Origin of the sequence: Streptomyces boetiae, assembly GCF_031845405.1 — a bacterium.
Classification (GTDB): Bacteria; Actinomycetota; Actinomycetes; order Streptomycetales; family Streptomycetaceae; genus Streptomyces; species Streptomyces boetiae.
This window is the reverse complement of the sequence record NZ_JAVREN010000022.1, coordinates 1-56,173: the sequence shown is the minus strand read 5'-3', so window position 1 is coordinate 56,173 and position 56,173 is coordinate 1. Positions and strand designations below refer to the sequence as shown.

The 56,173-nt window shown below is 74.6% G+C and carries 51 protein-coding genes, 1 tRNA gene, 1 other RNA gene and 1 pseudogene (1 of these 54 cut by a window edge); 21 read left to right on the top strand and 33 right to left on the bottom strand.

Going from position 1 to position 56,173, the window contains the following annotated elements; genetic code table 11:
• A protein-coding gene (locus RM780_RS16085; RefSeq protein WP_311631415.1) for a SpoIIE family protein phosphatase crosses the window boundary here: on the top strand, nt 1-2,798 show its 3' portion. 175 nt of this gene lie to the left of the window's left edge; only the last 2,798 of its 2,973 coding nucleotides appear in the window; its start codon lies off the left edge, out of view; its stop codon occupies nt 2,796-2,798.
• 113 nt (nt 2,799-2,911) lie between these two features.
• A pseudogene (locus RM780_RS16080) lies at nt 2,912-3,025 on the top strand (zinc-binding dehydrogenase); the annotation flags it as partial.
• A 143-nt stretch (nt 3,026-3,168) separates the two neighbouring features.
• Here RM780_RS16080 and RM780_RS16075 read toward each other — a convergent pair.
• The 5 genes from RM780_RS16075 to ffs form a co-directional block, all read right to left on the bottom strand.
• Nucleotides 3,169-3,888 (bottom strand): DUF5063 domain-containing protein, encoded by a 720-nt coding sequence (locus tag RM780_RS16075; RefSeq protein WP_311631414.1) that lies wholly within the window; start codon nt 3,886-3,888, stop codon nt 3,169-3,171.
• 42 nt (nt 3,889-3,930) lie between these two features.
• Nucleotides 3,931-4,530, bottom strand: a complete 600-nt coding sequence (gene recR, locus RM780_RS16070) for a recombination mediator RecR (protein ID WP_311631413.1) — start codon at nt 4,528-4,530, stop codon at nt 3,931-3,933.
• Nucleotides 4,530-4,871, bottom strand: coding sequence for a YbaB/EbfC family nucleoid-associated protein (locus tag RM780_RS16065; RefSeq protein ID WP_311631412.1), 342 nt, complete (start codon nt 4,869-4,871; stop codon nt 4,530-4,532). Before RM780_RS16065 ends, recR begins: the two co-directional genes overlap by 1 nt.
• Before the next feature lie 67 nt (nt 4,872-4,938).
• Complete coding sequence (locus RM780_RS16060) at nt 4,939-7,029, bottom strand: DNA polymerase III subunit gamma and tau (protein ID WP_311631411.1); 2,091 nt, start codon at nt 7,027-7,029, stop codon at nt 4,939-4,941.
• Between the two features lie 30 nt (nt 7,030-7,059).
• Nucleotides 7,060-7,154, bottom strand: an RNA gene (gene ffs, locus RM780_RS16055) — signal recognition particle sRNA small type.
• Between the two features lie 83 nt (nt 7,155-7,237).
• Here ffs and RM780_RS16050 point away from each other — a divergent pair.
• Nucleotides 7,238-7,322 (top strand) — tRNA-Ser (locus tag RM780_RS16050).
• 75 nt (nt 7,323-7,397) lie between these two features.
• On the top strand, nt 7,398-8,261 hold the full coding sequence (locus RM780_RS16045; protein WP_311631410.1) for a hypothetical protein: 864 nt from the start codon (nt 7,398-7,400) through the stop codon (nt 8,259-8,261).
• Here the strand turns inward: RM780_RS16045 and RM780_RS16040 are convergent.
• The 5 genes from RM780_RS16040 to RM780_RS16020 form a co-directional block, all read right to left on the bottom strand.
• Complete coding sequence (locus RM780_RS16040; RefSeq protein WP_311631409.1) at nt 8,246-9,037, bottom strand: aldo/keto reductase; 792 nt, start codon at nt 9,035-9,037, stop codon at nt 8,246-8,248. The genes RM780_RS16045 and RM780_RS16040 overlap by 16 nt on opposite strands.
• A gap of 8 nt (nt 9,038-9,045) precedes the next feature.
• A complete protein-coding gene (locus tag RM780_RS16035; RefSeq protein ID WP_311631408.1) occupies nt 9,046-10,254 on the bottom strand; it encodes a JmjC domain-containing protein in 1,209 nt (402 codons plus the stop codon).
• Between the two features lie 107 nt (nt 10,255-10,361).
• Nucleotides 10,362-10,526 (bottom strand): hypothetical protein, encoded by a 165-nt coding sequence (locus RM780_RS16030; RefSeq protein ID WP_311631407.1) that lies wholly within the window; start codon nt 10,524-10,526, stop codon nt 10,362-10,364.
• Nucleotides 10,527-10,655: 129 nt separating this feature from the next.
• The gene (locus RM780_RS16025) at nt 10,656-11,156 is read right to left on the bottom strand and encodes an NUDIX hydrolase (RefSeq protein ID WP_311631406.1); all 501 of its coding nucleotides are present in this window, start codon (nt 11,154-11,156) and stop codon (nt 10,656-10,658) included.
• A gap of 10 nt (nt 11,157-11,166) precedes the next feature.
• A complete protein-coding gene (locus tag RM780_RS16020; protein ID WP_311631405.1) occupies nt 11,167-11,607 on the bottom strand; it encodes a hypothetical protein in 441 nt (146 codons plus the stop codon).
• Nucleotides 11,608-12,041: 434 nt separating this feature from the next.
• Here RM780_RS16020 and RM780_RS16015 point away from each other — a divergent pair, with 434 nt between their 5' ends.
• The gene (locus RM780_RS16015; RefSeq protein ID WP_311631404.1) at nt 12,042-13,436 is read left to right on the top strand and encodes a Tat pathway signal protein; all 1,395 of its coding nucleotides are present in this window, start codon (nt 12,042-12,044) and stop codon (nt 13,434-13,436) included.
• A gap of 14 nt (nt 13,437-13,450) precedes the next feature.
• Nucleotides 13,451-13,954 (top strand): SAM-dependent methyltransferase, encoded by a 504-nt coding sequence (locus RM780_RS16010; protein ID WP_311631403.1) that lies wholly within the window; start codon nt 13,451-13,453, stop codon nt 13,952-13,954.
• Nucleotides 13,955-14,004: 50 nt separating this feature from the next.
• Here the strand turns inward: RM780_RS16010 and RM780_RS16005 are convergent, their stop codons facing one another.
• A complete protein-coding gene (locus tag RM780_RS16005; RefSeq protein ID WP_311631402.1) occupies nt 14,005-15,060 on the bottom strand; it encodes a DNA cytosine methyltransferase in 1,056 nt (351 codons plus the stop codon).
• Between the two features lie 109 nt (nt 15,061-15,169).
• On the opposite strand from RM780_RS16005, the gene RM780_RS16000 reads away from it, so the two are divergent.
• Nucleotides 15,170-17,365: an ATP-binding protein gene (locus RM780_RS16000; protein ID WP_311631401.1), complete on the top strand. Its 2,196-nt coding sequence runs from the start codon at nt 15,170-15,172 to the stop codon at nt 17,363-17,365.
• Here RM780_RS16000 and RM780_RS15995 read toward each other — a convergent pair.
• The 3 genes from RM780_RS15995 to RM780_RS15985 form a co-directional block, all read right to left on the bottom strand.
• Nucleotides 17,287-17,793: a very short patch repair endonuclease gene (locus RM780_RS15995; RefSeq protein ID WP_394812988.1), complete on the bottom strand. Its 507-nt coding sequence runs from the start codon at nt 17,791-17,793 to the stop codon at nt 17,287-17,289. The genes RM780_RS16000 and RM780_RS15995 overlap by 79 nt on opposite strands.
• 481 nt (nt 17,794-18,274) lie before the next feature.
• Nucleotides 18,275-20,170: a sensor histidine kinase gene (locus tag RM780_RS15990; RefSeq protein WP_311631400.1), complete on the bottom strand. Its 1,896-nt coding sequence runs from the start codon at nt 20,168-20,170 to the stop codon at nt 18,275-18,277.
• Nucleotides 20,160-20,927 (bottom strand): response regulator transcription factor, encoded by a 768-nt coding sequence (locus tag RM780_RS15985; protein ID WP_311631399.1) that lies wholly within the window; start codon nt 20,925-20,927, stop codon nt 20,160-20,162. Before RM780_RS15985 ends, RM780_RS15990 begins: the two co-directional genes overlap by 11 nt.
• A gap of 152 nt (nt 20,928-21,079) precedes the next feature.
• Between RM780_RS15985 and RM780_RS15980 the strand changes: the two genes are divergently transcribed.
• From RM780_RS15980 to RM780_RS15960, 5 genes are all read left to right on the top strand, one after another.
• A complete protein-coding gene (locus RM780_RS15980) occupies nt 21,080-21,613 on the top strand; it encodes a hypothetical protein (RefSeq protein ID WP_311631398.1) in 534 nt (177 codons plus the stop codon).
• Nucleotides 21,610-22,872 (top strand): peptidoglycan-binding protein, encoded by a 1,263-nt coding sequence (locus RM780_RS15975; protein WP_311631397.1) that lies wholly within the window; start codon nt 21,610-21,612, stop codon nt 22,870-22,872. Before RM780_RS15980 ends, RM780_RS15975 begins: the two co-directional genes overlap by 4 nt.
• Nucleotides 22,873-22,892: 20 nt before the next feature.
• Entirely contained in the window at nt 22,893-23,753 is an 861-nt protein-coding gene (locus tag RM780_RS15970) for an ABC transporter ATP-binding protein (protein WP_311631447.1), read from the top strand.
• Nucleotides 23,750-24,967, top strand: a complete 1,218-nt coding sequence (locus RM780_RS15965) for an ABC transporter permease (protein ID WP_311631396.1) — start codon at nt 23,750-23,752, stop codon at nt 24,965-24,967. Before RM780_RS15970 ends, RM780_RS15965 begins: the two co-directional genes overlap by 4 nt.
• A gap of 194 nt (nt 24,968-25,161) precedes the next feature.
• A complete protein-coding gene (locus RM780_RS15960) occupies nt 25,162-25,383 on the top strand; it encodes a hypothetical protein (protein WP_311631395.1) in 222 nt (73 codons plus the stop codon).
• Nucleotides 25,384-25,615: 232 nt separating this feature from the next.
• On the opposite strand, the gene RM780_RS15955 is transcribed toward RM780_RS15960, so the two are convergent.
• Nucleotides 25,616-26,314, bottom strand: a complete 699-nt coding sequence (locus RM780_RS15955; RefSeq protein WP_311631394.1) for a TetR/AcrR family transcriptional regulator — start codon at nt 26,312-26,314, stop codon at nt 25,616-25,618.
• Between the two features lie 141 nt (nt 26,315-26,455).
• Between RM780_RS15955 and RM780_RS15950 the strand changes: the two genes are divergently transcribed.
• Together RM780_RS15950 and RM780_RS15945 are read left to right on the top strand one after the other, a co-directional pair.
• Entirely contained in the window at nt 26,456-27,370 is a 915-nt protein-coding gene (locus RM780_RS15950; protein ID WP_311631393.1) for a poly(ethylene terephthalate) hydrolase family protein, read from the top strand.
• 150 nt (nt 27,371-27,520) lie between these two features.
• A complete protein-coding gene (locus tag RM780_RS15945) occupies nt 27,521-29,359 on the top strand; it encodes a GmrSD restriction endonuclease domain-containing protein (RefSeq protein ID WP_311631392.1) in 1,839 nt (612 codons plus the stop codon).
• Between the two features lie 405 nt (nt 29,360-29,764).
• Here RM780_RS15945 and RM780_RS15940 read toward each other — a convergent pair whose 3' ends face one another.
• Together RM780_RS15940 and RM780_RS15935 are read right to left on the bottom strand one after the other, a co-directional pair.
• Nucleotides 29,765-30,361, bottom strand: a complete 597-nt coding sequence (locus tag RM780_RS15940) for an STAS domain-containing protein (RefSeq protein WP_311631391.1) — start codon at nt 30,359-30,361, stop codon at nt 29,765-29,767.
• A 59-nt stretch (nt 30,362-30,420) separates the two neighbouring features.
• Nucleotides 30,421-30,747 (bottom strand): UBP-type zinc finger domain-containing protein, encoded by a 327-nt coding sequence (locus tag RM780_RS15935; RefSeq protein ID WP_311631390.1) that lies wholly within the window; start codon nt 30,745-30,747, stop codon nt 30,421-30,423.
• Nucleotides 30,748-30,917: 170 nt separating this feature from the next.
• Between RM780_RS15935 and RM780_RS15930 the strand changes: the two genes are divergently transcribed.
• Complete coding sequence (locus RM780_RS15930; protein ID WP_311631389.1) at nt 30,918-31,844, top strand: LysR family transcriptional regulator; 927 nt, start codon at nt 30,918-30,920, stop codon at nt 31,842-31,844.
• Between the two features lie 63 nt (nt 31,845-31,907).
• Here the strand turns inward: RM780_RS15930 and RM780_RS15925 are convergent, their stop codons facing one another.
• From RM780_RS15925 to RM780_RS15915, 3 genes are all read right to left on the bottom strand, one after another.
• Entirely contained in the window at nt 31,908-32,462 is a 555-nt protein-coding gene (locus tag RM780_RS15925; protein ID WP_311631388.1) for a DUF5994 family protein, read from the bottom strand.
• Nucleotides 32,463-32,784: 322 nt separating this feature from the next.
• The gene (locus RM780_RS15920; RefSeq protein WP_311631387.1) at nt 32,785-33,135 is read right to left on the bottom strand and encodes a carboxymuconolactone decarboxylase family protein; all 351 of its coding nucleotides are present in this window, start codon (nt 33,133-33,135) and stop codon (nt 32,785-32,787) included.
• A 69-nt stretch (nt 33,136-33,204) separates the two neighbouring features.
• Nucleotides 33,205-33,954: a dienelactone hydrolase family protein gene (locus RM780_RS15915; protein ID WP_311631386.1), complete on the bottom strand. Its 750-nt coding sequence runs from the start codon at nt 33,952-33,954 to the stop codon at nt 33,205-33,207.
• Nucleotides 33,955-34,130: 176 nt separating this feature from the next.
• Here RM780_RS15915 and RM780_RS15910 point away from each other — a divergent pair, with 176 nt between their 5' ends.
• Nucleotides 34,131-34,919: a helix-turn-helix transcriptional regulator gene (locus RM780_RS15910; protein ID WP_311631385.1), complete on the top strand. Its 789-nt coding sequence runs from the start codon at nt 34,131-34,133 to the stop codon at nt 34,917-34,919.
• 15 nt (nt 34,920-34,934) lie between these two features.
• On the opposite strand, the gene RM780_RS15905 is transcribed toward RM780_RS15910, so the two are convergent.
• On the bottom strand, nt 34,935-36,206 hold the full coding sequence (locus tag RM780_RS15905) for a hypothetical protein (RefSeq protein WP_311631384.1): 1,272 nt from the start codon (nt 36,204-36,206) through the stop codon (nt 34,935-34,937).
• Between the two features lie 264 nt (nt 36,207-36,470).
• Here RM780_RS15905 and RM780_RS15900 point away from each other — a divergent pair, with 264 nt between their 5' ends.
• The 3 genes from RM780_RS15900 (at nt 36,471) to RM780_RS15890 (ending at nt 40,798) form a co-directional block, all read left to right on the top strand.
• A complete protein-coding gene (locus RM780_RS15900) occupies nt 36,471-38,762 on the top strand; it encodes an Orn/Lys/Arg family decarboxylase (protein ID WP_311631383.1) in 2,292 nt (763 codons plus the stop codon).
• Between the two features lie 253 nt (nt 38,763-39,015).
• Nucleotides 39,016-39,219: a cold-shock protein gene (locus tag RM780_RS15895; protein ID WP_311631382.1), complete on the top strand. Its 204-nt coding sequence runs from the start codon at nt 39,016-39,018 to the stop codon at nt 39,217-39,219.
• Nucleotides 39,220-39,325: 106 nt separating this feature from the next.
• Nucleotides 39,326-40,798 (top strand): DEAD/DEAH box helicase, encoded by a 1,473-nt coding sequence (locus RM780_RS15890; RefSeq protein ID WP_311631381.1) that lies wholly within the window; start codon nt 39,326-39,328, stop codon nt 40,796-40,798.
• Nucleotides 40,799-41,148: 350 nt separating this feature from the next.
• Here RM780_RS15890 and RM780_RS15885 read toward each other — a convergent pair whose 3' ends face one another.
• The 7 genes from RM780_RS15885 to RM780_RS15855 all read right to left on the bottom strand — a co-directional run bounded on the left by RM780_RS15885 (nt 41,149) and on the right by RM780_RS15855 (nt 45,506).
• A complete protein-coding gene (locus RM780_RS15885; RefSeq protein ID WP_311631380.1) occupies nt 41,149-41,754 on the bottom strand; it encodes a TetR/AcrR family transcriptional regulator in 606 nt (201 codons plus the stop codon).
• A complete protein-coding gene (locus tag RM780_RS15880) occupies nt 41,751-43,040 on the bottom strand; it encodes an oxidoreductase (protein ID WP_311631379.1) in 1,290 nt (429 codons plus the stop codon). Before RM780_RS15880 ends, RM780_RS15885 begins: the two co-directional genes overlap by 4 nt.
• 96 nt (nt 43,041-43,136) lie before the next feature.
• Entirely contained in the window at nt 43,137-43,994 is an 858-nt protein-coding gene (locus tag RM780_RS15875) for a sigma factor-like helix-turn-helix DNA-binding protein (protein WP_311631378.1), read from the bottom strand.
• A 71-nt stretch (nt 43,995-44,065) separates the two neighbouring features.
• Nucleotides 44,066-44,479 carry a DNA-binding protein gene (locus RM780_RS15870; protein WP_311631377.1) on the bottom strand — a complete coding sequence of 138 codons (414 nt, stop codon included), beginning with the start codon at nt 44,477-44,479 and terminating at the stop codon, nt 44,066-44,068.
• A complete protein-coding gene (locus tag RM780_RS15865) occupies nt 44,461-44,745 on the bottom strand; it encodes a hypothetical protein (RefSeq protein WP_311631376.1) in 285 nt (94 codons plus the stop codon). Before RM780_RS15865 ends, RM780_RS15870 begins: the two co-directional genes overlap by 19 nt.
• A 54-nt stretch (nt 44,746-44,799) precedes the next feature.
• Complete coding sequence (locus RM780_RS15860; protein WP_311631375.1) at nt 44,800-45,252, bottom strand: PIN domain-containing protein; 453 nt, start codon at nt 45,250-45,252, stop codon at nt 44,800-44,802.
• Nucleotides 45,249-45,506 carry a ribbon-helix-helix domain-containing protein gene (locus RM780_RS15855; RefSeq protein ID WP_311631374.1) on the bottom strand — a complete coding sequence of 86 codons (258 nt, stop codon included), beginning with the start codon at nt 45,504-45,506 and terminating at the stop codon, nt 45,249-45,251. Before RM780_RS15855 ends, RM780_RS15860 begins: the two co-directional genes overlap by 4 nt.
• Nucleotides 45,507-45,629: 123 nt before the next feature.
• Here RM780_RS15855 and RM780_RS15850 point away from each other — a divergent pair, with 123 nt between their 5' ends.
• Nucleotides 45,630-48,089 carry an SCO7613 C-terminal domain-containing membrane protein gene (locus tag RM780_RS15850; protein ID WP_311631373.1) on the top strand — a complete coding sequence of 820 codons (2,460 nt, stop codon included), beginning with the start codon at nt 45,630-45,632 and terminating at the stop codon, nt 48,087-48,089.
• A gap of 18 nt (nt 48,090-48,107) precedes the next feature.
• Here RM780_RS15850 and RM780_RS15845 read toward each other — a convergent pair whose 3' ends face one another.
• Nucleotides 48,108-48,533 carry a hypothetical protein gene (locus RM780_RS15845; RefSeq protein ID WP_311631372.1) on the bottom strand — a complete coding sequence of 142 codons (426 nt, stop codon included), beginning with the start codon at nt 48,531-48,533 and terminating at the stop codon, nt 48,108-48,110.
• Entirely contained in the window at nt 48,530-48,976 is a 447-nt protein-coding gene (locus tag RM780_RS15840; RefSeq protein WP_311631371.1) for a protein-tyrosine phosphatase family protein, read from the bottom strand. Before RM780_RS15840 ends, RM780_RS15845 begins: the two co-directional genes overlap by 4 nt.
• 493 nt (nt 48,977-49,469) lie before the next feature.
• On the opposite strand from RM780_RS15840, the gene RM780_RS15835 reads away from it, so the two are divergent.
• Nucleotides 49,470-50,048 (top strand): hypothetical protein, encoded by a 579-nt coding sequence (locus RM780_RS15835; RefSeq protein ID WP_311631370.1) that lies wholly within the window; start codon nt 49,470-49,472, stop codon nt 50,046-50,048.
• A 21-nt stretch (nt 50,049-50,069) separates the two neighbouring features.
• On the opposite strand, the gene RM780_RS15830 is transcribed toward RM780_RS15835, so the two are convergent.
• From RM780_RS15830 to RM780_RS15820, 3 genes are all read right to left on the bottom strand, one after another.
• Nucleotides 50,070-52,292: a terpene synthase family protein gene (locus RM780_RS15830; RefSeq protein ID WP_311631369.1), complete on the bottom strand. Its 2,223-nt coding sequence runs from the start codon at nt 52,290-52,292 to the stop codon at nt 50,070-50,072.
• Between the two features lie 170 nt (nt 52,293-52,462).
• The gene (locus RM780_RS15825; RefSeq protein ID WP_311631368.1) at nt 52,463-53,980 is read right to left on the bottom strand and encodes an ABC transporter substrate-binding protein; all 1,518 of its coding nucleotides are present in this window, start codon (nt 53,978-53,980) and stop codon (nt 52,463-52,465) included.
• A gap of 16 nt (nt 53,981-53,996) precedes the next feature.
• Nucleotides 53,997-55,994 (bottom strand): hypothetical protein, encoded by a 1,998-nt coding sequence (locus RM780_RS15820; protein ID WP_311631367.1) that lies wholly within the window; start codon nt 55,992-55,994, stop codon nt 53,997-53,999.
• Nucleotides 55,995-56,173: the final 179 nt, after the last annotated feature.

Here is a 56,173-nt window from a genome sequence, read left to right as displayed (position 1 = left end):
GGCGGGTCGCGCTGCACGCGCCGGGTCCGGTCACCGACGCTATCCGCCTGGGGCGGCAGCTGTGGCTGCCGCCCGACGAGCTGGCCCGGCGCTACCCCCGGACGGCCCTGTCCCTGCCGTACGAGTTCGTCTCCGCGTACCTGCCCCTGGAGTCCGAGGAGGGCGACGGGCCCTGGGGGACGCTGACGCTGCTGTGGCCGGCGGACCACCCGCCGCGGCCCTCGGAGGCCGACCGCGCGGCGGCCCGGACCAGCGCGTCCCGCCTGGCCGCGGTGCTGCGCGACGCGGCGCGGTCGGGAAACCCGGTCGCGGCGCCCGACCGCCCGCGCGAGTCGACGCCTCCCCGCACCCGCGTGCCCGGACGCTCCGAGGCGCTGGCGGCCGTCGACTTCGCCGACCGCCTCCCCGAGGGCGCCTGCGGGCTTTCCCTCAACGGCCGCGTGACGTTCGCCAACACGGCCGCCGCCCGCCTCCTCGGCGTCCCCACTCCCGCCGACCTCCTCGGCCCGCCCCTGTGGGAACGCCTCCCCTGGCTCTCCGACCCGGACTACGAGGACCGCTACCGCGCCGCCGTCATCAGCGGCACCCCCATCACCTTCACCGTCCACCGGCCGCCGTCGCAGTGGCTCCGCTTCACTCTGAGTCCTGACGCGACGGGCTTGAGCGTCCGGATCCGGCCGACGGGGCCGGGGGGCCGGGACGGTCCGGAAGGGGGTCCCGGTCCGGAGCGGGCGGGAGCCGAGGTCACGGAACGGCCGCACGCGGCGGACCGCCCCGGGGCCGTCGCACCGCCGGGTGCGGCGGGACGGGCCGGGACGACGGAACGGCTCGAGGCCGAGGAGTCGTCGCGAGCCGCGCAACGGCCGGGAGCGCCGGAACGACCGAAGCCCGGCGACGCGACGAGTGGCCCGCGACGACGGGGCGCGCCGGGACGAGGACCGGCGACGGACGTTGGACCCGAGCCCCCGCAAGCGCCGGAGGCAACGGACGGCCCGGAGCCCCCGCCAGCGCCGGGCGAACCGAAGGCGGCGGGACGGCCCGACATCGGCGAACGCCCGAAGCCCCCGGAGGCAACGGAAAGCCCGCACCGGCAGGCAAAGCCGGGCCGGCCGGAGGCTCCGGAGCGGCCAAGGGCCGCGGACGGGCCGCGCGCGGCGGGGCAGCGCGGAAGGCCGGGCCGGCGGGAGGCGCCGGAAGGCGCGGATGCGGCGGGACGGCCGGCGGAGCCGGATCAGTCGCGGAGCACGGACCGGGCGGCGGAGGCGCAGGGAAGTCCAACGCGGCCGGAGGCGTCCGAAGCGCCGGAGCGGGAGCGGTCACGGGCCCGCGACAGTGCGGAGGCGCCAGGCAGTTCGGCGCAGCCGCAAACGCCCGAAGCACCGGGCCGGCCTCACGCGCCCGCAGGCCCGGCGCAGCCGGAGGATCCCGCACCTCGAAGCCCGGCGCCGCCGGAGGCCCCCGCGCCCGAGCCCTCCCAGACCTCGCCGACGCCGACGGAAGCGGCGGCCCATGCTCAGGCCGCCGCGCCCAGCGGCCTGCACGTGGCCAATCCCGCCCGCGTCGAGGACGCGGGCGGGCGGACCGTGCGGGCCGGCGCCCTCTACCGCCTGGTGCAGCTGGCGGGCGCGCTCGCCGAGGCGGCCGGCGTCCAGGACGTCGTCGAGTTGCTCGCGATGCAGGTACTGCCGGCGTTCGACGCCCAGGGCGTCGTCCTGTTCAGCGCGGAGGGGCGGAAGCTGCGCCTGATGGCCTACCGCGGCTACGAGCCGACGGCGATGGAGGCGTTCGACGGGCTGCCGATGCGCCGGCGTTCCGCCAGCCCGGCCACTCGTGCCCTCCTCGACGGAGAGCCCAGCTTCTTCTCCTCCCCGGACGAGCTGGAGGACCGTTACCCCGGCCTCCCCCGCACCGTCGGCAAGGCCGCCTGGGCCTACCTGCCGCTGATCGTCTCCGGGCGCCCGGTCGGCTGCTGCATCCTCTCCTACGACCGCCCCCACCACTTCTCCCGCGAGGAGCGCACGACCATGACCTCGCTGGGCGGCCTCATCGCCCAGGCGCTGAACCGGGCGCGCATCTACGACGACACGCGCCAGCTCGCGCACCGGCTCCAGAAGGGCCTGCTGCCCAGCCGCCTGCCGGAGATCGGCGGCCTGTCGGCGGCGGCCCGCTACCTGCCCGCCACCCGCGGCCTGGAGATCGGCGGCGACTTCTACGACGTGATCGAGGTGGACGCGGGGGGCTGCGCGGGCGCGGCCATCGGCGACGTGCAGGGGCACAACGTGACGGCCGCCGCGCTGATGGGCCAGGTCCGCACGGCCGTTCACGCCATGGCCGGGGCGGCCCCGGGCGAGGTGCTGGAGCGCGCGAACCGCCTGCTGACCGACCTCAACCCCGGCCTGTTCACAAGCTGCGTCTACGTGCACCTGAACCTCCGGACCCGGCGCGCCCTGCTGGCCAACGCCGGCCACCCCCCGCCCCTCCTGCGCCACCCCGACGGGCGGGTGACCGCGCTGCGCGTGGAGCCGGGGCCGTTGCTCGGGGTGATGCCGGGGGCGGTGTACCCGGTGCTCGACGCGGACCTGCCGGAAGGGAGCGTGCTGGTGCTGTACACGGACGGGCTGATCGAGACGCCGGGCGAGGACCTGGACGCCTCGGTCGCGGGCCTGGCGCGGGCGGTGGCGGCGGTGCCGGAGGACGCGCCGGTGGACGCGGTGGCGGACGAGCTGCTGGCGGGCGTGCAGGCGCGCGTGCGGGTGCGCAACGACGACATCGCGCTGCTGGTGCTCAGCCTGGGGTAGTTCGCGCGGTCGCGTCCTCCCCGGCCCGGTCCGCGGCGGAACGGCCCTCCGCCCGGTCGTAGGCCGCGCGGGCGTGCCGAACCCTGTCCATGTGCTCCTCGGCCCAGGACGGCGCGGGGCGGCTGACGCTGCGGGTCGCGGAGACGCTGCCGCTGGAGCGCGCGGCGACGGCGCACGAGCGGCCGGCCAAGGGCGGCGTCCGGGGCCGCCTCGTCCTCCTCCCCTGAGGGGAGGACCGGGATCCCCCTCGGGGACTCCCCCCTCGACTCCCCGCGCCCGGGGCGGCGGGCGCGGGGCGACGACACAGGGTGGCCGCCCGGGACGGCATGCGCGGGGCCGAACGCCCCACCGTGCGCCGCCCGTTCCCCTCCTACTGCTGCGCCGGGGACTTCAGGCCGAGCGGCGTGGCGATCTCCGCCTCCATGACCCGGCCGGCCTGGCGTTCCAGGTCGCCGTCCTCGGCGTCGCTGTCCGTGTCGAGCCCGTCCAGCTCGGCCAGCGGCGTGTCCAGCCGGACGTGCGCGACGAGCGACTGGAGGGCGCGCAGGGCGGCGCTGGCGGTGGGGCCCCAGTTCGACAGGTAGGAGAACTGCCACCACCACAGCGCCTCGCTGACCCGCCCGGCCCGGTAGTGGGCCATGCCGTGGCGCAGGTCGGTGAGGATGTCCGCCAGGTCGTCGGAGATGCGGGCCGCGACCGGCGTGCTGCGCGGGACGTAGGGGTCGAACACCTCGGAGTAGACGTCCACCGGCGCCAGGAGCTCCGCCAGCCGCTGCCGGAGCTCGTCCATGTCGGGCTCGGGGCCGGTGTCCGGCTCGTACCGCTCCTCGGGCAATATGTCCTGGTATGCGCCCAACCGGCCGCCGGCCAGCAGGACTTGGGAGATCTGGAGGAGCAGGTAGGGCACCGCGCTGTCGGGGTCGTCGCCCTTGGCCACCTCGGTGACGGCGACGATGAAGCTCTCCACCTGATCGGCGATCTGCACGGCGAAGCTGTCGGGACCGGCGCCCGGCCCGTGCGGCGCCGCGCCGCGCGGTGCCTCGTGCGGCGCGGCGTTCGCGCCCTCGTTCGTCTCGGACATCTCGGACATCACGCGGCGGGCACCTCCCTGGCCGTCACCGTCGCGTCTGCGTTATACATCGAGCAGCCGCCTCCCCTCGAAGGCTCGACCCAGGGTGACCTCGTCGGCATACTCCAAGTCTCCCCCGACCGGCAGGCCGCTGGCCAGCCGGGTGACCCGAAGTCCGAGGGAGCCGACCATGCGGGCCAGGTAGGTCGCGGTCGCCTCGCCCTCCAGATTCGGGTCGGTGGCCAGGATCAGCTCCGTGACCCCGCCGTCCGCGAGCCGCGCCAGCAGCTCCCTGATCCGCAGATCATCGGGGCCGACGCCGTCGATCGGGCTGATCGCCCCGCCCAGCACGTGGTACCGGCCGCGGAACTCGCGGGTGCGCTCGATGGCCACCACGTCCTTCGGCTCCTCGACCACGCAGATCACCGCGGGGTCGCGCCGCGGGTCCTGGCAGACGCGGCAGCGCTCCTCCTGGGCGACGTTGCCGCAGACGGCGCAGAACCGCACCTTCTCCTTGACCTCGGTCAGCGCGTGGGCGAGGCGGCGGACGTCGGCCGCCTCCGCCTGGAGGATGTGGAACGCTATCCGCTGCGCGCTCTTGGGGCCCACGCCGGGCAGCCGCCCCAGCTCGTCGATGAGGTCCTGGACCACCCCCTCGTACATCAGAACGGCAGCCCGGGGATGCCGCCGCCGCCCGTGAGGCCCTGCGCCAGGGGGCCGAGCTTGGCCTTGGCCAGCTCCTGGGCGGCCTTGTTCGCGTCGCGGACGGCGGCGAGCACCAGGTCGGCGAGGGTCTCGGTGTCCTCGGGGTCCACGGCCTTGGGGTCGATCTCCAGCGCCGTCAGCTCGCCCGAGCCGGTTACCGTGGCCTTGACCAGGCCGCCGCCCGCGGAACCCTCCACCGGCGTCTCGGCCAGCTCCTGCTGCGCCGCGGCGAGATCCTGCTGCATCTTCTGGGCCTGCTGCAGCAGCTGCTGCATGTCGACCCCTCCACCAGGGAACACGGCCTCACTCCAGGCTCGTCGACGACGTTTCCGTCCCCTGAGCCTACGGGCTCAGGGGGCCACGGTCTCACTCGTGGTGAAACTCCTCGATAACGGTCGCCCCCAGCTCGCGGACGATCAGCTCGTATCCGGTCAGCGCCGTGTCGTCCAGGTCGGGGTCGTCCTCGGCCGGGATGTCGTCCTCGACCGCCACCGGCGGGGGCGGAGGGGGCGGTGCCGGCTCGGCGGCAGGCGGGGCGGCCGACGGCTCGGGCGCGGGCCTCGGGACCGGGGCGGGGGGAGCCTGCTGAGGGCCGGGCGGCGGCTGCTGGGGCGGGCCAGGCGGCTGGGGCGGGCCAGGCGGCTGGGGCCGCGGGAGCCCGCCCCCGCCTCCGGCGCCGCCGCCTTCCCCGCCCACCACGGCCTCGATGCGCCACTGCCCGCCGAGCACGGCGGCGAGCGCCTGGCGCAGCACGTCCTCGCTGCCGCCGGTGACGAAGCTCTCCCGGGCGCCGGGAGTGCTGAACCCCAGCCGCAGCAGGCCGCCCTCGGCGCCGAGGATCTGGGCGTTCTGACTGAGGAGGATCCAGGTGTAGCGGCGCTTGCCCTTCACCGCGTCCAGGACGTTGGGCCACACCTGCCGCAGCCGCCCGGGGTCGCCGGCCCCCTGCGCGGCGGGCGCGGGCGCGGCCGGGCTCGCGGGGGGGGCCGCCGGTCCGGGGGCGGCCGGGGGCGTTGCCCCTCCTCCGGGCCAGGCGCCGGGCCGCTGCCCCGGCCCACCGGCCTCCCGCGCGCCGGGCCAGGCCCCGGGCCGCGCGCCGGGAGGCGACTCGGGCGCGGGGGGGCGTTCGACGGCAGGGGCCGGCGGCGGGGCCGCGGGCGCCGGGGCCGCCTCGGGCGGGGGCGGCGGCGCCTCCGTCACGGGCCCCGGTGCCGGAGGCACCGGGGCCGGCACCGCTTGTACGGGAGCCACGGGCGCGGAGGGCACACCGGCCGCCCCTCCCACTCCGGCCCCTCCCCCTCCCGCGCGCTCCAGCCTGTCCAGCCGGCTGAGCAACGCCCGGTCGTCCGCGTACGCCGCCGGCAGCAGCACCCGTGCGCAGATCAGCTCCAGCTGAAGCCGCGGCGAGGTCGCCCCCCGCATCTCGGTCAGCCCGGTGTTCACCAGGTCCGCCGCGCGGCTCAGCTCCGCCGGGCCCAGCGAGGTCGCCTGCGCCCGCATCCGCTCCAGCACGTCCGCGGGCGCGTCGATCAGCCCCTTCTCCGCCGCCTCCGGCACCGCCGCCAGGATCAGCAGGTCCCGCAGCCGCTCCAGCAGGTCGGTCACGAACCGCCGCGGGTCGTGGCCGCCCTCGATCACCCGGTCCACGACCCCGAAGGCCGCCGCCCCGTCCCCGGCCGCGAAGGCGTCCACCACCGCGTCCAGCAGCGCGCCGTCCGTATACCCGAGCAGGGCGGTGGCCATCTCGTAGGTGACCCCCTCCTCCCCGGCCCCGGCGAGCAGCTGGTCCATCACGGACATCGAGTCCCGCACCGACCCGGCCCCGGCCCGCACCACCAGCGGCAGCACGGCCTCCTCGACCGGGATCGCCTCCTGCTCGCACACCTCACCCAGGTACTCGCGCAGCGTCCCGGGCGGCACCAGCCGGAACGGATAGTGGTGCGTGCGCGACCTGATCGTCCCGATGACCTTCTCGGGCTCGGTCGTCGCGAAGATGAACTTGAGGTGCTCCGGGGGCTCTTCCACCACCTTCAGCAGGGCGTTGAACCCCGCGGGGGTGACCATGTGCGCCTCGTCGATGATGTAGATCTTGTACCGGCTGGAGGCGGGGCCGAAGAACGCCTTCTCCCGCAGGTCCCGGGCGTCGTCCACGCCGCCGTGCGAGGCGGCGTCGATCTCGATCACGTCGATCGAGCCGGGGCCGTTCCGCGCCAGGTCGCGGCAGGACTGGCACTCCCCGCAGGGCGCCGGCGTCGGCCCGCGCTCGCAGTTCAGGCAGCGGGCCAGGATCCGCGCGCTCGTCGTCTTCCCGCACCCGCGCGGCCCGCTGAACAGGTACGCGTGATTGACCCTGTTGTTCCGCAGGGCCTGCTGGAGCGGGGTGGTCACGTGCTCCTGCCCGATGACCTCGGCGAAGGTCTCGGGTCGGTAGCGGCGGTACAGCGCGAGCGAGGACACCCTTGAGACGATATCGGCCCCCACTGACACACGAGGGCCCCTCACGCACCCACCAGAGCTCACCTACCCTTGCTGCCTTCCGGCCCTGGGGGAGTTCAGCGAGATAGCGCCACGTGAGGGGCTTCCCCCACCCTACCCGATCCCCGCCCTCCCCCCGCCCCCGGCAACGGTTCGCGACCACACACCCCGGTCTTGTATCGTGTCCGGCGGAGGATTCGCCTAGAGGCCTAGGGCGCACGCTTGGAAAGCGTGTTGGGTTCACACCCTCACGAGTTCGAATCTCGTATCCTCCGCCCAGCTCTCACCGGGCTGAACGAAGGCCCCGCCGCCATCCACGGCCGGGGCCTTCGTTGCGTGGAAGGAACCGCATGCCCCTTTCCCCGTCCGCCGCCGCCTCCGTCGATCTGCGTGTGGAGTCGGTTGAGGAGGTCCTCGGCCGGGTGGAGCGGGGCCTTGGGACGGTGCTGGATCGTGCCTCGCTGGTGCGGAAGCGGCGTTCGCTGGGGGCGCGGTCGGGGCGGGGGACGTGGGTGCGGGTCGAGCGGCGGGGGGTGGAGCGGATCGGGGGGCAGGGCTGGAACGGGGTGGAGTGCGCGGCGGTGCTGGAGGGCATCGCGAAGCCGGAGTGGTACGCCGGGCTGGCCTGGCGCGAGGACGATGGCGCGGCGATGTGGCGGGCGGATGAGACCGAGCTGGTCGCCGCGCCGCCGGTGCGCCCCGGCGGACGGCTGACCGAGGACCCGGGGCTGGGGGAGGCGTGGTGGGGGACGTTGAACCGTTCGCTGGACGCGCTGGCCGGTGCGCGGACCAACCGGGTGGCGACCCCGGACACGGTTCCGGTGACGCGGGAGAGCGTGGCGGGGGCGATCCGCACGGCGTTCCCCGAGGCCGGGATCGACCTCGTGCTGGAGGAGTGGACTCCCGCGCACGCCGACCTCAACTGGGCCAATCTCACCGCCCCGGAGTGCTGGCTGCTGGACTGGGAGGACTGGGGCATGGCCCCGCGCGGGCTGGACGCGGCGAAGCTGTGGGGGAGTTCGCTGGCCGTTCCCGGCCTGGCGCAGCGGGTGCTCCGTGAGCGGCGTGCGGATCTGGAGAGCCGGTCGGGGAAGCTGATGGCGCTGTTCTTCTGCGCGAAGGTCCTGCCCTACGCCGACCCGCGCGACCCGCTGGCCGGGCCGGCCCGGCGCGAGGCGGACCGGCTCCTGGCCGAACTTCAGGCACCGCGCTGACCCGGCCGCGCGCGTTCGCGCAGCAGGGCCCGGTAACGCCGAACGGTCTCCTGCACGACCTCGGCGCCCAACGCGTCGACCAGCTCCCGCAGATGGGCCGGGTCGTCCGAGCCCACGGCCACCGAGCCGACCCGCGGCAGATGCCACGCCACGCGGAACGCCGCCTGGACGGCGGACAGGCCGGTTGCCCGGTCGGGGAGGAAGAGGCGCGGGTCGGCTGAACGCCACACGGACGCAGTGGCGTTGCCGCCGAAAGGGCTCATGCCCCGCACGGCGGCGACAGGCAGCTCCCACCGCTCGGCCAGCGCGTCCGCCGCGTCCAGAGTCCGGACCGGGACGAGCAGTCCGCAGGGCACCATGAGCACGCCCGGCCGCGGGACGTTCCCCGCCGGCCCGAGCAGAGCCGCCGGGTGCCACGAGGCGATCCCCCAGCCCCCGCACCACCCACCCGAGGCCGCTTCGGCCAGAACGCCGCACGCCCGCGCCAGCCGATCCCGCGCCTCGGCCACGGGCAGCCGGGCCAGCGAACGTTCGGGATTGTGGAGGAACACGAGGTCCGGCGCCCGCCCGAGGTCCCGGCCGGTGCGTTCCAAGGCCGCGCGCAGGCGGGCCGGTTCGAGGGAGTGCTCGGCTCCGCGGGAGCCGGGGAAGAAGCCGACCTTGGTGGAGATGGTCAGCCGCGGCAGCAGGTCGCCGGCCACGGCGGCGAGAGCCCGGTGAGAGGCGAAGCCGTGGTAGTTGAAGCTGGTGTCGATGGCGTCGATGCCGAGGTCCAACGCGCCGGTCAGCAGGCGGCGTTCGTGACGAGACCGGTGTAGCCCGAGGACAACTCGGGGGTCAGCGGCGCGCACAGCTCCTCCTCCACCAAGATCTCGGCCAGCGTTCGGACTTCCGCGCCCACCAGCCCGGCAGCCGGCTCCAGCGGCACCGGGCGTCCGCTCAACAGCAGGCGCAGGGCAGGCAGCGCCCTGGCGGTGAACGTCAGCCTCTTCCCCGCGCCCAAGACCTCGACGGTCTGGCCGCGTTCCACGATCCGGGGCGGGAACTCGCTGACGCACACCACCGATTCGAGCGGCCCGGAGAGACCGAGGAACGGCACGTGCCGCGGAGGCGCCGCGTCCTGCTCGCGGGCGGCCAGGAACGCCGCCGGGCTGCGGGAGTCGATCAAACGGCCTGCGGCTGCGGCCAGTTCGCGGTGCTGGGCCCGCTCCTGCTCCGGCGTGGCCCGGCGCAGCAGGTCGCGGCGGAACAGCTCGTTCTCCCGGGACCAGTCGGCGAGCCAGGACAGCCAGCCGGCCCCCGTGCGGGTGGTGAACCCGAGGGTCATGTGCAGGCTGTGCCCGGCCCCGAGACCGCCCCGGCCGGCCTGGTGCCAGTAGCCGCGCGGGATGTGCAGCACGTCGCCGGCCCGCAGCGTTCCCGCCCAGACGACGTCCTCGCTGACCTGGTCGTTGCGCGCGGCGTCGCGGAAGAGCGGCGCCTGGCGGGACGGGCCGCGCACTTCCCAGTCCTTCTCGCCGGAGAGCTGGACGGCCAGGACGTCGTGGTCGTCCCAGTGCATGCCGAAGCCGTCGGCGCCGTGCGTGGTGAGGTAGAGGTTGGCGCTGACGCGTTCGCCCGACCACCACTGCACGGCCCGGCAGGCGACCTCCAGCGTGGGGTCGAAGAGGTTCGCCCGGTCCAGGATCACGGTCGTTCCGCGCCGCAAGAGACCAGCGAGCCGGTGCATGTGGACCAGGCGGACGCTCTGGCCGCGGCTGGTCACGTCCGCCGTGGTGTAGGCGTTGGGGTGCAGCTCCTGGCCGTCGCCGAAGCACCGGACCTGCGGCGGCTCAAGACTGCGCCGCATCAGCAGATCCAGCAGCCGGTCGGGAGTCAGGAGCCGCCCGGCCAGGGCGGGGTCGGGGAGCGTGCCGCGGGCGAAGTGCCCGAGCCCGCCGGGGCCTTCCCAGCCCAGCGCCTTCTCCACACCGGTCACTAACGCGTGATCCACTTCGGTTCTCCTCTTCCTTCCTCGTCGCAACGGTGGTGGCGCCGCTGGACGGGGGCCGCGCGTCGCAAGAACGCGCGGCCCCCTGCCCGGTGAGGTGGGCGGTGCGGTCAGGCGCCGGGTCCGTAGGTGTCGCCGGTGGGCCACGGGGCGTCGCCGGTCGCGTCGGCCGGCGGGTCGGAGCGGGTGCTGTCGAAGCGGTCGTGCACGCTCCCCAGCTCCTCGACGGCCACGAGCAGGGCGTCCCTGCTCGCGGTGGTGTTCGAGTTCTGCATGTTTCCGTCAGTCCTTTCGGTTTCGGGTGTGCCTTCTCGGGTCCCGCCCGTGCCAGGCGCCCGGCGGCCGGAGGTTGCCGACGCCGAACGCCCGGAGGCCGGGCGGGAGTTCATGGCGGGCGGCTGGGCTCAGGAGGCCGGCAGGGCGCCGGTGACATTGGGGTGGCCGACGAGTTCGTGGACCTCGCCGCCGTCCAGGGCTTCGAGGGCGAGGTTGATCCGCCACTCGGTGTACGGCGCGACAAGGCCACGGAGGTCGTCGGGTGCCACCCAGCGGTATCCGGCGACGTGCCCGCCCGGCGGCGGCGACAGCGGGGTCCGCCTGGTGATGACCCCGCAGTCGAAGACCACGTCCGTGCCCTCCCGGGCCTGGCCATCGGCCGGCATGTAGTGGACGACGAGCACGCGCCCCGGGACCAGGCGGAGGCCCGTCTGTTCCCGGACTTCCCGCTGGCAGGCGAGGGAGGCCCACTCGCCCGGCCTGGCGGGACCGCCCACCAGGCCGAAACGGTCCGGCCCGGCCCGGCGCGCCCTCTCGACCAGGAGCACGCTGCCGCCCTCGTCGCGGAGCAGCGCGAGTCCCGCGTAGCGGCGCTGCGGTGGCGCGGTGATGTTCGTTTCGGTGTGCACGTGGCTCTCCTCATAAGTCGTCGGTGGTTGCTGCCGGTTGCCCAGGCGGGCCGGGCGGCCACCGGTGTCGGTGCAGGCCCATCACGACCCGTTCGAGCACGCCGGTGTCGACCCGCGCGTCGTCGGTCGCGTCGGTCGCGGCGGTCGCGGCCCGGGACCGTTCGAGCGCGGCGTCGCGTTCCGCCCGCGCGCGGGCCTGAACGACCTGGGCGCGCTGGGCGGCCCGGCCCTGCGCGATCAGCTCGCGCAGGGCGCGAGGGGACATCCGCACCTCCAGCCGCTCGGGGGGCTCCCGGCCGGCCGGGTCGTGCACGATGCCCTCGATGACCAGCCGCACGCACAGCTCGGGATGGCCATCCGCCCGCAGGGCCTCGTCGCCGATCAGGGCGAGCGTCAGGCCGGGCACCGCCCGGACCGGGACTTCGGCCGGGCCCGTCCCCGCGCGGCTCACCGGCCCGGCTCCCCGCTCCGCGTGGCGGCGTCGAAGCGGGCCGCGCACGGCCGCAGGTGCGCGTACAGCGGGTACGTTCCGCTGAACACGGCAACGCGGACCTCCCCGCGGAACGGCCGTTGGCACACCAAGCACGCGGCCCCCGTGATCACGTCCACCGGGCACTCGATCACCCGCGGCGGCGTCCACCGCGCCGGCGGGCCCGGCGATGCCTTCGTCGTCCTCGTGCTGTTCGCGGTCATCGGGGTTCCCCGCAGTTCCGTCGTCGGCTTCCGCGCCCAGGGCAACGCCCGGAGCGCTCACTCATCAGTCAACGGGCGTGACGGGCCGTCCCCAAGGGCACTCAGGGTGTTGGCCCGTTTACCGCGTTTAAGCGAACGGCCGGGTGAAATCGCTACGTTGGACGTGAGCTGCTTCACCCCGAGGGGGGTTCGATGGAAGTGCCGCGCGAGGCGGGCCGGATGCCCAACTCCCTGCTGCGAGCCGCGATCAGGGCCGCCGACGTGACGTACGAGACGCTCGCCGCGACCGTGCGCATGACCGCGGCCGAGGCGGGTGAGGTGCTGCGCACGAACCGCTCCGCCGTCGCTCACTGGGTCGCCGGAGCGGAGCCGGCCCCGGCCACGGCCCGATACTTGGCGGAGGCGTTGTCACGCCACCTGGGCCGGGCGGTCAGCGTGGGGGACATCGGGCTGGCGGCCCGTTCCCCGCAGCCGGGCCCGGACTGGGGTGCGGATACGCTGACCGCGCTGAACGAGCTGGGGAGTCGTGACTTGGACGTGGCGCGCAGGCGGGCTCTGTCGACCGCCGCTTACTCCGTCGCCGCGCTGGCCGTGCCGGGCCAGGACTGGTGGGAACGCATGGCCGAACGCCCGGCCGCGCGCCCGGCGGCCCACCATCGCCGCGTCGGCCGCGGGGACCTGGCGGCCGTGCGCGACATGGTCGCGATGTTCTCCCGCGTCGACCAACGGCACGGCGGCGGGCACGCGCGCACCGCCGCCGTGCAGTACCTCACCACCGACGTGAGCGCCTACCTCGGCGGCCGGTTCGCCGACGATCGGGTGCGGCGCGAGATGTACTCCGCGGCCGGCGAACTGGCCTATCTCTCCGGGTGGATGGCCTTCGACAACGCCGAGCACGCAGCCGCCCAGCACTGGTTCACCCTCGCCGTCCGCCTGGCAGCGGAAGCCGACGACGCGCCCCTGGCCGGCCACGTGCTGCGCGCCATGGCCCACCAGGCGGTCGACCTCGGACACGCCCGCCAGGCCCTCGACCTGGCCGATGCCTCCGTCGACGGCCCGCGCTACGCCCTCGCCGCGCCCCGGGAACGCGCGCTGCTCGGCGTCGTGCACGCCCGCGCCTTCGCCGCCGCCGGACAGAAGCAGGCCGCCGCGGCCGCCCTCGTCCGCGCGGAGAACGACCTCTCCGCCGCGGCGCCCGGCGACGACGAGCCGGCCCGCGTGTTCTTCTTCGGCGAGGCCAGCCTCGCCCACGAAACGGCCTGCACCCTGCGTGACACCGGCGATCTGGCAGGGGCGCAACGCGAATTCCGCCGAAGCGTCCGCACCCGGAGGGCCGCCACCTTCACCCGCACCCACGCCGTGACCCTCGGCTACCTCGGCTCCGTCCAGGCCCGCCAGGGCGCCATCGAGGAAGCCTGCGCCACCTGGTCCCGCGCCCTGGACGCGATGGACGTCATCCACTCCGCCCGCGCCCGCCGCACCGCCACCGACATGCGCCAGGCCCTCTCCCCCGTCCGCCGCCGCGGCATCCCGGCCGTCACCGCCCTCGACGCCCGCGCCGCCGCCTACCTGACCGAGACAGCCTGACCCAGGAGCCCGCCATGGCCGAAGAATTCACGGTCGTCCCCGTCGCCCACGTCATCGGCGGACGCACCGAACCCACCGACGACTACTGGGGCGGCACCCGCTCCATCATCCGCATCACCCCCGACTTCCCCGCCGACTCCACCGAAGGACTCGCCGAGTTCTCCCACCTGGAGATCGTCTTCCGCTTCCACCTCACCGACCCCACCGACCTCCACCCGGCCGCCCGCCGCCCCCGCGACAACCCCGCCTGGCCCCCCGTCGGCATCTTCGGCCACCGCAACATGCGCCGCCTCAACTGGCTCGGCGTCTCCCGCTGCCGCCTCCTCAAGGTCGACGGCCTCGACCTCCACGTCGAAGACCTCGACGCCGTCGCCGGCACCCCCGTCATCGACATCAAACCCTGGTTCACCGAAATGGGCCCCCGCGGCGAAACCCACCAGCCCACCTGGCCCACCGAGATGCTGGCCGACTACTACTCCAGGGCGGACGAGCAGGATGTCGTTAGCGGCGAGAAATGAGGGGTTTCGTCCATGCTGCCCTCGATTTCCCGCCCTGGCCACTCCCGGCATCAGGCATTCGAATTGATTAGCTCACCCATAAGGACGGCCGCAGCCATGAGCCCAAGCCCTTTCGCCATGCGCACGGGGACCGCGTTCCCAATCTGCCGCTCAATAGAGCCATAGGTGCCATAGAATTCATATTTCACCGGAAAAGTCTGGAGTGTCGCCGCCTCACGCAATGTCAAACCCCGATTCTCGGTCGGGTGGATGAACGTTCCGCACGCGGGCGTGGTGCAGCGCGTGGTCATGGTGGGTGCGGGGCCGTCCAACTTGATCCGGCCGTACGAGGATGCAGCATTGCGGGCCGTCTTGAGGCGCTTGTGACAAGCGAGTTGAAGCTCTTCCGGAAGATCGAATCGGTTGCCTCCAACCGGCACTGCGGCGATTCTTCGCTGCACCGCTGCCGAACTCTTGCGGTAGACGTTCAGCGGGTCCCCGTTGACGCCATGACGCTGAAGGTGGTCCAGCGCATGCCGCACAGTGCGCGCTGCCGTGCTAAAACGAGCAGGCAGCAGTTCGAGCAGGTCTCCTTCGAAAACGAAGGACACATCTTCCCTGATCGCGAAGTGGATGAAGCGTTTGCGTCGCTGGGGCACGCCGAACAGAGAAGCGTCCAGTGTGGCCGCTCGAAGTCGGTAGCCCGCGTCGGTCAGCAACCCGTTGAGTTTGGGCAGACGACGGTCGCGGGCGAGTCCGGGCACGTTCTCCAGCAGAACGACCCGTGGGCGCAGCCGTTCCACGAACCGAAACACGTCGAGGACGAGATCGTTGCGTCGCTCGTCCACCTCTCCGTTCGCGAGGCTGGAGAACCCCTGACAGGGTGGACATGCCTTGAGCAGGTCCAACTCGCCGTGAGCGAGTCCCGTGGCGCTGAGGATCTCCTCCGGCTCCACCGAGCGGACGTCTTCGCGGAAGAGGTGCACGCGGCGATGGTTCCGTCGATAGGTCTCAGCTGCTTCCGGATCGTTCTCCACCGCGGCGAGCATCCGGAAGCCAGCGTCCTTTAGTCCACGCGTGGCACCCCCTGCGCCTGCGAACAGGTCAACGGCACTGTGCGTCGGCATGGCGTGATCTTAGTGCGTCGATGCTCATCGCAGCCGCTGGCGTGGCACGGATCAGGCAACCTGTGCTTGGCTATCGCCGTACGTGATGACTCGCATACGGGAGGGGCACGTGGAGGAGTTGGGTGCGGAGGAGCCCGGGATCGCTGACAGGGGGCTCTTCCCAGCGCCTCCCCGGCAGGACAGTGCGCGCCGGGAGGCTGCGGATGCCGGCAATACCGAGACGGCGGAAGCGGGCCAGGAGTCTGGTCCCTATGTGATGCGGATCAGTCGGCTCACCGTTGACAAGTTGGGCATCAAGCTCTATGACCGCGTGTCGGCCGTCCTTGCCGAGATCATCGCCAACGCCTACGACGCCGACGCGACGCGCGTGACCGTGCGAGCGCCGTTCGGTGTCTGGCTGGCTGCTCGTGAAGGGGGGACGCCCACAGGGCCGTACGAGATCAGCGTCACCGACGACGGACATGGCATGTCGATGCAGGAAGTCAACAGCCACTACCTGCTCGTGGGGTCCGACCGACGTCGACGCTTCGGCAAGGACCGGTCACGGGAGAAGGACCGGCGAGTCATGGGCCGGAAGGGGATCGGCAAGCTCGCCCCCTTTGGGATCTGTGAGACCGTGGAGATCATCACGGCTGGCGGTGCACGGGCCGAGCAAGGTTACCGGGTCTCCCACATTGTGCTGCATCTTCCGGACATGCTCTTCGATACCGAAAGTGACTACCGACCCGAGGTCGGCATCCTGGACGGAACGTACCGCGAGCATCGCGGTACGACGGTCAAACTCCGAGGCTTCAACCGAAAGCGTGTGCCTTCGGGTACAGACTTGCACCGTCAACTCTGCGCCCGCTTCGGGATCCGGCGCGATGACTGGGACGTGCAGGTTATCAACACCAGCCAGGAGGGGGAAGCGCTCCCGGGCTTTGGGCAGGAGTCGTTCAGGCTCGGTGAACTGGCAATCGATGTGCAAGAGGACACCAAGGTCAGCTTCGACGGGGATCTAGTCCCTCGAGAGAACGGTGATCCTTTGCCTGTAAGGGGCTGGCTCGCATTCGCCAAGGATCCGTACAAGGACGAGGTCATGGCGGGCGTACGCGTATACGCCAGGGGAAAGATTGTCGCATTGACCCGGGATTTTGGAGCTGTTGGAGGATTCCATGGCGAGTGGAGCGTCCGCTCCTATCTGACAGGCGAAATTCACGCCGAATGGCTTGATGAGGAGGAAGACCTCATCCGGTCCGACCGACAGGACATCATCTGGAGTTCGGAGCTGGGCCAGGCGTTCCGGAAATGGGGAGAGCGACAGGTCAAGGATTTGGCCAAACGCGGCCGGACCTCGGTGCGAAAGCGCACACGGGAGGTATTCGAGGAAGCGGCAAATCTCGAAGAGCGACTCCGAGAGGAGGCGCCAGCGGACCCGTACTACCAGCACTCGGTCAAGCAGGCATTCGGCGTGCTGGTGGCCGACAGCGATCGGGAGGCGGCCTCCGATCCCCAGCGTATCGAGCGCTACGTGGAACTCGCGCGCAGTATTGCCCCGCACCGAGAACTGCTTGACACTCTGCGAGAGGTTTCGAAGGAGACAGAGAGCCCCCTCGATGTCGTACTGAGTCTCTTCCAGAAGGCTCGTGTGGCAGAGTTCTACGCTCTGGGCCAGGTAGCCCAGGAACGTGTAGGCGTGGTGAACCGCCTCCGGTACCTGGTGGAAGATGGGACGACGCGGGAGCAGCCGCTACAGGAACTCATCGAGAAGGCCCCCTGGCTGCTGGCGCCGGAGTGGACACCCCTGGGAATGAACGAGTCCCTGGAGCGAATCCGGAGAGGCTTCGAAGCATGGTACTTCAAACAGCGGGGCGAATACGTCTACACCAGCGCCATTTCCACCCCCGAACGCAAGCCCGATTTCGTTTTGTTGAACGGCGCCAGAGGCTCACTATGGATCGTTGAAATCAAAAGAATGAATTACCGGTTGACGGACGAGGAGTTCAATCGGGGGGTGAACTACTTGGGCAGTCTCAACGAGTTTCTGGATAGCAACCCTCTGATCGGCGCGGACTTCTCCGTCCGTCGTCTCACCTTCGTCGTGGATCACGTCGATGGGCTGAGCCACGCAAACCGTATGCTGCTCGACAGTCAGGCTCAGATCGAACAGCGCGGCTGGCATGAAATTCTGGAGCAGACCGACCGAGTGCATCGGGACTTTCTGGCCAAAGTTGAAAAGCTTCGGCATCACCCGGACACACTCGACGCCCGGCCAGGTTCAGGAACCAGTGCAGAGCCCCCTGAAGAGTCCCCCTCAGAGCCGTGAGGCCGGGTGCGGCGCTCGCGAACCGTGTCAGCCACTTTGACAGCAACTTCCTCCGGTGACTCGTGTTCCCAGAAGCGCAGTACCGTCCAGCCCGCGCCTTGGAGATGAACCGTGGTCTCGGTATCCCGCACAGTATTCTGTTCGAACTTTCTCCGCCAATGCTCGGCATTGGCCTTCGGGTAGCTCGCGTGCTGCGGGCAGCAGTGCCAAAAGCAGCCATCTAGGAAGACCGCGATGCGCGGCCCTGGGAAAGCGATGTCGATCCGCCGCCGTGCCATCCCCGGAACACGGTGATGTAGCCGGTAGCGGAGGCCGGCCGCGTGCAGCAGGCGGCGCACGGCCAACTCCGGGCCCGTCTCCTCGCGCCGCTGCCGCCGCATCCGGGCCGACACCTCAGGGGTTGAAGCTACGTAAGTGGGAGCAGTCATACTTCCAGGATGGCTGCTCCCAGAGAGGCTCGTTCACCCTATAGGGCCCTGGCAACCACACCGCCAAGGCTAGCCCCATCCTCTCCCGGCCGTGACGCCGAGAGGTCGTCACCTTCGGCGTGCCCTCCGAGCGGGGACAGCCCTTCCCGCTCCGGTCTCAGTTCTTGTCTCGTTCACCGCTGTCCGGGGGCGTACGGAGGTTCTTGTAGACGCCGCTCCGCCCCAGGTCAGGACGTCCCCGACCCGCCCTGTACGCCACAGCGAACAGTTGGAAAGCGTGTTGGGTTCACACCCTCACGAGTTCGAATCTCGTATCCTCCGCCCAGCTCTCACCGGGCTGAACGAAGGCCCCGCCGCCATCCACGGCCGGGGCCTTCGTTGTGTCCGGGGGTTCAGGGGAGACGGCGCGGCCGGCAGGTGGCGTTCGTTGTCGGGCGGGCTCCGGGGGGTCGGCAGTTGGGGCGGGGCGGCCGGGTGTGTGTCAGGGGGGCGGGCGGGAGTCGTGCTCCGGCTGTGGGGTGGGGAGGCGGATGGTGAATGTCGAGCCCTCCCCCGGTGTGCTGTGGACCTCGACGCGGCCGTGGTGCGCCTCGACCAGGTGCCGGGTGATGGCCAGGCCGAGGCCGCTGCCGCCCGTGCTGCGGCTGCGCGAGGGGTCGGCGCGGTAGAACCGGTCGAAGACGTACGGCAGGTGCTCCGGCGCGATGCCGCGCCCGGTGTCGGCCACGGTCAGCACCACCGCGTTCCGGGTGCGCTCGTCCCCGTGGCGCACGGCCACCTCGACCGAGCCGCCGGCGGGGGTGTGCGTCACCGCGTTGGCCACCAGGTTGCCGAGCGCCTGCCGCAGCCGGGCGGGGTCGGCGAGGACCGGGACCGGCTCGGGCGGCACCGCCACCCGGACCTCGACTCCGGCGGCCTCGGCCCGGGCCCGGTAGGCGGCCACCGCCTGGCCGGCCAGGTCGGCCGCGTCCCGCTCCTCCGGATGGACGCGCAGCATCCCGGCGTCGGCGAGGGCGAGATCCTGCAGGTCGCTGACCAGCCGCTCCAGCAGGGCGGACTCCTCCTGGAGGGAACGGACCAACTCGGCGTCGAGGGGCACGACGCCGTCCTCGGCGGCTTCCAGATGGGCGCGGACGTTGGCCAGCGGGGTGCGCAGCTCATGGGCGACGTCGCTGACCAGGGCCTTGCGCTGCAGGTCGCTGCTCTCGATGGCGGCGGCCATGGCGTTGAAGGCATCGGCCAGCCGGGTCACCTCGTCCCCGCCGCGCGGCGGTACGGGCACCCGGGCGGTGTGGTCGCCCGCCTCCATCCGCTGGGCCGCGCCGGTCAGCGCGAGGATCGGCCGGACCAGCCGCCGCCCGGCCAGCACCGTGACCGCGGCGGCGGCCATCAGCACCGCGGTGACCGTGGCGGCCGTGCGCCACCAGCCCTCGCCGGAGAAGGGGGCGAACCGGTCGCTGCTGCCCAGGTAGAGATCGGCGGGCGGGGCAACGTACGGGCGGGCAGCGGCGATACGGGCCTCGTCCTCGCACCGCGTCCAGGCGGCGGAGCGCTCCCCGCCCGGGCCGGCGGGCTGTACGAGTCGCAGGCCGGCCGCGTTGGCGGCCAGCTCGTAGGCGAGGCCGTGCTCCTCCAGGCAGGCGGTGGCCAGCCGGACCGCCCGCTCGTTCAGTGCGCGGGTGGCATCGCTGGGCTCGGACAGCCGGTCCGGCACGCAGGCGTCGGCCTGCTCCTGGAGCCGGGCGGCGTCCCCCTCGCCGGTGGCGAACAGCCGGTTGGGGGCGGCGAACCGGGCGTCCCCCAGGGCCCCGGTGTAGGGGGTGAAGCCGTCGACGACCGTGGCGTCGATGCCTTCCTCCCGCAGGCAGGAGACCGCCTGGCCGGCCAGGGCCTGGCGCTCGCGCTGCTCCGCCTCGGTCATCTGCCAGCCGGTGTAGGCGAGCGCCAGCCGGGCGCTGCGCTCTCCCGCGAGGAAACCGGGCCGCCCGGAGGAGTCGGCGAGCGGGTCCGGCGGCCTCGCCGCGTCGATCCTGGCCGAGGGCGTGGACGGCCGGTCCCCGGCGTCCCGGCCGGGCAGCCGGCCGGAGCCGGCGATCGTTTGGCCGTCCGGAGTGGTCAGCTCGACGCGCCGCCCGGTCCGCCGTGCCAACTCGGCGACCAGCGGCTCGACTCCGTCCCAGCTCCTGTGCTCGGCGGCGAAGTCGAGGAGGGCGTCGTGGATGGAGCTGTCGGTCTCCAGGAGGGAGGCGCTGGACTCGGCGTCCTCGCGCAGCCGGGTGCCGGTGCCGTACGTGGCGAGCAGCGCGGTGGCGACGACGGAGAGGGCGGCCACGGCGAGCGAGAGCGCCAGCAGCCGCAGGCGCAGGCTACGGCGCACCGCGCTCCTCCCCGGCCACCCGGTCCTCCCCGGCCACCCGGTCCTCCGCCGCCACCCGGTCCTCCTCGGCCAGCTTGTAGCCGACGCCGTACACGGTGAGCAGGTAGCGGGGCCGGGTGGGAACTTCCTCGATCTTGCGGCGGAGGTTCATCACGTGCACGTCGATGGTGCGGCCGGTGGCCTCCCGGCCGAAGCCGGAGACGTGCTCCAGCAGCAACTGCCGGGTGAACGCCCGGCCGGGCGAGGCCGCCAGGCGGGCGAGAAGGGTGAACTCGGCCGGGGTGACCTCCACCCGCGTGCCCGCCACCCGCACCTCGTGGCGGGCGGTGTCGATGGCGAGCCGGCCCACCCGGTACACCTCCGGCGCGGCGGCGGAGGCGCGGGCCGCGCGGCGCAGCACCGTGCGTACCCGGGCGACCAGTTCGCGCGGGCTGTAGGGCTTGGTGAGGTAGTCGTCGGCGCCCAGCGCCAGGCCCAGCAGCACGTCGTCCTCGCCGGCGCGGGCGGTGAGCATGATGATCGGGATGTCGGGCCCGGAGCGCAGCACCCGGCAGACGTCCAGGCCGTCCACGCGCGGCAGCATCAGGTCGAGCACCAGCAGGTCGGGGCGGCAGCGCCGGGTCTCCTCGATGGCGGCCCGGCCGTCGTGCACGACCGCGGCCACGTGCCCCTCGCGCTCCAGGAAGCGGCGCACCAGATCCGCGTTCTTGCGGTCGTCTTCGGCGATGAGGATGCGGGCGGGCACGGGGGCGTCCATGGCACGAGTCTTGGGCTCTCCCCGTAAGGCCCGGCTAAGAAACCGCGCTCTGACCGTGCGCTGACAGGTTTCTGACAGGGGCCCGGCACGCTCGGCCGCACAAGTCCGACCGATTGCGGGATCAACCGCTTACGGAATCAGGAGTGCACACCGTGCGCGATTCACGACATCCCCGGCGCCTGCGCTGGTTGGCCGTCCCGGCCCTGGTGCTCACGCTGGCGCTGACCGCCTGCGGCGGCGACGGCGAGGCGGGCGACAGCGACGCCGGCGGGACCGGGGGCGGGCCGGCCTCCGACGCCACCCTGGAGTGGTACGACTGCATGCGGGACAACGGCGTCGACATGCCCGACCCCGACCCGGACAACCCGGCCGTCGTGCTGCCGCAGGGCAGCGCCGACGACCCGGACGTGCGGGCCGCGGTCGAGGCGTGCCAGGACATCCTGCCGAACGGCGGCCCGGGGAGCGGCGAGCCGCTGGGCGACGACGTCATGGCACAGCTGCGGGAGTTCACCCGGTGCATGCGGGACAACGGCGTCGACATGCCCGACCCGGACTCCTCGGGAGCGCTGAGCATGCCCGAGGGCCTCGATTACCAAGGGGCGGAGTTCCAGGGCGCGATCGAGGAGTGCCAGGAGCTCGCCGCCGGTCTCCCGATGCGGTTCGGCCCTCCCGGGGGTGGCCTGTGAGCACGGTGCCGCAGGCGAACGCCAGGGGCTCGGGGAACGCGGAGGGCTCGGGAGACGCGCGGGACGGACTCGGCCGGGAGTCCGAGGAGACCGGCCGCACCCCCGGCCGCGACGCGGGCGCACGGACGGAGGAGCCGACGGACGGCGAGCCGACCGACCGGCGCCGGGGCCGTTCCCGCCCGGTGGCACTCGCCCTCGGCGTTCTGGTGCTGGCCGTCGGCGCGGGCGCCGGTTATCGGCTGGCCGGCCAGGACCCGGGCGCCGGGCGGGCCGACGACCCCGCCGGACCGGCCGCGACCGCGGAGGTCACCCGCGAGACGATCTCGGCCACCGAGAGCTTCGGCGGCACCCTCGGCCACGGCGAGAAGCACACCGTCGCGGCCCTGGGACAGGGCACCATCACCGGGCTGGCGGCTGCGGACTCGCCCATCGAACGCGGCGGCGAGCTGTACCGCCTCAACGAGACGCCGGTGACCGCGTTGCACGGCGCCCTCCCGATGTACCGCGATCTGCGGGCCGGCGACACCGGCCTCGACGTCGAGCAGTTGGAGCACAACCTCGCCGGGCTCGGCTACAGCGGATTCACGGTCGACGACGAGTTCACCGGCGGCACCGAGGACGCCGTGCGCGCGTGGCAGGAGGACATCGGCGCCGAGGAGACCGGCTTCGTGGCCGCCTCCGCGGTCGTCTTCGTGCCGAACGGCGCCCGGGTCGACTCCCTGCACGCCGACCTGGGTGACCTGGTCGCCCCGGGTGCCCCCGTGCTGGACTTCACCGGCTCCGACCAGATCGTCAGCCTCCAGGCCGGGATGGACGACCGTGACCTGCTCGCCGTCGACACCGAGGTCACGGTCGAGCTGCCGGACGGCCGGACGATCCCCGGCTCCGTGACCAGCGCGGGCGTCTTCCCGGCCGGGACCGACGCGGCGGGCGGGGCGGGCCCCGGCGGCGACGAGGCGGCCGGCGCGGAGGACGCGGTCGTCGAGGTGGAGGTGAGGCCGGCCGAGGAGGTGGACGCCTCGCTGCTCGGCACCTCCCTGGACGTGGTGGCCGAGGTCGACGAGCGGGAGAACGTCCTGGTCGTCCCGGTCAGCGCGCTGCTGGCGCTGTCGGACGGCGGCTACGGCCTGGAGGTGGCGGCCGGCGACGGCACCTGGGAGCTGGTCGAGGTGGACACCGGCCTGTTCGCGAACGGCAGGGTCGAGGTCGAGGGCGGCGGCATCGCCGAGGGCACCGTGGTGGGGGTGGCGGGCCGGTGAGCGCCGTCGTTCCCCTCCCCATGGACCTGCGGCCCGGCGGAACGCCCGGCCCCCGCCCCGTCGTCAGCCTGCGGGGGGTGCGCCGCGTCTACCCCGGTCGTCCGCCGGTCCGCGCGCTGGACGGCGTGGACCTGCGGATCGACCCCGGCGAGCTGGTGGGCATCGTGGGCCCGTCCGGCTCCGGCAAGTCCACCATGCTCAACGTGCTGGGCACCCTGGACCGCGCGGACTCGGGGCTGGTGCACATCGACGGCCACGACGTGAACGCGCTCTCCGACCGCCAGCTGTCCGCGCTGCGCGCCCACCGCCTCGGCTTCGTCTTCCAGCAGTTCTTCCTCTCCCCCGGGGTGACGGCGCTGGACAACGTGGCCGACGGGCTGCTCTACACCGGGACGCCGCTCCCCCGCCGCCGCCGGCTGGCCCGGCGGAGCCTGGAGCGCGTGGGACTCGCCGAGCGGGCGCACCACCGCCCCCACGAGCTCTCCGGCGGCCAGCGCCAGCGGGTCGCGGTGGCGCGGGCGCTGGTCGGCGAGCCCTCGCTGCTGCTGGCCGACGAGCCGACCGGGGCGCTGGATTCGGCGTCCGGAGCGGCCGTGCTCGGGCTTTTCCGCGAGCTGCACGAGGCGGGCACCACCATCGTGGTCATCACCCACGACCACGAGGTGGCCGCCGCGTTGCCCCGGCAGGTGTACTTGCGCGACGGCCGGATCGCGTCCGACGAACGCGCGGACCGCGCCGGAGGCGCGAGCCCCGAGGAACGCGCGGACCCCGCTGGAGGCGCGAGCCCCGAGGAACGCGCGGACCCCGGCGGACGTGGCGCCCCCGCCGGACGTGGCGCCCCCGCCGGACGCGCGGACCGCGAGGGGGCGGGGCCCTCATGAGCGCGTCCGCCCACGCCCCCGCCGCCTCGCGGCTGCGGCCCCGGGACACCCTGCGGGTCGCCGCGTCAGGGCTGCGGGCCCGCCCGCTGCGGGTCGTGCTCTCGGCCCTGGGTATCGCGGTCGGCATCGCCGCCATGGTGGCGGTGGTCGGCATCTCCGCCAGCAGTCGTGAGGAGGTCAACGAGCGGCTGCGCGAGCTGGGCACCAACCTGCTCACCGTCACGCCCGGCCAGTCGTTCACCGGCGACCGGGCCGAACTCCCCGCGGAGAGCGTGGAGATGGTGGACCGGCTGGAACAGGTGACCTCCGTCAGCGCGGTCGGCGCGCTGCGGGACGCGGCGGTCTACCGCAACGACGAGATCGACGAGGACGAGACCAACGCCCTCGCGGTCAGCGCCGCCCGCACCGACCTGCTCGGCACGGTGGGCGGCACCGTGGCGGCGGGCCGCTGGCTCGACTCCGCGCTGGGCTCGTATCCCACCGTGGTCCTGGGCGCCACGGCCGCCGAGCTGCTGGGCATCTCCGGGGCCCAGGCGGACGGCTCGGTGGACGTCTGGCTCGGCGGCGCGTGGTTCACGGTGGTGGGCATCCTCGACCCGGTGCCGCTCGCGCCGGAGCTTGACTCCTCGGCGCTGATCGGCTGGGAGGCGGCGGCGGAGCTGTCCGGCGGGGACGTTCCGCCGACCACCGTCTACGAGCGGTCGGACGAGTCCGCGGTGGAGGAGGTCGGCGCGCTGCTGCCGGCCACCGTCAACCCGGCCGTCCCTTCCGAGGTGGTGGTCTCCCGGCCCTCGGACGCGCTGGCCGCGCGGGAGGCGGCGGACGAGACGCTGACCACGCTGCTGCTGGCGCTCGGCGGGGTCTCGCTGCTGGTCGGCGGCATCGGGGTGGCCAACACCATGGTGATCGCCGTGCTCGAACGGCGCTCCGAGATCGGCCTGCGGCGGGCCCTGGGCGCCACCCGTGCCCATATCCGCAGGCAGTTCCTGGGCGAGTCGGTGCTGCTGGCGGGCTTCGGCGGGATCGGCGGCGCGGTGCTGGGCGGCGCGGTCACGATGGCGTTCGCGGCCGGCCGGGAATGGCCGTTCGCGCTCCCCGCGTGGGTACTGGGCGGCGCGGCGGGGGCGACGGTCCTCGTCGGCGCGCTGGCCGGCGCGTATCCCGCCGCGCGCGCCGCGCGAATGCCCCCGACCGCGGCCCTGTCCACGGCCTGACGACGGATGCCGTCGCGAGGTGCACCCGCCGCCGTGCCACGGCGGCGGGTGCACCGGGGTGCTGCCCGGGCGCCGCGGGCTGCCGGCGCGTACGGTCCCGGCCGGGGCCCCTCGCCGTTCCGCGGCGGGGTCGCGCGGAAGCGGAACGCACACGGCCGCCGCGGATGGAGGCGCGCAGGCGCATACTGGTGGTAATGAGAAAGCCAGCCGCGCCGAAGCGCCACTTGCCCACCAGCCCCTTCAAGGCACCGGTGACGCCGCCGCCCGAGCGGTTCGCCGTGGGCGACCAGGTCACGCACGACATCTACGGCCTCGGCCGGGTGATCGGCATCGAGGAGGAGGTCGCAGCGCTCGTCGACTTCGGGTCTGCGCGCCAGCGCATCCTGAGCCCGTACACCAAGATGAGCAAGCTGTAGGACCGTCCCGCACGCCCCTTCGACGATGGGAAGACCTCATCGACCAGCCCTCCCTGTTCTCCGCCCCGGAAGAGGCACCCCCCTCCGCGACCACGGCCCCGCCGCCCCCGGCGACGAACCCCTTCCAGGCCCCGGAGCCCACCCGGCCACCGGCCGGAGCGACCCCACCCCGGCGTAAGCGCCCGGACGTCCGCCCTCACCTCCCACCGGGCTGAACGAAGGCCGCCGCCGTTCAGGAATCCGAGGCCGCGTCGAGGCGGCGTTGGATGAGGAAGGTGGCGAAGTCGGCGGCCAGTTGGAGGCGGCGGGCTTCGGCGGTGGGGCCGGGGGCGATTTCGCGGCGGATGGCTTCGCCGTCGAAGGTGTGCTCCAGGGTGTTGACGAGCATCTCGAGTTCGTCGGGGTGCAAGACCTCGGCGCCCGGGACGAGGCGGGCGACCTCGACGACGTCGGCGAAGAAGCGGCGGCCCGTCTCGCCGAGGCGTTCGCGCAGGTCGGGGTCGGTGCGGGCGGCGACCATGAGTTCGAACCAGACGACGTTCTCCGTGGCGCGGTGGCGATCGCGCATCAGGCGCAGGGCCTCCAGGAGCGTCGGCGGCTCCGGCAGGGCGGTGAACTGCTCGCGGGCGTGGGCGACGTGGCGCCGGCCGACCTCGGCCGCGGTGGCGACCATCAGGTCGAGCCGGGAGTCGAAGTGGCGGAAGAGCCCGCCCCGGGAGACCTCGGAGCGTTCGCAGATCAGGCCGAGTGAGGCGTTGGCGTAGCCCACCTCGGCGATGACGGCGATCGTCGCGTCGATCAGCCGCCTCCGCGTCGTCTCGCGGCGCTCGCGCTGCGTGCGGCGGCGGGGTGCGGGCGGGTCGGTGCGGCCCTCGTCGCCGGGCTGCCGGCTGTCCGCTGCGGAAGGCGCACTCGCCGCGGGGTTGTCCATGGGCCCAGGCTACGGGACGCCGATTGGCGCATTTAGAGACCGATCAGTCGCCCCCTATTGACAGTTTGCGACCGAGCGGTTTCTATGCCGTCCGCGGCGCGCCGGGCGGATGCGCCCCGACCCTCAAGGAGCTGGTTCCCCATGGCACATGGCAACAGGAAGACCCGGCGGGCGGCGGTCGCGCTGCCGCTCGTCGCGGCCCTCGCTCCGGGCGGCATTCTGCTGAACGCCGGTGGCGCGGCCGTCGCCACCGAGGAGCGCGCCCCGGGGGCCGCGGCCGAGCATCAGTTCCGGCGCGGGCCGGACCCCACCGCCGAAAGCGTGGCGAACGCCGACGGCCCCTTCGAGGTCGAGCGGGTGACGGTCCCGCGCGGCAACGGCTTCGGCGGCGGCACCATCCACTACCCGGCGGACTCCAGCCAGGGCGACTTCGGCGGCATCGCCATCAGCCCGGGCTTCATGAGCCCGCAGTTCCTCATGGGCTGGTACGGCCCGATGTTCGCCTCGCACGGCTTCGTGACGATCGTGATCGACACCAGCACCGTCGCCGACCCGCCGGACAGCCGCGCCGACCAGCTCCAGGCCGCGCTCGACTACCTCACCACCCAGAGCGAGGTCCGCGACCGCGTCGACCCGGACCGGCTGGCCGTGGCCGGCCACTCGATGGGCGGGGGCGGCGCCCTGCGCGCGGCCGCGAACAACCCCGACCTCCAGGCGGCAATCCCGCTGGAGCCCTGGCACCTGACCAACGCCTGGCAGGAGGTCACCGTGCCCACGATGATCGTCGGCGGCCAGTTCGACTTCGTCGCCCCGGTCGCCTTCCACGCCGAGTCGTTCTACGAGAACCTCACCGCCGCCCCGGAGCGCGCCTACCTCGAACTCGCGGGCGGCAGCCACTTCGACGTCTTCTTCCCCAACCGCATCCTGACCCGGTACATGGTTTCCTGGGCCAAGCGGTACGTCGACAACGACACCCGCTACGAGCAGTTCCTCTGCCCGGCCCCCGCCCCCGGCAACGGCATCTCCGAGTACCGCGAGAGCTGCCCGACCGGCTGAACGCCCGCGGGAACTCCCGGCTGAACGGACGTCCCCGCCGCGTCGGCTTCGCCGGTCCGGCGGCAACGGCCCCATGACGGCTAGTAATTTGAGGGTGACACCCGGGATGGCCGTCCCGGTCGTGCGCTGCCGCCGTCCAGAGGAGCCGATGTGGCCGACGAAGCCTTCAGCATCGACAAGCGACCGCTTCGCGACCTGCTGCAGCAGGTGGAGACGGGCAAGATCCAGCTGCCCGAGTTCCAGCGGGGCTGGGTGTGGCCGTGGCCGAACATCGCCGCCCTGCTCGCGTCGATCTCGCTGAGCTATCCCGTCGGCACGGTGATGCTGCTCAAGGCCGGCGGGGACGTCCGGTTCAAGTACCGGCCGATCGAGGGGGCCGAGCCCCCCGGCGAGCCGGAGCCGGAGTCCCTCGTCCTGGACGGGCAGCAGCGGCTGACCTCGCTGTTCCAGGCGCTGAAGCTGCGGCGCCCGGTGGTGACGCAGGACCTGCGCAAGCACCGGGTCTCCGGCTGGTTCTACGCCGACATGCGCAAGGCGCTGGACGAGAACGGCGACCGCGACGAGGCGATCCGTTTCCTGCCGGAGTCCCGCAGGGTGCTGAACTTCCGGGGCGAGGTGATGGAGGACTACTCGACGCGCGAGCTGGAGTACGAGGGACACCTCTTTCCGCTCCACGCCGTCTTCGACCGCGGCGACTGGGGTTACGGATTCATCGATCACTGGGGCCGGAACAAGGAGAAGTACGAGCTGTGGCGGGACTTCGACGACGCGTTCGTCCGGCCGTTCGACCGGTACCACGTCCCCGTCATCGAGCTGGGGCAGGGAACGCCGCGCCAGGCCGTGTGCCAGGTGTTCGAGAAGGTCAACACCGGCGGCGTCACCCTGACCGTGTTCGAGCTGCTGACCGCGACCTACGCGGCGGACGAGTTCGACCTGCGCAGGCATTGGGAGCGCGAGTGCCGCGCCGCGTGGAGGGCGCCCGAGTACCGCATCCTGCGTGAGGTCTCCAACACCGACTTCCTGCAGGCGGTCACCCTGCTGGCCACGGCCGGCCGGCGCCGTGCCGAGCAGGAGCGCGGGACCGAGGAGGAACGGCTGCCGCGCATCGGGTGCAAGCGCAAGGACATGCTCGCGCTCTCCCTGGAGGACTACCGGCGCCTGGCCCCCTCCGTCATCGCCGGCTTCAAGAAGGCGGCGAAATTCCTGCACCAGCAGTACCTGTTCGACACCAAGTTCCTGCCCTACGGCACGCAGCTGATACCGCTGGCCGCCATCCTGGCGCTGGCCGGGGACACCGCGCAGAGCGCCGGGGCGCAGGAGAAACTCGCCCGCTGGTACTGGTGCGGGGTGTTCGGGGAGCTGTACGGCGGCTCGACCGAGACCCGCTTCAGCCAGGACCTCCCCGACGTCGTCGACTGGATCCGCGGGGCGGCGGCCGAGCCGCGCACGGTGACCGCCGCGCAGTTCTCCCCCGGCCGCCTGCTGACCCTGCGCACCCGCAACAGCGCGGCGTACAAGGGCATTTACGCGCTGCTGCTCAAAGCCGGCGCGGTGGACTGGCGCACCGGTGAAAAGGCCGAGGTCACCGGGTACTTCGACGAGTCCATCGACATCCACCACATCTTCCCCAAGACGTGGTGCGAGAAGGCCGGGCTCGAACCCACCGTCTTCAACTCGATCGTCAACAAGACCCCGTTGACCGCCCGGACCAACAGGATCATCGGCGGCGCCGCGCCCTCCGACTATCTGGAGCGGCTGACCCGGAGCGCGGAGACGGCCCGCGAGGGGGTCGCCGGACACATCCGCACGCACCTCGCCGAGCCGGAGCTGATGGCCGCCGACGACTTCGAGGGGTTCTTCTCCGCCCGCCGGGCCGCGCTGCTCGGCCGGATCTCGGCCGCGATGGGCAAGGCGGTGCCGGACGACGAGGCCGACGCCGACGGCCCCGGCCCGAGCTTCGACGCGGCGGACGACACCGACGACCTGTGAGCCCGCACCCAAGTCCCGCCGGAGCGGCGGCGGGTGGAGAGCCGGGGGCTACGATGCGGGCTGCCGGCCCGTGGGTGATGAGTGCGGAGCGCCGGGGGGACGTGGGCCGTGGGTGATGGGGATCGGATACTCTCCGGGCGGTACCGGCTGGTGCGGGCGCTCGGGCACGGGGGAACGCTGTGGGCCCTGCGCGTGTGAGCGCGGGTGGGGCGGGACGAGGACGAACGCCTGCCGGCCCGGCCGGGAGGCACATGCGGGTCCTCAGCCGGGACAGGCCCACGGCGGCGCCGAACAGGGGGAGGGACAGGAGAGCCGGGATGAGCAACAGGTACATGAGAACCGCCTTTCTCGTTGGCTGAGCGTGACCGGGACGGCCACGCGAGGTCGTCCGTGGGGCCGCCGCCGTCAGGGCCGCTGCGTGCGCGCGTCGTGTCCGAGGCCGTCCGGAACGGCCGGCGTCCGGGCCCCGAGGTCGAGAACCAGCGCCCGGAGCACCGCCGGTCCGGCCTGCCAGCGGGTGAGTGCCCGCAGGCGGGCCGCGGACAGCCCGGACGGCCGGCGGCTCCCGGGGCGCGGCGGCTCGACAGGCTCGGGGTGAGTCTTCACCGCGCACCCCCCGTAACGGCCGGGACGGCAACGGCCGTTCGTCCGCGCTCCGGAGCGGGGCGGGCGGAACGGGGGGGGCGCGCCGGCGAGGAGGGAGCCGGCGCCGGTCAGGCCGAACAGCCGCGCCAGCGCGGAGGACGGGCGGTGCAGGCGCAGCGCCCCGCCGGCCGTCGCCGTGCGCCTGGCCGCGACCAGGAAGACGTTGACGCCGCTGCAGTCGCAGAAGGTGACGCCGGCCACATCGACTTCGATCCGCAGGGCGCCGTCGCCCACGCACTGGTGCAGCGCGTGACGCAGCAGAGGTGCCGAGGCGAGGTCGATCTCGCCCGACAGGGTGAGCAGAGTCCGGCCGGCTCGGTCGCGGCGGGACACGTGCAGGGAGGGGAGGTTCGGCATGGGCACCTCGATACGGCGACGGCCGGCGGCCGGATGGACGGATGACCGGATGGCTGGGATCAGACGAGACGCTGATGGACGTAGCACCACCGGCGGCTCGATCCCGCTGCCAGGGAGCGGGCGACCGGGTGATCGGTTTCCTCGTAGTGAGCCTTGGCGTGCTGGTTCGGTGACTCGTCGGAACAGGCCACCCAGCCGCAGGTCATGCAGACCAGCAGCGACACCCACCGGCTCTCGGGGGCATGACAGGTGCGGCAGTCGCGTGAGGTGGGGGTGACGGGTGCGAGCCCGTCGAGGTGCGCACAGCGCGGTGCCGATCCGTTCTGACTGACCGTCCGGCCGGTGGGCCGGAGGCCGGGCCGGGGAGTGGGTCGGCCGGAGATCACAGGTCCTCCTCACCGGGGGACGACGCCGCCGAGGACATTCCGGGCGACACTGACCAGCCAACCGCCTCGGCTCCCCGGGGGAAACAGGCAACCCGAGCAGAGCCCATCACGGGAGCCGATGAGCGGGCGCCGACGTAGGCTGGGGGCCCGGCGGCAGGGGGTTCGAAGGCATGGAACTTCGCCAGCTTCGGTATTTCGTCACGCTGTCCGAGGAGTTGCACTTCGGCCGGGCGGCGGCCCGTCAGCACATCGTCCAGTCGGCGCTGAGCCAGCAACTCCAGCGCCTGGAACGCGAGGTGGGCGTCCGCCTCGTCGAACGGAGCACCCACCACGTCGAGCTGACGGCCGCGGGCGCGCTCTTCCTCGTCGAGGCGCGGGGAATCCTCGCGCGGGTGGACCGCGCCGCCGCGATCGCCCGCAGCGCGGTCGGCTCGGCCCCGGCGCTGCGCGTCGGCATCATCGACGCCGGCTACGACTCGATGCCGCAGATCCTGCACGAGGTCCAGGCCCGCCACCCCGAGCTGGTGATCCACCAGGTCGAGGCCGGCGTGCCCGACCAGTACCGCGAGCTGATCGACGGCCGCCTGGACGTCGGCATCGGCAGGGCGACGCTCGCTCCGCCGGAGGTGGCGTCCCAGCTGTTCCGGCACGACCCGCTGGGGGCGATGGTGCCCAGCATCCACCGGTTCGCGGGGATGGACGGGATTCCCGTCGCCGTGCTGGCCGAGGAGCCGCTGCTGCTGGCCGAGGAGGCGAGGGCGCCGGAGTTCAATCAGTTCACCGTCGAGCTGTGCCGTGCCGCCGGGTTCACCCCCACCGTCTACGAGGGCACGGTGGAGAGCGTCCGCGCCGCCGCCGACCTCGTCGCCCAGGGGCGTTGCCTCTACTGCGTGCCGGCCTCCTGCATCTCCGCGCACCGGGGCACCATCTGGCGTCCGCTCACCGAGCCGGTCTCCTATTCCCCCTGGTCGGTCCTGTGGCGCGCGGGCAACGACTCCCCCCACGTGCGGGCCGTGGTCGACTGCGCGCGGACCATGTCCGAACGCCTGCGCTGGCTCGTCACCCCCGACCGGACGGCGGACGCCGCCCGGACCTGAGCCCCGCGGAGCCGAGCCCCCAGCGCCGCGCCGCCGCGACCCGCCGCCGCGGCGCGCCCGGATTCACGGTGTCGGGGCGGTCCCGGTCGGGGGCTTCCGGGCGCCGCCCTCGTCCTCCCACGCCTCCTCGGAGTCCCGCGCCCCGCCGGGCGCCGGCCCGTACGCGCGGGCCTCCTCGCCCGCCATCAGCGCGCTCGCGGTGCGAGGCGGCCCCTCGTCCTCGATCGCCCCGGCCATCAGCCGCTCCGCCGAGGGCGCCCCGGCCTCCGGGGGAATCACCAGCAGCTCCCGGCGGCCGGTCTGGGAGACCAGCGAGATCGTGTGCGGATCCAGCTCGGCGTCGAACCAGCCCACCTTCATCACCCGCCCGCCCCACGTCACCTTGCGCGGAACGTCCGGCCAGTGGCGGGGATTGACGGCGGCCCGGGTGATCCGGCCCCACCGGTGGTCCAGCGCGGCGGCCAGGGCGGGAAGCTCCGCCGACAGCTCCCGGGAACGGGGCCACCAGGCCCCGTCCAGCAGCCCCCGGGGAGGGCCCTCGCTCTTCAGGGCGAGGCGGGCCGGCAGGCCCTGGGCAGAACCCCGCGGGGACGCGGGGCGGTCGGTCGTCGCGGACATGGCGCGAACCCGTCTCCGGCCACCGCCCGAGGCGAGGACCGGCGTTTTCCTTCGCCGGGAACGGCGCCCGCGTGAAGGCGGGCGTACGGCGAACTCCCGGTATCCCCACTGTACTGCGGCCCGGCACCCCACCACGTGCCGGCCGGTGCCCCGGGAGCCGGCCTCGTGGCGCGCCTCCTGGTGAGCCCGGTCGCGCGCGGGGCACCGCGGGAACCGGCGCCGGGCCGGGCGTCGAGGCCGCGGTGCCGCGCCGGGTGCCCTGACCGCCGCCCGCGCCGGCGGGAGTCGAGGCGACCGGAACGACCCGGCCGCCCCCGGCGGCTCAGCCCGTCACCGGCAGCAGGTCGCGCGCCTCGAAGACCCGCCCCCAGCCTGGCGGCTGGGAGGTGCCCCCAGCCACGGCCGTCGCGGCGAAGACGCGGGGGAAGCCGGCGTAGGGCAGGGCCTGGAGGATCGCCTCGACCACCTCGCGGGGCTCCAGGCCCGCGTTCAGCGCCGAGCCGATGTGGGCCTCCAGCCGCGGCTCGACCCCGCCCAGGGCGATCAGCGCGCCCAGCGTGACCAGTTCGCGGCCGGCCGCGTCCAGGCCGGGGCGGGTGTGGATATCCCCGTACGCGAACTCGACCGCCAGGCGCGGGAGATCGGGGGCCGTGTCGGCCAGCGCCTCGTACACCGCCCGCCGTGGTCGCGCCGGTGCCGCCCAGCTCGGCCTGGCGGGCGAGGCCGCGTTCGTACCGCTCGTTCACGCCGCCGCCACCGGGCTGTGGCGCTCGACGAAGCCGAGGAGGCGGTGCCAGGAGTCGGCGCAGGCATCCGCCCACCGGGCGAAGGAGTCGTCGAAGAACGAGTGCGGCGCGCCCGCGTACACGTGCCGCTCGTACGCCTTGCCGGCCCGCTCCAGCCGGCCGGCCAGCGCGTCGAACTGCTCCGGCGTGGTCGCGACGTCCTCCCCGGCCAGCAGCATCAGCAGCGGCGCGGACACCTCCTCGGCCCGGTCCTCGAAGAACCGCGGCGGGCCGTAGAAGCCGACCGCCCCCGCCAGGCCGAGGCCGGCGGCGGCCAGCCGCCAGGAGTAGCCGCCGCCCAGGCAGAAGCCGACGCTGAGGACCGGCCCCTCGTCCTCCTCACGCAGCGCCGCCACGGCCGCGGCGGCGTCGGTCTCGACGTGCTCGGGCTTCAGCGACGCCATGTGCGCGGCGCCGTCGAAGGACTCCCCGCGCGGGGCGGTCCCGGCGCTGCGGCCGTAGTAGTCCATGACCAGGGTGCGGAAGCCGGCCTCTGCGAACCGCTGGGCCAGGAGCAGGTAGAAGGGGTGGGCGCCCCGCAGGTCGGGCAGCAGCAGCACGGAGCGGCCGTTGGGGTGGGTGGGCAGGGCCCGGTAGGCGGGGAAGCGGTTGCCGTCCCCGGCGGTGATCTCCAACGGCCCGTGCGCGGCCACGCCCCCGGTGGTCACGGGGGCGGCCGGCGGGCGGCTGTCGACGTCATGGCACACGGTCGGCTCCTCTCCTCCGCGGGTCCGCCTCGGCGGCGCCCGCTGGTCGTTCGCTCGTCGGCCGAGCGGGCATCAGCCTGCCGCAGCGCTGGGGCGCGACCCAGATCCGCGTTTTCCGGGTACGCGCAGGGCCACCCTCGGGGGCGCGCGGCGCCGGGCGCGGCATACTGGCGGGCATGGAGGAGCCCGCCGCCACGCGCCGGAACCTGGGGGAGTTCCTGCGCTCGCGCCGGGCCCGGCTCACCCCGCAGAGCGCCGGCCTCCGCTCCGGCGCCCGCCGCCGCGTTCCCGGGCTGCGCCGGGAGGAGCTGGCCCAGCTCGCGGGGATCAGCGCGGAGTACTACCAGCGGCTGGAGCAGGGCCGCGTGGGCCGCCCCTCGGACGAGGTGCTGAACGCCCTCGCGGACGCGCTGCGCCTGGACGAGGTGGAACGCGAGCACCTGCGGGCCCTGACCCGGCCCCCGCGCCGCGGGCCGCGCCCGCCGGTGGAGACGGGGCCGGCCCGCCCGGGGCTGCGGCGGATGCTGGCCCTCATGCCGGAGGTCCCGGCGATGGTGATCAACGACCGCTTCGACGTGCTGGCCCTCAACCCGGCGGCGGAGCGGGTGTTCTCCCCGGCCGGGGGCTGGAACCTGGCGCGCTTCCTCTTCCTCGCCCCCGCCGGGCGGGAGTTCTACCTGGAGTGGGAGGAGACGGCCGCCACGACCGCGGGCCAGCTCCGGCTGGCCCTGGGGCGGGACCCGGAGGACGGGGCGCTGGCCGCGCTGGTGGAGGAACTGCTCGGCAGCAGCCCTGAGTTCCGGGAGCTGTGGGCCACGGGGGACGTGGACCTGCGCGGCCACGGCACGAAGGCGTTCCGCCACCCGACGGAGGGCGTGCTGACGTTCCACTACGAGAACTTCACGCTGCCCGCCTCGCCGGGACTGCGGCTGATCACCTTCGCCCCGGCCCCGTCGGCCGGCTGAGCCTGCCCCGCGCGGTCAGGGGACTTGGGCGCGGCCGGTGAGGATCTCCGCGCGGGAGGACCAGGCCGTGGCCAGGAGGTGGGGGCGCAGGGCCTGACCCCCGGGGAAGTTCTCGGCGGCCCAGGCGAGTTCCTCGGCCAGGGTGGTGCCGAAGAGGCCGGGGTCGTCGGAGGAGATCGTCACGGGCAGTCCGGCGGCGAGGAATTGGCCGAGCGGGTGGGCGGCCGGGTCGGTGAGGCCGGCGGTGCGGCGGTTGGAGGTGGGGCACACCTCGATGACCGTGCCCAGCGCGCGCAGGCGGCTGGTGGCGTAACGCTGGCGGCGGGCCACGTCGGTGAGGCGGGCGGCGTCGTAGCGGGCGGGGACGGGGGCGGCCTCGGGCAGGGGCGCGAGGCGGGCCAGCTCGGCGCGCAGGGCGGCGGGGTCCACGACGACGCCGAACTCGCCCAGCCCCTTGGCGTGTTCGAGGTCGTAGGCGATCTGGTCGCGGCGCTCGGAGGCGGGCTCCTCGCGGGTGTGGGGGCCGAGGGTGTGCGGGTCCAGGCCCAGGGCGATGGCGTGGCCGAGGCGGTGGGCGCCGAGTTCGGCGGCCTCGTGGACCCAGCGCACCGCGCTCTCCAGGCTCTTGTCGCCGAAGCTCTCCCCGACGTGGTACAGGATCGCGAGCGCGCGGCGGGGGTGCGTGGCGTTGAACTCGTGGACGGCGGCGAGGAACGCGGCCTGGGCGCGCGGCGGGTGGCCCTCCTCGGCGCCGGAGAAGTCGATGCCGGTCAGGAGGTGGCCGTGCGGCCCCAGGGCGAGGGCGCGCACGCGCTCCCAGTCCGGCCACGGGTCGCGACGGGGCAGGCTGACGGCGAAGCGCTCGGCCACGGGCGTGTTGCCGCTGGTGGCGGCCAGGGCGGGGAACATGGCGGCGCTGACGCGGAGTTCGGCGTGGGCCAGGCCCTGGCGGGCGAGGTCGGCGCGGATGCCCGGGGCGAAGACGGCCGGGTCGGCGGGCGCGGCGAACAGCAGGTTGGCCTTGGCCTGGAAGCGGGCGAAGGAGCCGGCGTCCTCGTCCCGGAAGACGAAGAGGCGGGCGAACTCGGCCGCGGCGCCGGGGTCGCCGCGGCGGTGCCGCTCGACGACGCGCCGGGTGGGCGGGACGGCCCCGTAGGCGGCGGCCATCTCCCCCTCGTACCAGTCCCAGTCGGTGTCCTCGCTGGCCGCCAGGTGGCGCAGGAGGTCCGGCGGGCGGACGCAGCCGTGGAAGTGCAGATGGAGTTCGGTCAGCCGTTGCTCGGGCACCGGGACACGGTCGCACCGGTTTTGTTGCACGCGCAAGACGAATTATGCGCATTGCACGTGCACTTCGGCACTGCACGTGCATGTGCCTGCGGGGGCCGTTCCGGGGCGTGTTCGCTCTGACGCGCAGGGTGTCGCCGGTCGGGGTGGTTTCGCGTTCCGGGTGCGGACGGCGCGCCCGGGGTCCGGTACCACTCGGAGCGGGACGGACGCGGGGACGAACGCCGGGCGGACGCGGGACGGGCGCCCGGGGTGAGGGGTGTGGTCATGGCCGAGGGCACGGTGCTCTTCGCGGTGCGGGAGGAGTCGGCGGGCGGCGCGGCGGGCGCGGGCCAACTGCGCCGGGTGGCCGAGGCGTTGGCGGGCCGGGGCCTCGCGGCGCGCTGGGCCCGCGGCGGCGCCGACGGGCGGGCGGTGCTGAGCACGGAGGCCGGCCTGGCCGCCGCCGTGGTGGACTGGGACCTGCCGGACGGGGGCGCGGAGGGCGTGCTGCGGCACGCGGCGCGCCGCTTCCGCGGCCTGCCGGTCTTCCTGGTCACCTCCGGGGAGGACCTGGACCACCTCCCACTGTGGGTGGCGGAGACCGTCACCGGCTACGTGTGGCCGCTGGAGGACACCCCCGCCTTCGTCGCCGGGCGGATCGCGAGCGCCGCCCGCGCCTATCAGCGGGCGCTGCTGCCGCCGTTCTTCGAGGCCATGCGGCGCTTCGACGACGCGCACGAGTACTCCTGGCACACCCCGGCCCACTCCGGCGGCGTCGCCTTCCTCAAGTCCCCGGTGGGGCGGGCGTTCCACGACTACTTCGGCGAACGCCTGCTGCGCAGCGACCTGTCGATCTCCGTCGGGGAGCTGGGCTCGCTCTTCGAGCACACCGGCCCGATCGGCGCGGCCGAGCGCAACGCCGCGCGCGTCTTCGGCGCCGACCGCACGTACTTCGTGCTGCACGGCGACTCCACCTGCGACCGGCTCGTGGGCCACTACTGCGTCACCCGGGACGAGGTGGCGCTGGTGGACCGCAACTGCCACAAGTCCGTCCTGCACGGCCTGGTCCTCTCCGGCGCCAGGCCGGTCTACCTGGTGCCCACCCGCAACGGCTACGGGCTGGCAGGGCCGGTGCCGCCCGCCGCCGCCGAGGCCGGCGCGGTGGCCGCGCGGATCGCCGCCAGCCCCCTGGCGGCCGGGGCCGTCTCCCCCGAGGCGCGCTACGCAGTGCTCACCAACTCCACCTACGACGGCCTGTGTTACGACGCGCTCCAGGTGGCGCGGGCGCTGGCGCCCAGCACGCCGCGGCTGCACTTCGACGAGGCGTGGTTCGCCTACGCCCGCTTCCACCCGCTGTACGCGGGCCGGTTCGGGATGGCGGTCGGCCCGGACACCTTCCCCGGGCCCGAACGGCCCACGGTCTTCGCCACCCAGTCCACGCACAAGCTGCTGGCCGCCCTCTCGCAGAGCGCGATGGTCCACGTGCGCTCGGCCCCGCGGGCGCCGGTCGAACACGACCGGTTCAACGAGGCGTTCATGATGCACGGCACCACCTCGCCGCTCTACCCGATGATCGCCTCGCTGGACGTGTCCACCGCGATGATGGACGGCCCGCAGGGCCGGTGGCTGCTGGACGAGGCCGTCACCGAGGCGATCCGCTTCCGCCGCGCGGTCGTCCGGGTCGGGCGGCGCGTCGCCGCGGCGGGCGACCGGCCGCCGTGGTTCTTCGGCGTGTGGCAGCCGGAGACGGTGACCGACCCGGCCACCGGGGACGTTCTCCCGTTCGAGGAGGCGCCGCTGGAGCTGCTGGCCGGCGAGCCGCGCTGCTGGCAACTGGCCCCGGGCGGGGCCTGGCACGGCTTCGAGGGCCTGGAGGAGGGCTGGTGCCTGCTCGACCCGGTGAAGGTGACGCTGACCTGCCCGGGGATCAACGCCCTTGGCGAGACGGCCGACTGGGGCGTCCCGGCACGGGTGCTGACGGCGTACCTGGAGACCCGGGGCATCGTGGTGGAGAAGACGGACGCCTACACGGCGCTGGTGCTCTTCTCCATGGGCATCACCAAGGGGAAGTGGGGCACGCTGCTGGACGCGCTCACCGATTTCAAGGCCCTGCACGACGGGGGAGCGCCGCTTCAGGAGGTGCTGCCCGCCCTGGTCGCCGCGCACTCCGGGCGTTACGCAGGGCAGACCCTCCCGGGCCTGTGCGCGCAGATGCACGGGCACCTGCGCGAGGCCCGGCTGGTGGAGCTGCTGGACGCGGCGTTCTCCGAGCCGCCGGAGCCGGCGTTCCCGCCGCAGCTCTGCTACCAGCGCCTGATCCGCGGCGGCACGGAGCGCGTCCGCCTGGCCGAGGCCCCCGGCCGCGTCGCCGCGGCCATGGTCACCGTGACGCCCCCCGGCATCCCCGTCCTGATGCCCGGCGAACGCACGGGCACCCCCGACGGCCCCCTGCTGCGCTACCTCACCGCCCTGGAGACCTTCGACCGCCGCTTCCCCGGCTTCCACAGCGAGACCCACGGCGTGACGACGGACCCGGCCACCGGGGACTACCTCATCGAATGCCTGCGGCGGGACTGAGGGGACCCGGGAGCGGGGGCCGGGAGGCGCGGAGCGGGGTTCCGGAAACGGGGAGCGGGGAGAACGCGCGCCCGGGCCCGGAGCGTGTTAGGCTCGGTGGCGTTGCAGTTGTGGTACCCATGAAGCTTTGTGTGCACCTGGCGGATGTAACCGACAGGTGCTTTTCTTTTGCCGGTCATTTCCGGTTGGGGTCCTTACTACGACACCGGGTCCGCACGGTGCGGATCCGATTTCCGCCCCTGAGGAGATTGACATGGCCAGTGGCACCGTGAAGTGGTTCAACGCCGAGAAGGGCTTCGGCTTCATTCAGCAGGACGGCGGCGGCGCCGACGTCTTCGCCCACTACTCGAACATCGCGGCGCAGGGCTTCCGCGAGCTCCACGAGGGTCAGCGGGTGACCTTCGACGTCACCCAGGGCCAGAAGGGCCCGCAGGCGGAGAACATCGTTCCCGCCTGATCCCTCCCCGCGTCCGCGGACTCCGGGTCCCGTGCCCCTCAGGCGGCACGGGACCCGTTTTCGCGACCGCCGCCCGTATCGAGCAACCCGAGGGAAGGCAGGTCCCGTGGTCCGTCACGCCCGTCCGCGCGCGAAAGCCGCGGCGTCCCAGAAAGCCGCGCGCGGCTCCCAGGCCCCGCGCTCCGGAAAACCCGCGGCAGGCGCGGGCCCCGGCGGTGAATTCGGCCTGCCGCCCAGCGTTACGCCGTCCCTCCCGCCCGTCGCGTCCTTCGCCGAGCTCGACCTGCCGCGCCCCCTGGCCGCCGAGCTGGCCGCCCAGGGCCTGGCCGTGCCCTTCCCGATCCAGGCCGCGGTGCTGCCGAACGCGCTCGCCGGGCGCGACATACTCGGCAGGGGCCGCACCGGCTCCGGCAAGACCCTGGCGTTCGGGCTGCCGCTGCTGGCCCGCACGGCGGGGCTCAGGGCCGAGGCCCGCGAGCCGCTGGGACTGGTCCTGGTGCCCACCCGCGAGCTGGCCCAGCAGGTCACCGAGGCGCTGGCCCCCTACGCCCGCGCGCTGGGCCTGCGCCAGACGACGGTGGTCGGCGGGCTGCCCCTCCCCCGCCAGGCGCGGGCCCTGCGCGACGGCGCCGAGATCGTCATCGCGACGCCCGGGCGGCTGCACGACCTGATCGAACGCGGGGACTGCGCGCTGGGCCGGGTGCGGATCACCGTGCTGGACGAGGCCGACCAGATGGCCGACATGGGGTTCCTGCCCCAGATCGTGCGGCTGCTGCGGCAGATTCCGGCGGACGGGCAGCGGATGCTGCTCTCGGCCACGCTGGACGGCAACGTCGGGCGGCTTACCAGGGAGTTCCTGAGGGACCCGGTGCTGCACTCGGTCGATCCCCCGGCCGGGGCGGTGACCACGATGGAGCACCACCTGCTGCACGTCGCCGAGGACGACAAGAGGGTGCTCGTCACCCGGATCGCCGCCCGCGAGGGGCGGGTGATCCTCTTCTGCGGCACCAAGCGCGGCGCGCAGCGGCTGACCACGCGGCTGCTGGCCAGCGGCGTGCGGGCCGCGGCCCTGCACGGCGGGAAGTCGCAGCCGCAGCGCACGCGCACGCTGGGCCAGTTCAAGACCGGAGAGGTCACCGTGCTCGTCGCCACGAACGTCGCGGCGCGCGGCATCCACGTGGACGACCTGGACCTGGTCGTGAACGTCGACCCGCCGGCCGACCCCAAGGACTACCTCCACCGGGGCGGGCGCACGGCGCGGGCCGGCGGCTCGGGCCGGGTGGTCACCCTGGTGCTGCCGGAGCAGCGGCGGGAGGTGGAGAAGATGATGCGGGACGCGGGGATCTCCCCGCGCTCCCACCGCGCGCGCCCCGAGGACCCGGAGCTGGCCCGCCTCACGGGCGCCCGGGCCCCCTCCGGGGTCCCGGTGGCGATCGCCGCCCCCGCGCCGGCCCCCGCGGCGACCGCGACACACCGCCCGCCCCGCCGCCCCGGCCGCCCCACCCGCGGCACGGCCTCGGCCTCGGGCGCGGTCAGAGCCTCCCTCCAGGGCGGCGGACGGCGCCGCAGGGCGCGCTGACGCGGTGCGGCGCAGGGGCCGCGGCGAGGCACGCTGCGGCCCCAGGCCGCGGTCAGCGCGTGCTGGCGGAGCTTGCGGCACGGCTTCGCCGCCGCTGCCCGGCCCTTGGGCCGGGACTGGTGTCCGGCGGGGAAGCGCTGCCCCGGCCCCAGGGCGGGGGCAGCGCACGCGTACGGAGCGCGGCAGCGCGCGTCGGGCGGGCCCCGGGGCGGGGACTGGTGTCCGGTGGAAGAGCTCTCCCCGGCCGGAGGCCGGGAGCGCAGTCGGGTGGAGCCCGGCTCAGGCCGCCGTTGCCCGGCCCCCGGGCCGGGGCGCGGGCCGTCCGGGCGAGAAGGCCGGCCAGGCCGGTTTCACGGCAACGACAGTCCGTGCGTGGCCAGTTCGGCGTGCAGGGCCGTGCGGAGGCGGGTCTCCACGGCCGGTGGGAGGTCGTTCCGGCGGAGTTCGGTGAGGAGGAGGCCGGTGAGCATGGCGGTCAGGCGGACCGTGGCCGTTTCGAGGTCGGGGACGCCGAGGGCGCGCAGGGACATCCGGACGATGCGGGCGTAGGCGCGTTCGATCCGGTCGGCCGCGGGGGCCAGCGCGGGGCGGCGCGCGGCCAGTAGCTTCAGCTCGAACTCGGCCAGGTGGTGGGCGCGTTGGCCGGCCAGGCTGTGGGCGATGGCGGCGGCGAAGGCATCCGCCCAGGCGGCGGGGTCCTCGGCCGTGTCCTGGAGGTCGAGCGCCAGGCGTTCGAGGAGGGCGACGGTCCGGTCCGTGCCGTGCTCGATCGCGGCCACGAGCAGGGCCTCGACCGAGGGGAAGTGGTGGCTGACCGTGCCGGGCGAGGCGCCCGCGCGGCGGGCCACGGCGCGGACGGTGACGGCGGCCGGGCCGCCCTCCGCCAGCAGCGCCAGGGTGGCCTCCAGCAGCGGCCCCGGGCCGCCGAGCCGCCCGCGCCGCCGGTCCGCGGTCACGCGCCGCCCCGGCGGCGGCGCAGGATGTTCACGCCGTCGCGGGCCATGCCGCGCAGCAGGGCACGGCGCGCGCCCAGCCGCGGCAGCGGCGGGCGGCCCGCCCCCATCCGGCGCAACTGGTGCCCGTGCCAGGCGAGTTCGGCCGCCCCGTCCAGCAGGCGAACGCCCGTGGTCAGCGGCCGGGCCCGGCTGGCCGTGGCCTCGGGGTCCGCGAGGAGGGCGCGCGGCAGGTCGGGCTCCAGGGCCAGCGGGCGGCCCAGGCCGACGACGTCCACGCCGGAGGCGAGCGCGGCCCGCATCGCGGTGCCGCTGCGGAAGCCGCCGGTGACCATCAGCGGCAGCGCGCCGGCCGCGGCCTCGGCGCGGGCCCGCTCGGCGAAGGCCAGGAAGTACGCCTCCCGGGCCCGGCTTCCGGCGCCGCGGTGCTCCTGGCCCATCATCGCGGCCCGCTCGTACGTGCCGCCGCTGATCTCCAGCAGATCCACGCGCTCGGCGGCCAGCGCCCGGACCACCTCCAGGGACTCGGCCTCCCCGAAGCCGCCGCGCTGGAAGTCGGCGGAGTTGAGCTTGACGGACAGGACGCGGCCGGGCCCGATGGCGGCCCGCACCGCGCGGACCGTCTCCAGCAGGAAGCGGCGGCGCCGCCCGGGGTCGCCGCCCCAGTCGTCGGTGCGGAGGTTGGCCAGCGGCGAGAGGAACTGCGAGACGAGGTAGCCGTGCGCGGCGTGCACCTGCACGCCGTCGAAGCCGGCCTCCACCGCCACGGCCGCCGCGGCGGCGAACCGCCCGGTCTGCTCGGCTATCTCCGCCGCGGTGAGGGCGCGCGGCAGCGGGAAACGCGCGCCCCCGACGTTCACCCGGACCGCGCTGGGCGCGACCACGGCGGCGGACAGGCCCGGCGGGGTCTGCCGGCCGGGGTGGTTGAGCTGCATCAGGGCTGCGGCCCCGGCGGCGCGCGCGGCGCGGGCCCAGGCGCGCAGGGCGTCCAGGTCGCGGCCGTCCTCGACCACGACGTTGCGCGGCTCGCCCAGGGAGCGGCGGTCGACCATCACGTTGCCCGTGATCAGCAGGCCGGCGCCGCCGCGCCCCCAGCGGCCGTAGAGGCGGGCGAGGGCCGGGGTGGGGCGGTGGGCGGCGTCGCCGAGCTGCTCGCTCATCGCGCTCTTGGCGAGGCGGTTGGGGAGCGTGACGCCGCAGGGCAGGGCCAGGGGCGTGCTCAGCTCCGGGGTGCCGGTGCCCGGCCCGCCCCCGGGGGCGCTGTCGCGGGGCGCGGTGTCGTCGGTCATGCGGCCGGGCCTCCCGTGCGGCTCGGGCGGCGCGTGCCGCCTGTCGTTCGAACGAACGATAGGGCCGGACGTTTGTTTTGTCAGCGGCGCGTTCCGTCAGCGGCGGCCGGGGCGGGGGGCGGCCCAGGGGCCGATGTCCAGCGCCTGGAGGTGGTCGGGGTCGGCCACCAGGTCGACGGCGGTGACGCGTCCGTCCGTGACGGTGATGCCGAACGCCACGCGCAGCCGCCCGCCGGGGGCCCAGACCAGGCCGGGGGCGCCGTTGACCAGCGCGGGAACGGCCTCGGCGGCGCGGCCGGAGAAGGCGTCCGCCACGGCCTCCGCGCCCCGGGCCGGGCTGGCCCCGGAGAGCGCGGCGGCGGCGTCGATGCGCAGGACGACGTCGGGGTCGAGGAGGTCGAGCAGGGCGGCGAGGTCGCCGTCGCGGGAGGCGTCCAGGAACTCCGCGACCACGGCCCGGCCGCGCGCGGGGTCGGTCTCGGGCTCGGCGGCGGTGCCGCGCACCCGCAGCCGGGCGCGGCGGGCGAGGCGCCGGGCGGCGTCGGGGCCGCGGTCGAGGACGGGCGCGATCTCCTCGTAGGGGACGGCGAACATGTCGTGCAGCACGAACGCCAGCCGCTCGGCCGGGGCGAGGGTCTCCAGCACGACGAGCAGGGCCTGGCCGAGCGAGCCGTCCCCGGCGCCCTCGCCCGGCTCCTCCGGCTCCTCGCCGGCCTCGTCCCAGAACTCCTCGCGGCGGGTGGCGCGCGAGCGCAGCAGCCCCAGGCACACCCGCGCCAGGATCTCCTCCGGCCGCCGCGCGCCCCCGGCGCGCGCCAGCCGCGCGCGGGTCTCCCCCAGCGCCTCCTCGGCCTCCCCGGGCGACCCCAGCAGCCGGTAGGCCACGGCCCGCAGCCGCGCCCCCTCCGCTGGTGCGGCGAACGGTCTGTCGGCGTCCTCGGCGTGCGCGTCCATGCCCCCGATGATTCCCCGGGGACCCCCGCTCACGAGAGTGACATGCGGGACGAACCGGTGCGGGGGCGCGCTCAGACGGCGACGATGCGGACCTGGCCGCCGCACAGCTTCGTCATGTCGTCGGCGTCCGAGGTCAGCAGGACGACCGGCTTCTGCTGCCGCAGGGCCATCTCCGCGACGGCGGCGTCGATGGCGTACGTGTGGCCGTGGAGTCCCGTGCCGGCGAGCACCGCGGCGGCGGCGCGGGCCTGCTCGTCGCCGACCGGCTCGACGCGCAGCCCGGACAGCAGCCAGGCCAGGCGGGCCGGGTGCGTGCGGCGGTGGGCGGCCTCGATGATCGTGAGAGCGCTGATCACCACGTCCATGCCACGGCGGCGGCCCTCGGCCACCAGCGCGACGACGGGCTCGGAGTCGTTCAGGAGCTGGGACAGGCCCTCGCATTCGAGCACCAGGGTGCCCTCCGCGGTCAGCTTGCGGCGGGCCAATCGCCCTCCTCCGCGAAGACCTCGTCGAAGACGCGGCAGGCCTTGGCCTGCTCGGCCTCCGGGACCGGGCCGCGCCGGCGCTCGTAGTCCGCCAGGTACTCGTCGAGGATGCGTCCGCGCAGCTCCCGCTCCACCGCCTCGGTGATGAACGCGGAGAACTCCCGCTTCCCCACCCGCCGCCGAATGGCCTCCGCGGTCCCCGCGGGCAACGAGAGACTGACCCGGGTCGCAGGGCCCTCTCCGATGCGGAAGGGCGTCTCGCTCATGAGAGGCAGTTCATCAGAGAAGTAGGAAACAGCCCGGGCTCACCTGCGCCGCGGTCAGCGAGGGGTGAGGGGCAGGTCGTCGGGGAGGAGGCGGAAGGCTTTGTGGCGGGTGAGGGGGCGGATCGTGCGGAAGTCGCGGCGGTCGAGGGGGAGGACCGCGTCGGTGTCGTAGTCGGCCGCCAGGGCGACGTTCACCGCGTCGGCGAGGTCGAGGGCGAGGTCCGCGCAGCGCGCCCGGACGGCCTGGGCGGCGGCCAGGTGGTCCTCGGTGACCGCGGGGACGAGGACGCGGCCCCTGCGCAGCCAGCGCCTGATGTCGTCGATCGCGCTCAGGGCCGCCGGGCGGCCGAGTTCGCGGGTGGCCACGTGGTCGAGCTCGGCGAGCAGCAGCGGCGACATGACCAGCAGGCCGGCGGCGAGGATCGACTCGTTGGCCGCCTCGTGCTCGGGATGGGCCGAGTCCAGGGCGGCGAGGAGGCCCGAGGTGTCGGCCACCACGACGATCACTCGGCGATTCCCCGCGCCTCGCCCCGCGCCGCGTCGGCCACCGCGTCGCGCACCTCCGCGCGCGTGAGGGTTCGGCCGGGGCCCTCGAAGGTGCGGGAGAACAGGGGCTCGTCCCAGACCTGGCTGGCCATGGCGGCCAGGTGGATGCCCTGCCGGATGATCTCGGCCTCGCTGATGCCCCGGCGTCGGGCCGCCTCCTTGATGAGGGCGAGGTCCTCGGGGTCGGCGTAGACGTTGGTGCGCTTCATGGACATGTACCACCCCTGGTCCATGTGGCGCGCTTGGGGGCCGAGCCGGTCGCCGTCCCGGGTACTCAGGTCCCGGCTGAGTATCCCGGCGGATGTCCGGCGGCGGGGCGGGGCGGGAGGGTCGGGGGCATGGAGAGACTGGCGTTCGGGTATTGCCCCGCGTGTCTGCGGGGGCTGGGCGGGGTGGAGCGCACGCGGCTGTGGTGTCCGTACTGCGCGCTGCCGCTGGCCGGGCCGGTGCTGGCCGAGGTGTGGAACGTGGACGCGGAGCTGCACCGGCTCGCGGCGCGGCGGCGGGAGCTGCTCGCGGCGGCGCGCGGGCCCGGGGCGGCGGGCTGGGCGGGTGAACGGCCGGCCTGGGGACCGGGGCCCGCGGCCCGGTCCGCGCCGGTGCCCCCGGCGGGCGGGGGCGCCCGGCAGGCTCACGGGCCGGGAGCCGGGGCGTCCGGCCCCGGACCCGCCGCGCGGGAGCCCGGGCCCGCCGGGCCCGACGTGTCGGCCGTGGCCGTGCGGAATGTGCTGCTGGTGCTCGGCGGCGTGCTGCTGACGTTCGCCGCGCTGGCGTTCGCGCTGGTGGCCGGGGGGCCGACGCTGGCGCTCGGGCTGGTGACCGCCGCCGCGCTCGCGCTGCCCGCCGTGCTGCTGCGCCGGAACCTGGGGGCGACGGCCGAGGCCGTGGCGGCGGTCGGGCTGGCGCTGACGTACGTGGACGCGTACCTGCTGCGGCCCGAGGGCGGCGGGCGGGCCTACGCGGCCGTGGCCACGGCCGTGCTCGCCGCCGGGTGGGCGGGGTACGGCCGCCTGCTTCCGGCGCTGCGCGGGCCCCTGCCCGCCGCGTTGGTGATGGCCCAACTCCCGCTGCCGCTCGGTGCCTTGGCGGCCGGGTGGGGCGGCGAGGGGCTGTCCTGGGCGCTGCTGCTGACGGCGGCGGGGGACGTGGCCGTGGCGCGGACCCGGTGGCGGTGGGCGCCGGTGGCCGGGGGCTGCGCCGCGGCCGTGGCGGCGCCCGCGCTGCTGTTCTCGGCCTTCGCGGGCGGCCCCGCGTCCTCGGCCCGGCTGCTGCTGGGCGTGGGCCTGGCCCTGTACGCGGCGCGCCGCTGGCCTCGGTGGGCGACCGCGCTGGGGGCAACGGCCGGGGCGGCGCTGATCGCGGCGGGCGGGGGGTCCGCGCCGGTGGAGGGGGAGGCGCTGCTGCCGGTGTACCTGCTGGCCGCGGCGGCAGTCCTGGCCGGGGCGGTGCTGCTGGCCTCCCGGCCGCCGTGGGGCGAGGCCGCCGGGCGGGGCGCGACGGGGGCGGCGGCCGTGGTGCACGCGGCGGGGCTGGTGTGGGCGGCGCCCGCGGTGGCGCAGGCGGTGTTCGCCCCGGCGGCCTGGGCCCGGCGGGCCTGGGAGGGGGCGCCCGCGGGTCCGGCCCGGGAGGCGCTGACCCCGTCCGTGCCGTGGTCGGGGGGCTGGGTCACCCTGGCCGTGCTGGTGATCTGCGCGGGCTCGGCGGCGGCGTTCCGGCCGCACCGCGAGGGGCTGCTGGCGCTGGGCGCGGCGGCCGTGGGGGTCGCGCCGCTGGCGCTGGGGGCGCCGTACCCGGTGGCGCTGGCGGTGCTGGTGGTCCTGGCCGTGGCGCTGCTCGCCCTGCCCGGGCCGGCGCCGGTGCTGCTCGCGCTGGCCCCGGCCTGGGCCGCCGGCGGGTGGGCGCTGGCCGAACGGGGCGCCACGGTCGCGGTGCTGGCGGCGCTGGGCGTGGCGTTCGCGGCCACCGCCGCGTGGCGGACGGGGGGCGATCCGGCGCGGCGGGCGGTGGCCGGGGGCGCGGCCGTCGTCTGCGCGGCCGGGCTGGCGCGGGCCGTTCCGGCGGCACTCGGCGCGCCGGTGGAGACGGCGGCGCTCGCGCTGGCGGCCGTCGCGGCGGCGGCCGTGGCACTGGCGCCGCGCGTCCACCCGGTGACCGAGGGAGCCGGGTACGCGGCGGCGGCCTGGGGCCTGGCGCTGACGGCGGGCGACGCGGGGGCGTTCTCGGTGGCGCTGGGCGCGTGCGGCGCGGGCGCGGCGGTGGTCGCGGCGCTGCGGGCGGACCGGCGGCGGGAGTTGACGGCCGCGGCCTTGGTGCTCTCCGTACTCGCGGTGTGGGTGCGGATGGCGGCCTCGGGGGTGACGGTGCCCGAGGCGTACACGCTGCCGCTGGTGCCGCCGCTGCTGGTGGCCGGGTGGCTCGCGCGGCGCCGGAGCCCGGCCCTGTCCTCCTGGAACGCGTACGCGCACGGCCTGTGTCTCGGGCTGCTGCCCAGCCTCGCGCTGCTGCCGGAGGGCGAGCCGGGCGGAACGCGGGCCCTGGCGGTCGGCGCGGGGGCGCTGGCGGTGACGCTGGTGGGCGCGCGGTACCGGCTCCAGGCGCCGATGTCGCTGGGCGGCGGCGCGCTGGTGTACGTCGCCGGGCACGAACTCGGGCCGTACGCCGTCTCGTTGATCGGCGGCCTGCCGGGCTGGGCGGCACCCGCGGTGGCCGGGGCGGTGCTGCTGGCGGCGGGCGCGACGTACGAGCGGCGGCTCAGGGACGCGCGGCGCCTGCGGGACGCGTGGCAGCGCCTGGGCTGAACGGCCTTGGCGGGCGCGTCAGTCGGTCGCGGCGGGGTCCCCGGGGTCGGGGTCGGGGTCGGGGTCCGGGGCGGGGCCGGCGGCTTCGAGGAACGCGGCGATCAGGCGCTCGCGTTCCTCCCGGCGGGCGTGGCCGAGTTCGATCGAGCGGTCGCCGAGGGTGACGGTGACTCCGCCGTCGGGGCGGTTTTCCAGCCAGGTCTCCAGCACGCGCAGCGCGGGGCGCAGCACGGCCGGTGCCAGGGCGACGGCCAGGGTGCCCAGCGCCAGCGCGGTGCCGGAGCGGGAGCCCTCGGGCGCGGGCTCCTCGGCGAAGGCGACGTCCCGCGCCTCCGTCTCCTCCAGCAGCAGGCGGCGCAGGCCCAAGGCCAGCTCGTGCACCTCGGCCGCGTCGGCGTCCGCGGCACCAACGACTTGAATCCACAGGGTGGTTGCCGTGCTCACCGGGCCAGTCTAGGCAGCGTGGCGAAGCGCAGCACGAAGCGGCGCTGCCAGGGCGTCTCCACCGCCCTGGGGTGGTAGTGGCGGCGGACGAAGGGGACGGCCTCGCGCGGCGGGAGGCCGTCCAGGACGGCGAGGCAGGCCAGGGCCGTGCCCGTCCTGCCGCGCCCGCCGCCGCAGGCGACCTCCACCCGGGCCCCGCCCGCCCGGTCCAGCGCCTCGGCCAGCAGCGCACGGGCCAGCGCCGGGTCGCGCGGCAGCCGGAAGTCGGGCCAGGGCAGCCACCGCGCCTCCCAGGCGACCGGCGGCGGCTCCTTCCCCAGCAGGTACACCCCGAACTCCGGCTCACCCCCCGCCGGAAGCCCTTCCCGCAACCCCCTCCCCCGCACCGCCCGCCCCGAGGGCAGCCGCAGCACCCCCGCGTCGGTCTCCCGCCACCCGGCCACGCCCCAACTCCCTCCGCAACCTGGACCGTCCAGTATTCCCCGCGCCGGGGCGGCCTCCACACCCCGGCAACCGCCTCCACATGTCCGCCATTCCTCCGTCACTATTTCCCCGGCCGGGCCCCGGAAAAGACAAAGACCGGCCTTCGCTCCCGAAAAGCGGAAGCGAAGACCGGCCTTGTCGCGGATCAGCCGCGGATCGTCACCGGCACCGCGTGCCGGAGGCGTCGTCTCAGACCAGCCAGCCGAGGGCGAGGGCCAGGTGGGCGAGGAGTTCGGTAAGCATAAGTGACCTCTCAACGGTGAGTGGACGATGACCCGGCATTCCGCGGAGTAAAGCCGTGCGTCGAAATCGCGACAGGTTTAACACGCCCCTCATCCACGCTCAATCCCTGGTACCGAACCCGTCCGCCTCTTCGCGCTCCGGAGTACTCACCGCGGCCGGCTGCTCAGCGCGTGACAGTCGTCACGTGGGCGGCCACGGGAGACTGAGCGCGTGGATCCCTCGCTGAGCGCCCTCATCGTTGCCGTGGTCGGCGTCACCGGCACGCTCGCCTCCGGCCTCTTCGCCCACCGCAGCGCGCTGCGCACCAAGGCCGTCGAGCTGGAGCACGCGGCGCGGCAGAGCCGCGAGGAGAGAGTGGATGCCGAGCGCCGGGCCTCCCTGGAGGCCCGGCGGACCTCCTATATCGCGCTCAACCAGGCCATGCGCCAGTTCCACGCGGCGCTGAGCGCGGACCGCGCCTCCGCAGCCGCCGGGGAAGCCCCGGGGGCCGGGCGCGAGGAGTACCGGCGGGCCCTGCGGGACGCGTACGCGCAGGCGCAGATGATCGCGACGGACGCCGTGCTCGTGGCCGGCGGCGACCTGGTGCACCGGCTGAACCGGATTCACCGCCTGCTTGCCGCATGGGAGACGTCCGGGGCCCCGGAGGGTGGCTCCGGGGCCCCGGACGGCATAGGGGAGCGGCTGGAGGAGTCCTCCCGCCTGCTCTACGAGGTGCGGCAGAGGATGCGCCTGGACCTCGGCATCACCGAGCTGCCGGTCGAACGGCCGGACGGGCACGGGGAGTCGTGACCGGGGCGCCCGGAGGGCCGTTCAGCGCAGGCCCCCCAACGCGGGGGCCTGGCGAGGAGCGGGGAGGGGGATGCGGGCGGCGGAGGTGCCGAGGCCGGTGGGGGTGCCGAGGGGCCAGAGCCAGGACTTGCCGGCGTGGCGGCGCAGGTCGGACTCGCGGTAACGGCGGACGTTGCGGTGCCAGTTGAGGATGCCGGCCAGCCAGTTCTCCAGCTCGCGCACGTAGCCGTCCAGGGTGGCGCGCTGGGCGGGGTCGAGGGCGAAGTCCTCGTAGAGTAGGGGGAGCTGGCTGGCCGCGATGTGGCGGAACTCCGCCAGCCGCGAGCGCAGCAGGTCGCCGGTGATGCGCAGGCCCGTGGGGTAGTCGCAGTCGAAGAAGTTCTGCACGACGAGGACCCCGTTGTGCACCTCGCCCTCGAACTCGATCTCCTTCTGGTAGGAGAAGACGTCGTTGAGCAGGCAGGCGTAGTCGGCGGCGGCGTTCTCCAGGGAGCGGATCGGGCCGCTGCGGTAGACCTCCTCGGGGATGCCCGGGCCGTGGCCCAGGCGGCACAGGCACATCGTGAGGTCGGAGCCGAAGGTCAGGCGCCGCATCTCCAGGTAGTCCACGGGCTCGGGCACGCGGTTCTCCGCCATGTTGGCCAGCTCCCACAGCCAACTGCCGGTCATCACCGTGATGGTGTCGCGGAAGCGCAGCCGGGCGGGGACGTCCATGGGGGTCGCGGTGCGGCGCCACAGGTCGGCCAGGCTGCGCTGGAGCGCGGTGACCGGCTCGGGTGAGGCGGCCGGGTCCTCGATGGGCATGTACGCCAGCAGCGCCTCGTTGCACGCGCGGGCCCCGGCCAGGTCGCGGCTGCGGCCGAAGGCCACGGGGTAGTAGTCGTCGGCCCACGTGCCCCAGACCAGCCACTGGGAGGCGAGGTCCAGGCCCTCGGGCTCGGCGTCGGGGTACAGGCCCGCCGCGCACAGCGGCAGGTCGTAGTCGGCCAGCTTCTCCTCGTCCCAGATGCCGGAGGCGGGGACGCCGGGCTGGGGGGCGAGCAGGCCCATCCGCCGCGCCCAGTCGGCCGTTTCGCGCCGGGAGTGCTCCAGGTGCGGGCTCAGCCGCAGGGGGAACGTCAGCGCGAAGTCGACCATCCGCGCGGGCCCGACGCGCTGGTGCGGTACGTGCGTGAAGCGGCGCACGCGGGCGACCTCGGCGCGGGTGGTGGTGCTGACGGGGAGCCAGGGGAGGTTCTGCGCGCCCTTGTTCATGTAGCGGCTGGAGCGCATGTGCCACTCGTGGCCGCCGGACTGCCAGTCCTGGAGGCCCTTGACGTAGGCGGCGACGTCGGCGCACTGCGCGGGGGTGAGCGCGTGCTCGGCGCACAGCGGCGGGACCTCGGTCAGCGCCGTGTGCTCGAACTGCTGGAGCCGGGCGGTCAGGAGGTCGTTGACGGCCTCGGCGGCCTCCTGCGTGGTGCAGCCGAAGAAGGTCTCCAGCACCAGCACGCCGTTGCTCAGCTCGCCCTCCTCGCCGATCTCCCGCTCGTAGGAGAAGAGGTCGTTGCGCAGGTGGACGCCGTCGGAGAACGCGTCGCGCAGCACCCGCAGCGGCCGGGCGCCGGCCACCGCGTCCGGCACCTCAGCGCGCGCGGCGAACTCCACCAGGCCGGCCGACCAGGGCGCGCCGCCGACCTTGCGGCGCATCTCGATGTACTCGACGGGATTGGGGACCCGGCCGGCGTTGATGTTGGACAGCTCCCACAGCGACTCGTTGAGCAGGTGCTCGGTCGCCTCGGCGAAGCGGCGCCGCCAGCCGGCGGACATCGACGGGACGGTGCGCGCCCACAGGTCGGCCAGGCCCGCCTCGACGGGGTTGACCGGCTCGGGGGTCGGTTCGCCGTCCGTCAGCGGCATGAACGCCGCCAGCCGGTCCAGGTACGCCTTGCCGCCGGGGCGGTCCTGGGTGCGCTTGAAGACCTCCAGGAAGTGGTCGTCGAAGAAGAAGACCCACACGTACCAGTCGGTGACCAGGTCGAGGTCGTCGGCGGAGGCGTCGGGGTGGGTGTACGCGCACAGCAGGGCGTAGTCGTGGGCGTCCAGGTCCTGCTGGGTCCAGATCCCGGAGCCCTCCAGCATGCCCATCGCGCGCGCCCACTCCCGGGAGTGCGTGCGCGCCCGCTCCACGTGCGGGTTCTGGCGCGCGGGGTACGGCATGTAGAACTGGGGGAGGGTGAACGGCTGTTGGGCGGCTGTCGTCATGGCGAAGTCTCCCCGGGGGCGAGCGTCGGTCGGCCGAACGGCCCAGCCCTACCCCGGCGCGCGCCCCCCTGATCGCCAGGCCCCGCCACCTCACCCGCACGAGTGATGTTCGCACGCGGGTGCGGCACGGGCGGGAGACGGGCCGTAACGCCCGGGGCCGGCCGCCGCGTTCAGTCCCCGCGGGTCGGCGGGAGGTAGGGCTCGCCGCCGGCGGAGGTGACCATCAGGGTGACGAGCCTGCCGTTGGGCTCGATGCTGATGACCGGGATGGCCTTGTTCTCCGGGCTGCCGTTGTTGCGCAGGGAGATCCAGCCGCTGGCGCCCGGGATGGCGTTCGCCCCGTTGAGGGAGGGCAGCATCCGCAGCACGTCGGCGGCGGACAGGTCGCGGTCCCGGCCCGTGGAGCGGATGGCGCGCACGGCCATGAGGACCGCGTCGTGCCCCATGATGGCCTGCCCGTCGTCCAGTTCGGTCAGGGGGCCGTCCTCGGCCCGGAAGGGGGCCAGGGCCAGGCGGTCGAAGGCCTCCGGGCTCTGCTCCCAGGCGCCGGGGTGGGCCAGGCCCGTGTAGACCAGCTCGATGTTGCCGTCCTCCAGGGCCTGGGCGATCTCCTCGAAGCCCTCCTGCTGGGTGGTCTGCGAGGCGTCGTCGCCCGAAAGGACGGTCAGCGGCCGGTCGTTGCAGTACCGGCGGGCGAGCGGGGCGAGGAAGGAGCGCAACTCGGTGCTGCGGCCGGCGAAGTAGACCACGTCCGGCTCGGCCAGGCAGAGGTTCGCCATCTGCTGCGCGAAGTAGGAGGAGGGGTCGCCCTGCGAGGAGTCGAAGACCATCGGCTCGTCGTCCGCCAGCCGCCCGGGCGGCAGCAGGTCGAGGAACGCCCGGCCCAGCGTGGCGGCGTAGCGGTCGTCCTCGTCCTGGTCCTGCACCACCAGCACGCGGTCGTCCGCGCGCTCCTCGGTCCGCAGGAACTGCACGGCCGCGGCGGCCTCGTCGGAGTTCGGCGGGGCCGCGCGCACCAGGCCGTCCAGCTCCTCCAGGTCGTCGGCGGTGAGGGTCCCGCCGAACACGGGGATGTCCGCCGCCGTCAGCGCCTCCACCATGTCCAGGGTGGGGGCGAGGCTGGTGCCCAGGCCCGCCACGGCCACGACCCTCTCCTCCCGGGCCTGGCCGAGGATCTGGTCCGAGGTGTGGCGCCACTGCTCGTCCGTGGCGCCCGTGTTGCCGAGCAGCAGCCGGATCTGCGGCGAATTGCCCTGCCCGCGGGTCTGGTTGGCGGCGATCAGGCCGGCGTAGGCCCCTTCGAGCTCGTGCCGGACCGAGACCATGCTCTCGCCCGAGGCAGGGCTCATCGGCATCGCGTAGACGACGCTGACGAACGGCGTCCCGCCGTCCTCGCCCGCCGCGTCGGTCACCCTGTCGTTCTCCTGGGCGATCCGGGCCGTGACGCGGTCGAGTTCGGGATCGAAGGAGAAGCCCCCGGCGGCGTCGGTGACCCCGACGCAGGCCCGGTGCTCGCCCTCCCCGACCCACTCCACGCCCGGCCCGCAGCCGGTGTCCTCCGGCTGCGCCCACCAGACGGCGCCGGCCGTGACGGCCAGCGCGCAGGCCAGGACCAGGCCCCTGGCGGACCAGCCCCGCCACCAGGACGGGTCCGGGTCCTGCCCGCCGTAGCCCCCCGATGTGCTCATGCCGCAGCCTCCCGCCTCACGCCTGCGCCTCGTACTTGGCCGCCTCGTGGATGAGGCCGGCCGCCCGCGCGTCCGAGTGGACGCCCAGCTCCCGGAACATCGCCCCGATGGTGTGGATCAGCTCGTGGCCGCCGCCCGGCAGCCGGTTGCGCGGGTCCCCCGCCAGCCACAGCGAGGTCACCAGGATCGCCAGCGCCCGGTGCTCCCGGTACGCCCGCGGCGCCAGCCTCTCGGCCAGCAGCGGGGCGCGCCGCGCCGGGGCCGTCTCCGGGTCCACGGGCCGCCGCAGCGGCGCCGCGGTGATGGCGTACAGCTCGTACAGCCACGCCGCGGTGTCCGGCAGCACGCTCAGCGAGGCGTGCAGCCGGGCCACCACCGGCTCCAGGTCCTCCAGCGCCAGGCTGTGGTAGTAGGCGTCCACGGGCCGCTCCCGGCCCAGGTGCCACTCGCGCAGCGCGGCGTGCACGGCCGTCCAGTCCGCGGGGCGTTCCGCGAGCCGCTGGAGCAGCAGCAGCCGCAGCCAGGGGTGCAGCACGGCCCGCTCGGGCAGCGGGTGGGGGTGCCGGGTGGGCAGCAGGTAGCCGCTGCCGCGCCCGCCGTGCGTGCCCGCGTCCTCGGGCTCGGGGGCCGTCAGCCACAGCCGCGCGCCGATCTCCTGGAGCAGCGTGTCCTGGGTGTGCGCGGTGAACCGCTCCAGCAGCCCGCTGTCCACGGCCGTGTCGAACGCCCGGGGCGCGGCGCAGCCGATCAGCGCGTCCCGCTGGTCGGCGGTGAGGTCGCTCAGCAGGTAGGGCAGGGCGCGGCGCGCCAGCGGCTCGGCGCCGTCCGGGCCCGGGGCGTCCAGCACGGCCGCCGGGCCGGGCAGGCGCCCGGCGGCGGCCTGCAACTGCCGCACGCTCCACGGGTGCCCGTAGGAGAGGCGGTGCACCAGCGGCGTCACCTCGTCCCTCCCGGGCAGGCCCGCGCCGAGCTGGGCGACCTCGTTGGCCGTCAGGTCCCGCAGCTCCACCGGGTACCACCGCCAAGAGGTGTCGGGGGCCGGGCGCGGGGCGCGGCCGTGCCAGTCGGCGTAGCTCGCGCGGTCCGGGGCGGCGGTGCTCAGCCCCGTGGGGCCGGGGGCGAACGGCCCGGGCACGCGCCGCGCGTCGGAGGCGGTGGTGACGATCAGCAGCGGGTCGCGGACGTCGCGGCGCGCCGCGTTCTCCTCGCGGACGGCCACCAGGACGTCGAGGAAGCCGCGGCCGTCGTGGGTGTCCATGTTGTCCAGCAGGGCCACGAACCGGCGGTCGCGGCGGTGGCGCGCGGCGTCGGCGATCAGGTCTTCGAGGAACGCCGCGCACAGCGTCCGGTCCACGGCCAGCGCGTCGTCGGGGGCCTCGCTCTGGGCGCGCTCCTTGAGGGCCACCAGGGCGTCCAGCCGGCGGTAGCCGTTCCCGCCGACGTACCAGTCCAGGCCGGTGCGCCACATCACCTCGGCGGGCAGCCGGGGCAGGCCGTGCTGCACCAGGCCGACGAGCAGGCTCAGGCCGGGGAACGCCAGGACGTTGAGGTCCTGGAGCGCGGCGACCACCGCCCCGGCGCGGCCCAGCGCGTCCTCCCCGTCGCGGCCGGCCATCGCGCGGCGCAGGGCGTCGCGCAGCGCGGCGCGGGAGGCGCGGGGCTGGGCGGTGTCAAGGACGACGCCGGTGCGCACCACGAGCAGGCCGAGCGCCAGGCGCGGGAAGCGCAGCGCGGGCTGGCGCGGGAAGCGGTGCGAGAGGCCGATGGCCAGCCGGGCGGCGACCTCGTGCGGGCGGCGGGGCCGGGCGGAGGCGAAGTCGTAGAACGCGTGGGGCCGGCGCGCGGCGCGGTAGCCCAGGCGCCGCAAGGTGACCGTCTTGCCGCTGCCGCGACGGCCCAGCAGCACGATGACCGGCAGCTCCCGGCCGCGCCGCTCCGCCGGGCGGGCGCGGCACTCGTCGAAGAGCGCCTCGATGCCCTGAATGCCCAGCGGCAGTTCCGGTGGTGTGGACACGCCGCTTCCTCCCCCCTGACGTCCGATGTCCTCCCTTGTCCCCTCGCGTTCCGCGCGGTCCTGGCCCCCGCGATCACGCCGCGAGGAACACGCTGCGGAAGAGGGTGTGTGCATCCTGCCACACGGTTCGGCCGAACGGCGGGAAGTTGAGGGGGAGTTGAGGAACGCCGGTGAGGGGG

Excerpts from the sequence above, each read along its gene's own strand:
- RM780_RS16075 (WP_311631414.1), bottom strand. The coding sequence starts at position 3,888 with ATGTCCGAGATGTCCGAGACGAACGAGGGCGCGAACGCCGCGCCGCAC.
- recR (WP_311631413.1), bottom strand. The coding sequence starts at position 4,530 with ATGTACGAGGGGGTGGTCCAGGACCTCATCGACGAGCTGGGGCGGCTG.
- RM780_RS16045 (WP_311631410.1), top strand. The coding sequence starts at position 7,398 with ATGCCCCTTTCCCCGTCCGCCGCCGCCTCCGTCGATCTGCGTGTGGAG.
- RM780_RS16030 (WP_311631407.1), bottom strand. The coding sequence starts at position 10,526 with ATGCAGAACTCGAACACCACCGCGAGCAGGGACGCCCTGCTCGTGGCC.
- RM780_RS16015 (WP_311631404.1), top strand. The coding sequence starts at position 12,042 with ATGGAAGTGCCGCGCGAGGCGGGCCGGATGCCCAACTCCCTGCTGCGA.
- RM780_RS16010 (WP_311631403.1), top strand. The coding sequence starts at position 13,451 with ATGGCCGAAGAATTCACGGTCGTCCCCGTCGCCCACGTCATCGGCGGA.
- RM780_RS16005 (WP_311631402.1), bottom strand. The coding sequence starts at position 15,060 with ATGCCGACGCACAGTGCCGTTGACCTGTTCGCAGGCGCAGGGGGTGCC.
- RM780_RS15995 (WP_394812988.1), bottom strand. The coding sequence starts at position 17,793 with ATGACTGCTCCCACTTACGTAGCTTCAACCCCTGAGGTGTCGGCCCGG.
- RM780_RS15985 (WP_311631399.1), bottom strand. The coding sequence starts at position 20,927 with ATGGACGCCCCCGTGCCCGCCCGCATCCTCATCGCCGAAGACGACCGC.
- RM780_RS15970 (WP_311631447.1), top strand. The coding sequence starts at position 22,893 with ATGGACCTGCGGCCCGGCGGAACGCCCGGCCCCCGCCCCGTCGTCAGC.
- RM780_RS15965 (WP_311631396.1), top strand. The coding sequence starts at position 23,750 with ATGAGCGCGTCCGCCCACGCCCCCGCCGCCTCGCGGCTGCGGCCCCGG.
- RM780_RS15960 (WP_311631395.1), top strand. The coding sequence starts at position 25,162 with ATGAGAAAGCCAGCCGCGCCGAAGCGCCACTTGCCCACCAGCCCCTTC.
- RM780_RS15955 (WP_311631394.1), bottom strand. The coding sequence starts at position 26,314 with ATGGACAACCCCGCGGCGAGTGCGCCTTCCGCAGCGGACAGCCGGCAG.
- RM780_RS15950 (WP_311631393.1), top strand. The coding sequence starts at position 26,456 with ATGGCACATGGCAACAGGAAGACCCGGCGGGCGGCGGTCGCGCTGCCG.
- RM780_RS15940 (WP_311631391.1), bottom strand. The coding sequence starts at position 30,361 with ATGCCGAACCTCCCCTCCCTGCACGTGTCCCGCCGCGACCGAGCCGGC.
- RM780_RS15930 (WP_311631389.1), top strand. The coding sequence starts at position 30,918 with ATGGAACTTCGCCAGCTTCGGTATTTCGTCACGCTGTCCGAGGAGTTG.
- RM780_RS15925 (WP_311631388.1), bottom strand. The coding sequence starts at position 32,462 with ATGTCCGCGACGACCGACCGCCCCGCGTCCCCGCGGGGTTCTGCCCAG.
- RM780_RS15910 (WP_311631385.1), top strand. The coding sequence starts at position 34,131 with ATGGAGGAGCCCGCCGCCACGCGCCGGAACCTGGGGGAGTTCCTGCGC.
- RM780_RS15900 (WP_311631383.1), top strand. The coding sequence starts at position 36,471 with ATGGCCGAGGGCACGGTGCTCTTCGCGGTGCGGGAGGAGTCGGCGGGC.
- RM780_RS15895 (WP_311631382.1), top strand. The coding sequence starts at position 39,016 with ATGGCCAGTGGCACCGTGAAGTGGTTCAACGCCGAGAAGGGCTTCGGC.
- RM780_RS15880 (WP_311631379.1), bottom strand. The coding sequence starts at position 43,040 with ATGACCGACGACACCGCGCCCCGCGACAGCGCCCCCGGGGGCGGGCCG.
- RM780_RS15875 (WP_311631378.1), bottom strand. The coding sequence starts at position 43,994 with ATGGACGCGCACGCCGAGGACGCCGACAGACCGTTCGCCGCACCAGCG.
- RM780_RS15865 (WP_311631376.1), bottom strand. The coding sequence starts at position 44,745 with ATGAGCGAGACGCCCTTCCGCATCGGAGAGGGCCCTGCGACCCGGGTC.
- RM780_RS15855 (WP_311631374.1), bottom strand. The coding sequence starts at position 45,506 with ATGTCCATGAAGCGCACCAACGTCTACGCCGACCCCGAGGACCTCGCC.
- RM780_RS15850 (WP_311631373.1), top strand. The coding sequence starts at position 45,630 with ATGGAGAGACTGGCGTTCGGGTATTGCCCCGCGTGTCTGCGGGGGCTG.
- RM780_RS15830 (WP_311631369.1), bottom strand. The coding sequence starts at position 52,292 with ATGACGACAGCCGCCCAACAGCCGTTCACCCTCCCCCAGTTCTACATG.
- RM780_RS15825 (WP_311631368.1), bottom strand. The coding sequence starts at position 53,980 with ATGAGCACATCGGGGGGCTACGGCGGGCAGGACCCGGACCCGTCCTGG.